This is a genomic window from Priestia sp. ST2 (assembly GCF_055810735.1).
The window spans coordinates 1-51,445 of record NZ_JBVVNT010000013.1 but is presented as its reverse complement, the minus strand read 5'-3'; the positions used below and the strand labels follow the sequence as shown (position 1 = coordinate 51,445).

Genomic DNA, 51,445 nt, shown 5'->3' with positions numbered 1-51,445 from the left:
ACTTAAGAAACCGCCTGCGCGCGCTTTACGCCCAATAATTCCGGATAACGCTTGCCACCTACGTATTACCGCGGCTGCTGGCACGTAGTTAGCCGTGGCTTTCTGGTTAGGTACCGTCAAGGTACAAGCAGTTACTCTTGTACTTGTTCTTCCCTAACAACAGAGTTTTACGACCCGAAAGCCTTCATCACTCACGCGGCGTTGCTCCGTCAGACTTTCGTCCATTGCGGAAGATTCCCTACTGCTGCCTCCCGTAGGAGTCTGGGCCGTGTCTCAGTCCCAGTGTGGCCGATCACCCTCTCAGGTCGGCTATGCATCGTTGCCTTGGTGAGCCGTTACCTCACCAACTAGCTAATGCACCGCGGGCCCATCTGTAAGTGATAGCCGAAACCATCTTTCAATCATCTCCCATGAAGGAGAAGATCCTATCCGGTATTAGCTTCGGTTTCCCGAAGTTATCCCAGTCTTACAGGCAGGTTGCCCACGTGTTACTCACCCGTCCGCCGCTAACGTCATAGAAGCAAGCTTCTATGACGTTCGCTCGACTTGCATGTATTAGGCACGCCGCCAGCGTTCATCCTGAGCCAGGATCAAACTCTCCGAAGAAATGTTTGACTTGCTCAATTAAAAAATAAAATTTAACGTTGACGTTTGTCGCTTTGTTCAGTTTTCAAAGTTCAATATATTTGGAGCGGGTGATGAGAATCGAACTCACGACATCAGCTTGGAAGGCTGAGGTTTTACCACTAAACTACACCCGCAATATGGCGCGCCCGAGAGGAGTCGAACCCCTAACCTTTTGATCCGTAGTCAAACGCTCTATCCAATTGAGCTACGGGCGCTTCTTATGATGTTTACCGCCGTTGTTTTGGCGACTTTATTATAATATCATTTCTATTTTCTTATGTCAACACTTTTTTAAAAGTTTTTTTGGTGCGGCCGAGAGGACTTGAACCTCCACGGGGTCGCCCCCACTAGGCCCTCAACCTAGCGCGTCTGCCATTCCGCCACGACCGCTAAATACATAAAATGAATAAGATGCGGGTGAAGGGACTTGAACCCCCACGTCGTAAAGACACTAGATCCTAAGTCTAGCGCGTCTGCCAATTCCGCCACACCCGCAAGAAATGAAAATGAGCCATGAAGGACTCGAACCTTCGACCCTCTGATTAAAAGTCAGATGCTCTACCAACTGAGCTAATGGCTCTTTATGGCTGGGCTAGCTGGATTCGAACCAACGCATGACGGAATCAAAATCCGTTGCCTTACCGCTTGGCGATAGCCCAATAATTTAAATGGCGGTCCCGACGGGAATCGAACCCGCGATCTCCTGCGTGACAGGCAGGCATGTTAACCGCTACACCACGGGACCATCCAAAATTATGTATAAAACAGTCAAATGGTGGAGGATGACGGGATCGAACCGCCGACCCCCTGCTTGTAAGGCAGGTGCTCTCCCAGCTGAGCTAATCCTCCACAGAATATGTAAATGAAAATCAATGGTGACCCGTACGGGATTCGAACCCGTGTTACCGCCGTGAAAGGGCGGTGTCTTAACCGCTTGACCAACGGGCCATTATAAAATGGCGGAGAAGGAGGGATTTGAACCCTCGCGCCGCTTACACGACCTACACCCTTAGCAGGGGCGCCTCTTCAGCCACTTGAGTACTTCTCCATATGGCTCCACAGGTAGGACTCGAACCTACGACCGATCGGTTAACAGCCGATAGCTCTACCACTGAGCTACTGTGGAATAATATTTATCAGACTTCTTACATTGTAATCGACATTATATGTAATGTCAATAAGTTTTTGTAATTTATTTGCCGTTTATTTGAGACGGCTTTATTAATTTATCATAATCAATCTATTTTAGTCAAGCATCTTCTACATTTTTTTTAATTTACCTTTACACTTCCCACAAACATATTTAACCGTGTTCACTTTTCTTTTTCGAACATATTTTTGCTCGCACTGCATACATACATATATGTGCTCTTTTTTCTTTCCATCACTTTCTTTTTTCAATGCCTGACAAAATCGGGGGGCCCCTACTTCTTTCATTAGGCTTTTAAAGTCTTGATCTCCATGCTTATACCCTTTCCCCTCAATATGTAAATGATAGTGACAGAGCTCATGTTTAATGATTGCTACTATTTCTTGTGTGCCATATTGTTCAAAGTATTTGTAGTTTACTTCTATATTAGATGTACGTAATAAATACCTTCCACCTGTCGTACGTAAACGAGAATTAAAAGTGGCTTCATGACGAAATGGTTTGTGAAACAGCTTCAATGAAATTTCTTCTACAAGTATTTGTAAATCCTTATCATTCATCTTATATACTCCTCTACTGTATGAAATCACCTGACTAGCTCTTTGGGCATACACTTCATTACATACTCACTATTTACCTTATCATAAATGAAAAGGAGTGATTGTCCTTATGCCAATGTGGCTACAAAAACAAATGAGGCGCGCTTATTCTGAAAAAGACCGTGCACAAATAAAATTGCTCAATCAATGTTGGTTTTTTTATCAAAAAAATAACTCCGCTTCTTAATCACTTCTTTTTAAAAATAAAATTGCCTTTTCAGAAAATCTGAAAAGGCAATTTTATTATTGATGGGGCGGAATCATCGTCAATGCGACTCTTCCTTTTTTCATATCTACGTCTTCTACCCACACATTCACCAAATCTCCTACTGAAACGACATCGAGGGGGTGCTTAACGTACCGATTCGTTAATTTAGAAATATGGACTAGACCGTCTTGCTTAACTCCTATATCGATGAACGCTCCGAAGTCTACGACGTTTCGCACAGTACCTTCAAGCTGAATACCTTTGGCAAGATCCTCTAGCTTCAAAATATCCTGACGGAGCAGAGGTTTTGGCAGTTCATCACGAGGATCTCTTTCCGGTCTTACGAGCGCTTCTATAATGTCTTTTAAAGTAAGCTCCCCTATACTTAGTTCTTCTGATATTTCGGGTAAAGAAATATGTTTTAATGCTTCTTTTACTTTCTCCGTTCCAAGCTCAGTCTCTTTCACTTCAGCTTTCTTTAAAAGCTTTTTAACGTCTCCATATGTTTCAGGATGGATACCCGTTCTGTCTAAAGGTTCTTCACCTTCTATAATACGTAAAAACCCAATACACTGCTCATACGTTTTAGCACCTAAACGCGGAATTTTCTTCAGCTGTTTTCGGTTAGAGAATTTTCCGTTTTCATCCCGATATTTTACAATGTTTTGAGCAACTGTCTTATTTAGACCAGCAACGTATTGTAGAAGCGAAGCAGAAGCCGTGTTTGCATTTACTCCTACCTGATTTACTACTGTCTCTACAATAAAAGTCAGTGAATCATTTAATTGCTTTTGAGACACATCATGCTGATACTGCCCTACTCCTACCGACTTAGGATCGATTTTCACAAGTTCAGCCAGCGGATCTTGCAGCCTTCTGGCAATCGATACAGCGCTTCGCTCTTCTACTTGAAAATCAGGAAATTCCTCTCTAGCAACATCAGAAGCCGAATATACGCTTGCTCCCGCTTCATTCACAATCAAATAATAAACTGGGTTTTCAATTTCTTTAAGAACATCCGCTACAAATTGCTCCGTTTCGCGAGATGCCGTTCCGTTTCCAATGGCTACTACTTCAATAGGGTATTCAGCGAACATTTTCTTTAATTTATTTTGCGCTTCAGCTGCTTTTCTCACAGGAGGATGTGGATAAATAACATCAATTTTTAATACCTTGCCTGTTTCATCTACTACAGCTAATTTGCAGCCTGTTCGAAAAGCTGGATCTACTCCTAATACCACTTTCCCTTTCAATGGAGGCTGGAGAAGAAGTTTCCGTAAGTTTTCAGAAAAGATGTGAATGGCTCTTTCTTCGGCTTTTTCTGATAGCTCTTTACGGATTTCGCGTTCAATAGATGGTTCTATTAAGCGTTTATAAGCATCTTCTATAGCTGAGATGATATAACTTTGAGCTGAAGAATCCCTTTTTTTGATTACTTGTTTATGTAAATATGAAAGAATACGATCTGTAGGCGCATCAATACTCACTTTTAAAATACCGTCTTTTTCTCCTCTATTCATGGCTAAGATACGATGAGGAACGATTCGCTTTACCGCTTCTGTATATTCATAGTACATTTCATAGATATTTTTTTCATCTTTTTCGGGATCTTTGACTGAAGTAACAATTATGCCATCTTTTACAGTAGTCGTACGAATCCATTGACGGTAAGATGCTTCGTCAGAAATTTGTTCCGCTACAATGTCTAGGGCTCCCTGAATAGCTTCTTCAGAAGATTGAACTCCCGCTTCTTCATTTATGTATGTTTTCGCTTCGTTCTTCACGTCGGAACGTGGAAAACTTAGTAACCACTGTGCTAATGGTTCAAGACCTTTTTCTTTTGCTACAGTTGCTTTTGTACGTCGTTTTTGCTTAAAAGGGCGGTATAAATCTTCTACTTGCTGCAATTTCTTCGCTTGATGAATTTGAGCAGCCAGTTCCTCAGTTAATTTCCCTTGCTCTTCAATTAATCGAAGAACTTCCTCTTTACGCTCCTCTAAATTCATTAAGTAGTTCCAGGAATCTAAAATATTCCGGATTTGGACTTCATCCAAAGCACCAGTTTGTTCTTTTCTATATCGAGCAATAAAGGGAACTGTATTACCGTCTTCTACTAAAGCAATTACGTTTTGTACTTGCTTTTGTGAAATCTCCACCTCTTTACTTACACGTTGAACAATTTGATTATCTAATTTCGTTGCAACAGACACAGCTTATCCTCCTAGCTAAATGAAACTTTGTCTTTATTGTAACAAAACTCACATGCAATAACACATGTGAGCTAAAAAGAAAGGCTATGCAGTTGGAAGATGACCAGCGATATACGTAATATCGTCATTATGAGATCGAATTGCTGCCTGTAGCCGTGTCGACAATTGATCTACATTCATCGAGTTAGCAAAAACAGATTTAATCTCTTTTAATTCTAAGCCATCTGTATGAATCAAAAATTTAGAACCGGAGTCATATGGGAAGGTTTGTGTGCGGAACTTTTGAATTTTCCCTGATAAAAAACCTTGAATTGGTAGAGGGTACGTTAATTTTCCCTCCGGAGAATACAGATAAAAGCGGATATTACCTACATTTGTATAATGAAATTCGTTATGTTTTTTATCAATTTTCAAAATAGCTACTGCCGCACCTCTTGTATGTCGAGTAGCTTTGTTACACTTAGAAATGATCTCATCCACATCTAGATGATGATGAGCTTTCGCTACATCCGTAACAGCTACAGAAGCGGCTCTAGCTTGTTCACCGCTTCCTAATCCATCTGCCACTGCACATAGAAAATAGTCATCCGTTTCTTTGACATAGTAACTATCTCCACAACATACGTTCCCTTGCTTTGGCTCTTGGTATATATGAGTTTGAATCAACTTTGTATTAGGGTCTACTGTCATCACGACATATACTCCGAATCGTTAGAATCTGAGCGAGCTGCAGTCCTTAGCTTATCAAGAGCTCTTCTTTGCAGTCGAGATACATGCATTTGAGAAATCCCTAACTTCTCACCGGCATCTTTTTGACTCAGATTTTCAATAAATGTATAGCGAATCACTTCTTTTTCTCTATCGCTTAATACATGAAGAATCTTTTCTAACACTAAGCGCTGATCAGTTTTCTCATAACCCGACTCTTGTTCACCTACTAAATCAAGGATTGTAACAGTACTTCCATCAGAGTCTGCTTCAATGGAATGATCAACAGACAACGCTTGATAACTTTGCCCCATCTCCATTGTTTCTAAAATTTCTTCCTCTGTCACTCCGATATGATCAGCAATTTCTTTCACTTGAGGAGATCGCTGTAAACGGGTTGTTAGCTCTTCGACAGCTGCTTTAATTTTAGGACCTAATTCTTTGATGCGGCGCGGTACGTGAACACTCCACGTTTTATCGCGTAAAAATCGCTTAATCTCTCCAATGATTGTAGGAACAGCAAACGATTCAAAGCTTCTTCCAAATGAAGCATCATACCTTCTAATAGCTCCTAACAGTCCTAGCATCCCTACCTGCACAATATCTTCATGTAAGCTTCTGCCTTTTGAATAGCGACGTGCAATAGATTCAACAAGGTTCTTGTAATGTACTACTAGATCACTTTGTGCTTCTTCATCCTGCGTTTTTTGAAAGCGCTCAATTCGTTCCTGAACCTGTTCTTTAGTTAATTTCATAGGTTGAGACTGTGTTTTCATCACTCTCCACCTGCTCTCTTTGCACATACTTAGTCATCATTAGCGTTACACCTTTTGAATTGACCATTTTCACTTCGTCCATTAGTGTTTCAATTAAATATAAACCAAGTCCACCTTCAGGAAGAAATTCAACTTCTTTTGATGTTTCATAAGGTCCTATATGTTCCTTAAGCTCTTCAAAATTAAAGCTTTCACCTTTATCGACCACCATGATTTCTAAACGGTCATCAAATAAACCAAAACCTACTCTCACTTCACCATTTTCTTCATTCTTGTAAGCATGCTGTACGGCATTTGTACATGCCTCACTCACAGCAATTTTCATATCTTCAATTTCATCATAAGAAAAACCCATCCGGTTCGCTACACCAGACAGCGTCAGTCGAATAATCGCTACGTAGTCTGGCTTAGCAGGAATCTTCATCTCAACAAAGTCATAAGGCTGTTTCATTTTACGCCACCTTCTACTTGTGAATTCACGTTTAAAATGTCTGTGAGGCCCGTAATATCAAATAAGCGCTTGATGCGCTCTGATACACCAACAAATTTCAAAGAGCCGTTATTTTTCTTATTGGCTTTTAACAATGCAATAAATACACCTAGTCCTGTACTATCCATGTATGATACATCGGTTAAATCGACTATAATTTCTGGTTCGGTATGTTCAGTAATTTCCATGAACTTTTCTTTTAGCTTAGGTGCTGTATATGCGTCAATCTCTCCAGCCAGCTTAATACGATATGCTTGACCGTCCTTTTGTATATCTATTTTTAAATTCATCGTATTAGTAGACCCCCTCTAATTTTGTGCTATCTTTTCTGTACCCTTATTTAGAATACTTAAACTAAACTCTTCAAAATAATCAATGTAAAGTCATCCCTCAATTGAAAATGCTGTAATTTTTCCAGCTCTTTATATACAGATTCTACAATTTCTTGAGGAGACAAATGCATATATTTTCGAATTAATTTTATGATGTCCAATCTTTCAATAAATCCTTCTTCAGTTCTGCATTCTGTTACGCCATCTGTTAACAGAACAATCATATCGCCTTTTGAAAGCTGCTGCTCGTACTGAAGATATTTCACATGGCGATCGACTCCTAGCACGAGTCCTTTTGCTTCCAAATCTTCAAATGAATCAGCTTTGGCATCATAATAAAAACCTGGTTCATGCCCTGCAGATGCATAATCAAATAAGTTTGTCTCGGGATTATAGCTTCCGTAGAACATCGTAATAAACATACTTGGATCTACGTTTCGCTCTACAATATTGTTCAAGTTCTCTAATACATAACTTGGATTTTTTCTTGAGTCCGGTAAGCTGTCCATTGCATACTTGATCATAGACATACACATTGCAGCTGGAATTCCTTTTCCGATCACATCGGCAATGGCAATACTTAACCCGCCGTGCTCTTCTTCTACAAAGTGAAAATAATCTCCGTTCATCTGTTTAGCCGGTACGCTAATCGCACCAATTTCTAAAGTTGAACTAGCCGGAACCTTTGTCCCCAACAGCGTCTGCTGGACGTTAGCGGCAACTTCAATTTCAGAACGAAGTTCCCGCTGCTTATTTTTTAATGTTTGATGCTCACGAAGAGCAAGACCGTAGCTAATCATTACCTCAAGTAAAAAGTCCAGAGAATGCAGCACTTTTTCTGGAATATCAGAATAAATTTCTTCAATCACTTCTTTATGAATGCTCACAATATCTTCTGGCGATATTTCATTCTCTAAAGATTTTCTACTTAGTTTTTGTCCTTGATACAAAATTTGTTCATTTTGTGTTTGGATATAGTTCCCCAAAATATCTTTGTATAAATCTCTCATCTCTTTATCAAAAGACATTATCTATTTCCTCCTACCGGAGCCACTTAACTGCTTTAATCTCAGTACCTTCTCCGACATTTGTTTCGATGTCAAACTCATCCATCAATCGTTTTACCCCAGGAAGCCCAGCTCCTAGTCCACCCGATGTTGAGTATCCATCTTCCATTACTTTGCGAACGTCGGGGATACCTGGCCCTTCATCTGTTGCTACGACAAGAAGACCGTTTTTTCCTCCACGATTTAATTTCTCAATATAGATTTGACCCTTACCCGCATATAGGTAAATATTACGAGCTAATTCAGAAATGGCGGTTGTAATACGAGCTTGGTCAACTGTTCCAAACCCTAGCTCTTTCGACACATTTCTACCTAATTGGCGTGCCGCTACGATGTCCCATTCTGTTACGATTTTTACGCTGGATTGGAATTCCATATACTAATCCCCCAATTCCGATTGGAGTTTCTCAAGACCTTTTTCTAAATCGAGTGCAGTAAGAACATCATTTAGGCCAATCCCTAACTCAACAAGTGTAATAGCTACTGCAGGCTGGATACCTGTTAATACTACTCTAGCCCCCATCAAATTAGACATGCTAACCACGTCACCTAAAACTTTTGCGATGAATGAATCGATCATATCAATTGAAGTTAAATCGATTACCACTCCTTTTGCTCCAGTTTGATGAATTTTACTTAGCAAATCTTCTTGGAATTGAATAGCCGTTTGATCATCCAGCTCCCATTGAATGGATACCAATAAATAGTCGTACAATTTCAAAATGGGTATTCTCACGTTTATTCCTCCGATTCTATATCAACTATTTTCCGCTCAGTCATTTCTAACGCAAACTCTACGCCTTTTTTTAATGAATTTTTCGTAATAATTTCGTTTAAGTTAATACCTAAGTTCACAATAGTCTGAGCAATTTCCGGACGAATTCCTACTAACAAACACTTGGCTCCAACCAAACGTACGGCTTCAGCAGCTTGAATAATATGATGGGCAACCATCGTATCCACTACTGGTACTCCGGTAATATCTATTAATACGACCTCTGATCGGTGCTTTACGACACCTTGCAGTAAGTTTTCCATAATTTTCTTTGCGCGATCAGTGTCAATTGTTCCTACAAGCGGCATTACTGTAATTTTATCAAATACCGGTATTAATGGAGCAGACAATTCTTGAAGTGCAACTTTTTGCAACATAACTGTATTTTCCCACGAGTTGGAGTATTGTTCTACTATTTTGTTATAAATAGGGCTTAACCATTTGTCAAACCGATAGAATAATTCAGAATGAGTTTGGTCAGCCTTTACATGTTCACTGTTTACATACCCTTCGACCACTACGTGACCCAAGTTACGTACACCCTGTGTTAAATAAGCAAGAGGCCATCCTAAACTCACAACTCGTCCTACTACTTCCTCTAGTTCCTCTGCAAAATTTTCCTGATCACGGAATGCTTTTGCCAAAAGTAAATTTACAAAATCAGAGCTTACATTTACGTACACTTGCTCGGATACAATGTTTTTAATGCGCTCTGTTTCCACATCATTCATTAACACTAGCCATCGATCAAAAATTTCTGATTTATGATTTTGTATATAATTGAATAAATCTTGATTCATGAGGTCCTCCTTGTGAGTCAATACACTCATTTATATCTATATATATATTATCATTTTTAAAACGTTTCTTATTACAATATACGTTTACTGATTATTCCTAGTCAAATTAAAAAAGTTGCTCATAAAGGAGCAACTTAGCATAAATGGAAGTATAATTCTAAAAGTCGATAAGTCCTACACTGATTTGCAAGGCTTCATCCACTCTGTCCATCATTTCATCATCTAAATGGGTAATCTTGTCTGTTAGCCTCTGTTTATCAATAGTACGAATTTGTTCTAGTAAAATAACTGAATCTCGCTCAAATCCATAGCGCTTTGCATCAATTTCAACATGCGTAGGTAACTTTGCCTTTTGAATTTGAGCAGTGATCGCAGCTACAATAACAGTTGGGCTAAAACGATTGCCTATATCATTTTGAATGACAAGTACAGGGCGAACGCCTCCTTGTTCTGAGCCAACAACAGGAGATAGGTCAGCAAAATAAACGTCGCCACGTTTGACTACCAAGTCATTACCCCCCGCTTACTAAACGATCCACAGTATGATCAGCTTCATACTCTGCTAGAAAAGCCTCGGAAGCAATATTTAAGTTTATCTTTGCCATCTCCATATATCCACGTCTCATTGATTCGCGAATATGGCGTTTTTTTCGCTCACGAAGGTACAATTTTGTTGCTTGGTGAATAAAATCACTTCGGTTGCCATTTTCTTGTTTAACCATAAGATCGAGCTCCGATACTAAATTTTTCGGTAATCTTACTAGGATTTCTGTAGTTGCGCTCGCTTCAGACACAAACATACACCTCCAACATCAATACACACACCAATAGTCTCATCTTTCCTTATCATAACATTGATTAGCTTTAATGGAAAGTTAATTCTGTCAATTTCTACACTATTATCGTCAATTGATACCCTCTTTTATGCATGGAAGTTATTATTTTATTGTCTTGTGTTAGCAGACTTTTTATGTTGACTCAGGAAGATGTATATTCAGCGCAAGATATAATTATTAACATCAATGTGCTGCGAATCTCTTGTATAAACCCTCGGAACCCTTGCTGCAACCATGCAAGGGATTTCATAATTAATTGTTTCAAGATGCTTCGCTACTTCATCAATTGTAATTTCAGCACCTTTTTGTTTTCCAATAAATGTTACTTTTGTACCCATTTTATACATTTTAGGTAATTTAATCATCAATTGATCCATGCAGATTCTACCAACAATTGGCACTTTAACTCCATCTACTAATACTTCAAAATTGCTTAATTTACGAATCCAGCCGTCTGCGTATCCTACTGGAATAGTAGCAATCCATTCATCTTCTTTAGCTTCATAAGTAGCTCCGTAACTGATATGACTCCCTTTTTTGACTTTTTTAACATGCACAATACGGCTGTGCAGCGAAAAAGCTTGTTTTAACGGAATTGGCAAGACTTCTTTTAATTCCTCAGAAGGACTCAAGCCATACATAGAGATACCTAAGCGTACGCCATTAAAGATATCTTTCGGACGACGAAGCAAGGCTGCGCTATTTGCACAGTGAATCATCGGAGGTGTAAAATTATATTCTTTCACAATTCGAACCATTTCTTCAAAGAATGTGTATTGTTCTTCAAAATAAGTCGAGTTTAGCTCATCTGCTGTTGCAAAGTGTGTAAACACTCCATCCAGCACGAATCCCGAATGAGAAGCGATGATCTTCATTGTTTCGTGTAATTCTTCTTTTGTTCTAACTCCCAAGCGACCCATGCCTGTATCTATTTTTAAATGCATATGCAGCTGACTGTTTTCACCTAGAATGGAAGCCGCTTCTTCAATCCAAGCTTTGCTATAAGCAGTGACCGTTACATCCCACTCCAATGCAGTTTGAATGTGTAGGGTAGGCACGGCGCCTAATACTAAAATGGATTCCTTTATTCCTTTTTTCCGAAGAGCAATAGCTTCATCCAAAAAAGCTACAGCTAGCATATCAGCACCAGCTTGAAGCGCAATCTCTGCTACTTCTTTATCTCCATGCCCGTACGCATTCGCCTTCACTACGGCCATTAACGTTTTATGCCCCGGTATCAGTTCTCTTACATGATTCACATTTTGAAAAATGGCTTCTACATCAATTTCTGCCCATGTTTCTCTATAAAATGCATCCATTACTACGACACTTCCTTTTTTCAGAACCATTCTAAACGTACTTTCCTCTGTTAGTATAATACATCTATAGTCAAACTTCATCTCGATCTTTATTCAAATTACGCAAGAACAAGCCTACATATATGCAGGCTTGTAAGCTTCTCTTATTTTCCCATCTGACTTTGCACAGATCTAGCAACTGTACTCAATTCATCTGGTGTTAGCTGATCAGAAGCCAGCATAAAGTCTACTCCATTATATGTCCAAGATAGACTTTTATCCGTTAAAGCTCCCACAGTAAAACCTAAATCAAATGGCTCTCCGGCAGTAACTGTAGATGTTGCTGTTTTAGCTACTTGTGCTTTTTCTTGTACAAGCGTAAACGGCTTTTCTCCTTTGTACATTAAAACGACTCTCTCGCCATTTTCCGTCTCAATTTTCTTTTCCTTGGACAGCTTTGTACCTTTTGGAACATCCTTAGGATAAAGGACGCTAAATGATCTCTGCTGAGCTAATGTCGGAACGTCAATCTTTGCACTTGTCATGTTTCTTTTTGTATCAAAAGCCCCTTTATCAAACTTAGAATCGAATTTCACCTTAGAGAAATCAACTTTTATTAACACTTTGTTATCCGTATCCATAATTTTAACCGAAACAGGCGCTAAATCACTTTTGTTCAGCGTAATTTCTTGTTTAGGAAGCATCGTGCTATTTTGATAGTTGGTTTTTGTTTCAAAAATATAATGCTTATTTGTTGATTTAAAACTTGCCTTTTCATCCTTCACAATATCTTGGACAAGAGATTCATACAAATAAGCTTGACTGCTATTTTGTGGCCAGTCACTTTGAAAACGAAAGCTTTTATTTAAGGCGGGCGTTAAAACAAAAACCCCTTCATCATTACGCAAAATCATTTGGCTTTGATCTTTCTTTGTATTTTTCAAATTCACTCGATAATACATAGGCTTACTATGCCAAATCTCTACATCGTATACTTGAGCATCTTTCCCTGTATTCAATGTCATCTTAGCATCTGATTTATACCCCGCCATTTCTTGTACCTTGGCATCCAATGCATCTGTTACATCCTGCTGACTTTTTTCACCGCATGCTGATAAGGCTAAGAGAAAAAAGGCGCAAACAAATAAGCCAATCCATTTTTTATGCATTTCCCCAACTCCTTTATTTCGTATATTCACAGCTAAACGGAGAAGCAAGAACATATCTTGTCTCCCCTATCCACACTATGAATATATGAACAAGAAATAGTGAATATGCAGACTAGCTTGACAAGCGTTCAATAATTACTTGAGCAATCGCATAGTGCGCACTGTGGGAAATAGATACGTGTATGGACGCGTCCAGTGGTTGTTTTGTAACAATGTGGGGCTTTCCTCTTTCATCATTCACGATTTCGATATCTTGGAAGCTGAAATCTTTTCCTATTCCTGTTCCAAGAGCTTTCGAATATGCTTCCTTCACAGCAAATCTCCCTGCTAAAAATTCGACCTTACGTCGGCTTGATAGCTTTTCATAGCGTTCTTTTTCATTTTTTGTTAAAATCCGAGTAACAAAAGCACTTTGACGCTGCACCATTTTTTCAATCCGCTCTAACTCTGTAATATCAATTCCAGTTCCTATAATCATTTTCATTTAATCCTCTCTTACAGAATAGTATATAAAAATGCCTTTATAAAAAGGAGTGACAAATATGTTCGTACGCACAGAAAATGCAGCTGAATTTAAACGTTTTTACCCTGTTACCTTTACGCTTATCTGCATTCACATTGCGCTATGGTTAATTGCCGCTCTTCCCTCAAACCTTGCAGAATCTTTTATACATCAGCTTATCGGTGTGAATAGCTTAATTTCTCAAGGAGACTACTGGCGACTTTTCACACCTATCTTTTTGCATCTAAGCTTTTCACACCTTCTTTTTAACTCATTTTCATTGTTCTTGTTAGGGCCAGGTGCTGAGCGTATTCTTTCTTCTTATAAGTTTCTTCTATTCTACCTTACGTGTGGATTTCTTGGAAATATCGTTACATTCCTAACCCAATCTTCTTTTTACAGCCATGTGGGTGCATCCGGTGCCATTTTCGGGCTGCTCGGGTTTTACCTCTACCTTGTAATAAAACAAAAACATATGCTTTCTCAAAGTAACCAGCAAATCATTATCGTCTTCTTAATTATTGGATTACTTTCAGGTCTGCTAACGCCAGGAACCAACAACACAGCTCATTTCGTTGGAGGTATTGCTGGATTTCTTCTCGCTTTTCTCGCGTTCAAACAGAAAAACAAGCCACAGATATGAGGCCTGGTTTAAGATTTAATATAAAAAGTGGATGAGTTAATAAATTCCACATCTTCATAAGACTTCAAGTCTCTTACTAACTGAAAGAGCGCTTCATCTTTTTTCTTAGCTTCAATCATGCAATCAATTTGCGGTATCGTTCCATTTACTTCTTTTAAAAAGCTGTAAAACCCATGAACATCGATATAATCTGCATGGGCTCTAAATTCTTTATCACTTTTAGGACTAGATATATGCATTTTTAGAGGAAGCGTTTCCTGTTCCCACGTTCTAGTGATACGGTCCCAATGCTCTTGCCATGAAGTTTCATCGTTGTTTGCCTGATGATGATGAAGATCAAAAATGATTGGGACATTTAGTTTTTCACATAAATACAAGACGTCCTTTATATGAAAGGTTGTATCGTCGTTTTCTAACATAATCATTTGCTGAAGGGATTGAGGTACAAGCCCCCAATTATGAATAAACTGCTCCAATGCTTTTTCTTTATCATTATAAGCCCCTCCGACATGTAAAACACAGCGATTTTGAAGCGGAATATCCATTCCTTTTAGCAACTTTTGATGCATGCGAAGAGTTTGGATAGAATGCTTAAAAACCTCTTTATCCGTTGAGTTTAAAACAACAAAATGATCCGGGTGAAAATCTACTCGCATTGGATGTTCCTTCAAAAATACAGAAATACGCTGAAGAGCATCCTTTAAAGGAGCTATGTAGTTCCACTCTTTTAGCGCCTCATGGTTAGCTAATGGAATTAACTTAGAACTGAATCGAAAAAACTCAATTTCACTCCATGCATTATGTTTTAATAAACGTAAGCAGTTTTCTAAGTTGGATATTGCAATACGTTCGAGCTTGCGAATGGCCGCTTCATGGTCTTTCACACGCTGAAATTGTGCAAAAGTCATTGTTTGAGAAGGAGAACTATTTTCCAAATGAACGCTCATCGCCACATAACCTAACCGAACAATGGTCGACATCAGTGAACACCCCATTTTATTTTACTCATAGTGTGCACCAATAAAATAGCAATTAACACATAAAAAAAACGAGCCTGTTAAGGCTCGTTTTTATTTTACGCTTTGCTGCGAGAATCTTTACGATTACTGCTGCTATTACGATTTCTATTATCACTGCCGTTGCTTCCACCGCGACGCTTGTCACCAAAACGTTTTGAGTTTCCACGACGATTTTGTTGTGAGTAGTTTTTAGAGTTAGAACGTGAACGACCTCCGCCATTTCCACGTTTGTTTTTATCACCTTTTGCAATTACCGGTGGTTCAGCAGTTAATTGAATTGGTGATTCGTTTGGTTCTTTTGTAAATAATTTGATCGCTGCTGCCACTAATGAAACTGAATCGTGCTCTTCAAGTAACTCTTCTGCCAACTGTTTGTAGTAAGATAAGTTGCCTTGTGTCACAGATTCTGTTAATTTGTCAGCTGCAATACGCTGTTGACCTTCCATTGCTTCATCAAGCGTTGGAGGAGTAAGACGCTCCATTTTACGTTTTGTTGTACGCTCAATATTGTGTAACTGTCCAGTTTCTCTTGGCGTTACAAATGTCATAGCAGCACCCATTTTACCAGCACGTCCTGTACGTCCGATACGGTGTACATAGCTCTCTGGATCTTGAGGGATATCAAAGTTGTATACATGAGTAACACCAGAAATATCAAGTCCGCGTGCAGCTACGTCCGTTGCAACTAATACATCAATAGAACCTTCTTTAAATTGACGTAGTACAGATAGACGTTTCGATTGCGTCAAGTCACCATGGATACCTTGTGCAGAATAACCACGCATATTTAATGCTTCTGATAACTCATCAACACGGCGCTTTGTACGACCAAAGATGATAGCTAATTCAGGTGATTGCATATCTAAAAGACGAGTAAGGATATCAAATTTACGCTTTTCTTGTACTTCTAAATAATACTGCGTAATGTTTGGCATCGTTACTTCTTTTGCTTGTACTTTTACCACTTTTGGTTCGTTCATGAATTTTTCAGCAATGCGACGGATTGGAGTAGGCATTGTTGCTGAGAATAAAAGTGTTTGGTGGTTCTCAGGTACGTTTGATAAGATTTTTTCAATGTCTTCGATGAATCCCATGTTTAACATTTCATCTGCTTCATCTAAAATAACTGTATGAACATCTTGTAGACGAAGTGTACGACGATTAATATGATCTAGCATACGCCCTGGTGTCCCTACGATGATATGAGGGTGCTTTTTCAATGCACGAATTTGACGACTGATATCTTGACCACCGTAAATTGATAGCACGCGTACGCGCTTTGTTTGACCAATTTTGTAAAGTTCTTCAGATACCTGTACAGCAAGTTCACGAGTAGGAGCAATAATTAACCCTTGAATTGCATCTACGTTTACATCAACTTTTTCAATAAGAGGAATACCAAATGCCGCTGTTTTCCCTGTTCCTGTTTGTGCTTGTCCGATCAAATCGTGACCTTCTAGTGCTAATGGGATAGTTTCTGATTGAATTGGTGTTGCTTCTTCAAAACCCATTTTACTCACAGCTTTATTAAGCTGTTGACTTAATCCTAAATCTTGAAATAATGCCAAGTTTTTCAAACTCCTTTTATATTTAGACTATCTATATTTTACAAAAAAAAGCATTCTCCGAGGAAACGGAAAATGCTCTAAACGACTACTTCAATAAATTCAACGTTTAGAGTATAAGCGCCTCAAGACACTCAGACTACATCATAACACTATGGCTTTCCGTTTGCAATAGAGCTTACTTATACTCTTTTTAATATCACGGTAATTTATGCATCATTTTTGAGATAACTTCCTCAAGCTTCATCCCTCGAGATGCTTTCACTAAAACCACATCTTCTCTTGTTGTAATCGCTGTTAATTTTTTAACAAGCTCATCTTTCTCCTCAAAGTGCATTACCTTATCTTCTGCAAAATTATTTTTTGCTCCTTGCTCAATTTCAACAGATAAGGGGCCGTATGTTAGAACATAATCAATTTTTTCTGCTTGAATAAACTCTCCCACTTCTTTGTGGAACTCCTTTTCCTGATCGCCTAATTCAAGCATATCCCCGAGAACAAGAATTTTTTGCTTATAGCCTTCTAAATCATGCATCAACGTGATAGCAGCTTTAACGGACGTTGGGCTTGCGTTATATGCGTCATTAATGAAGGTCAAGCCATCTGTTCGTTTCACGAGCTCCATACGCATATTGGTTAGCTTTAATTCTTTTAACCCCTTAGCGATTGTTTCATTGTCTAGTCCAAAATAATGACCTACCGCAATAGCAGAAAGCGCATTGTGAACATTATGTTTACCTAATACCGGGATAAAGAATGGATATGTTGTTTCACGTGAAACAGTGAATGTTGTGCCTAACTCTTCAGCTGAAATAGCACTTGGATACAAATCGTTTTGTTCTGAGCTGCCAAATGTCACCGTTTCAAATACTGGATTAACAACGCGCGACGTTAAAAGTGGCTCATCACCATTATAGACAAGCTGACCTGTTGGCGCTAAGCCGCTTGTAATTTCTAATTTTGCCTCCGCAATTCCATCACGGCTTCCTAAGTCTTGAAGGTGCGATTCTCCGATATTTGTAATAATGGCTACATCAGGCTCCGCTAAATTAGAAAGAAACTCAATTTCCCCTCGGCTGCTCATGCCCATTTCTAAAACTGCAATATCATGAGTTTCATCTAAACGCAAAATAGTAAGCGGCATACCAATATGATTATTAAAGTTTCCATCTGTTTTCAGAACGCGGTAAGTTGTATCGAGCACAGCTTTTACCATGTCTTTTGCTGTTGTTTTTCCGTTACTTCCTGTAATGCCCACTACTTTAATATCTAACTCGTGACGATAGGATTTCGCTAATTGCTGAAGAGCTTCTAGCGTATCATCGACTAAAATAACACTAATGTCTGTCGGTGGATTTTCTTCATCTTTGTTCCACAGTGTAGCGACCGCTCCGTTTTCAATTGCTTTATGAACAAATGCATGCCCGTTAAAACGTTCCCCTTTAATTGGGATATATAAATTACCTTGCTGAATGGTTCTCGTATCAATTGAGACTCCCTCAATTACAGCTGTTTCGTTTCCGCTATGAAATACACTTCCTGGAATCATTGTAGCTAGCTGTGTAAGCGTACGTTTAATCATTGTTGGTTTGCTCCTCTCGATATAAAGTTAACTATGGATAACATTAATTGAAACTAAACACAGAAACACTATTCATGATGAATAGTGTTGTGTGAGTTACATTGTGTGTTTAATTTGCTGCTTTTCGGTATGACGTTCAATTGCTAGTGATACAAGTTTTTCGATTAAATCTGGATATTCAACACCTGCGTGTTTCCACAATAACGGGAACATACTGAAAGGTGTAAAACCAGGCATCGTATTCACTTCATTAATAATGAATTTACCTTCTGATGTTAAGAAGAAATCTGCACGTACAAGACCAGATCCATCAATTGCTTTAAATGCTTTGATTGCTAGTGCTGACATTTCTTGATGCTGTTCTTCTGTAATTTCAGCTGGAATAATAAGGCCTGTATCGCCGTCTTCATATTTGGCTTTGTAATCGTAAAACGCTTTTTTAGGTAAGATTTCTCCAACTACTGAACAAGCTGCTTCATCATTACCTAACACACCAATTTCAACTTCACGACCAACTGCTGCTGCTTCTACAATGATTTTCCGATCGAATAAGAAAGCTTCAACAAATGCCGCTTCTAACTCTTCACGGTTATCACATTTGCTAATCCCAACGCTTGAACCTAAGTTTGCTGGTTTAACAAAGCAAGGGTATCCAAGTGTTTCTACTTTTTCATAAGCAGCCGTTCGATCTGCTTCCCACTCGCGGCGGATAAATGATACGTACTCTACTTGAGGGAGACCTGCCTGTGCAAACAGCTGCTTCATTACAACTTTATCCATACCAGCTGCTGAAGCTAATACACCGTTTCCAACATAAGGAATATTCAATAATTCTAATAATCCTTGTACCGTACCATCTTCTCCATTTGGACCATGAAGAAGTGGGAAAATAACATCTAGCTGATCATCTGTTTTTGAATCTGTTAATGCAAACATTTCCGTATTCAATGAAACTGGTGAAATAGCAGTTCCGTTATCTTGAATTTCTAATTGAGCAACTGTTTCAAGCGGACCAGTCAGCTGTGTGCCGCGAATCCACTTTCCTGTTTCTGTAATGTAAATTGGATGCACTTCATATTTATCGTGATTAATTGCTTTTGAAACTGCTAGAGCTGTTTGTAAAGATACTTTATGTTCAGCGGATTTTCCTCCGTATAAAAGGCCAAGCTTAATTTTCACTGATGTTCCTCCTAACACATATTCATCTTTTCTATTTTATCATGCACGTTTAGATAGTAAACAGAAATATTAACTATTATTACGTATGTCAAAATAGCTAGGCTTGTGAAAGAAATTCCAGCTTCTCCTTTCATTATTTAAAATGACCTTTTCACTTGGATCATTTATTTTCGAAAAAACTTTTTTGATTTTAAATCTTTTTTAAAAGTTTATTTGTAAAGTTTATTTATGCTAAAGATCACCATCAATAATCGAAACTATAGTTCTGGTATAAATCAGGAGGTTCAACAAACATGAGTAAAATGGGAAAAACGATGATTGCTGCATGCAGCGTAGCCATTGGAAGTATTTATGCAACTGGTTATATAAACACTCTATCTGATGCACAAGCTGTTCAAGTCACCCCGGCTCATCATCAGAAGAAAACGACGGATCAAACAGACAATCAAACGATTGTCAATGACAGCTGGGGAGAAGATATAGCTTCTTCTAATCGGAACCATTCATCAGCGAGTGCCGAAAGTTCTGCTCCTAAAACGAAATACAAAGATGGAACGTATTCTGGCCAAGGAAGCAACCGTATCGGAACTGTCTACGTATCCGTGACCATTAAAAACGACCGAATTGATACAGTTGAAATTACAGAAGCAGATACTCACTATTCTCAAAGTTACATTGAGGGCCTTCCGGCTCAAGTCGTACAAAGACAAAGCTCAGATGTCGACGTCGTGAGCGGAGCAACGCTTAGTACAGAAGATTTTCAAAATGCCGTGGACGACGCACTTCAGCAAGCAATGAATGCATAAAGGAGAAACGAATGATGTCCATAAAAACATATAGCCGCTCCGTATTATGTATGGGAACAACCGTCTCCATTCAAGTAATTGCTCCCCAATCAGAAGAAGCAAATGTCCTTCACCATATCTCAAAGGCATTTACTATTTTTAAAACCGTTGAAACGACATGCAGTCGATTTGATGCCAAAAGCGAAGTTATGAAACTAATTAGACATGTCAAAGAGCCTGTTTCTGTTAGTCATCTATTATTTGAAGCCCTTCATTTCGCTGTCTTAGTAGCAAATGAAACGCATGGAATCTTTGACCCAACGGTAGGAAAGCAATTAGAAAACCGCGGTTTTAATGAACATTACTTATATGGAAAACCCGTACAAGGGAACGAAGCAGTCGATTCTGGAAGTTATAAAGACATCGTATTGGATACACATAAAAAAACGGTTTGTTTACAAAAACCGATGATTATAGATCTTGGAGCGGTCGCCAAAGGGTTGGCGATTGATTTAGCTGCCCGCTCCCTTCCTTATCAGCATTTTATGATTAATGCGGGAGGAGACATCCTAGTTAAAGGACGCAATCAACACGGAGAGTTGTGGAAAGTTGGGATTCAGCACCCTGTGATTCAAACGCAGTCACTACTGACTTTACGTGTAACAGATACGGCTGTCTGCACATCAGGAAATTATGCTAGAAAAAATAAGACACATCCATCAACGCATCATTTGGTTAATCCCTTATCTCCATCCACTCGAAGCAGTCTGTTGAGTTGCACAGCTATTGCTCCTTCTGCCATGCTGGCCGATGCATTATCTACGTCAGCTTTTATTTTAGGAGCGGAAAAAGGAGTAAATTTATTGAATGATGCCGACATACGCGGCGTGCTCTTCGACTCTAGTTTCACTCCTTTTTTTACATCAGATATGGAGGAATTAATAAATTATGACCACACGTTCTGAACGAAGAAGCGGTGTTAAATATATCAGTACACCAAAAGGTTATATTACTGTAGATGAAAACAAACCAAAAGAAATAAGTCTTTGGGTGCAGCTAGTTAAAACCCCTAAAAGATATGTAATCGCTATGCTTCTGCTTTTAACTTTATTAGGTGAATTCAACTCTTCTGCCTTTCAAGGATTAGGACACCTACTGCTTGCCGTATGCTCGGCGGCTGCCTTAGATTTAGGATTTTCTTTTGCTTATAAAAAGAAAATTCAGCTTCCTGACGGCGGAATTATTACTGGATTAATTATTGCCTTAGTACTCAGCACCTCTACACCTGCTTGGGTCACATTTTGCACTGTAGCTGTTGCGATTTTATCGAAGCACTTCGTAAAAGTAAAAAAGAAGCCTATTTTTAACCCTGCTGCTTTTGGTCTTCTCTTTTCACTTATTGTCTTTTCAAGCGGCCAAAGCTGGTGGGGAAGCTTATCTTTACTACCCGTATGGCTCATTGTATCCGTGTTTGTGACGGGTTACCTTGTGACGAGTAAGGTAAATAAATTCCCTCAAGTATTTGCGTTTTTGGGCGTGTATTTTGCTATTTTCACGATTATGTCATTAATAGGAGTAGGCGATGTAGCAGATGCTTTACGAGCTCCTTTTGTTAATTCCGCTTTATTTTTAGCCTTCTTCATGGTGACGGATCCGCCAACTTCTCCTGCCAAGTATAAAGACCAAATAAAATTCGGGCTGCTTGCGGGGGCGATTAGCGCTATAGATTACTTAGTTTTTGGCGGCCTTGCCTATTTATTAATTGGCCTGTTACTTGCTAATGCATGGAAAGCGTGGAAGACCGCCACTAAAAAAGTGATGAAAAAAGCTGCCTGATGATAGGCAGCTTTTTTCATAGCGGAATTTTCACATGAAATTCCGCACCCACGTTTTTCTGGCTAAAAACCTTAATTTCTCCGTCGTGAGCTTGTACAATCCATTTGGCAATCGCGAGACCTAAACCTGACCCTCCTTCGGCACGTGCTCGGCTCTTATCACTTCGATAAAAGCGATCAAACACATATGGAAGGTCTTTCGCTTCAATTCCAATGCCTGTGTCTCTAACGATTAACGTCATAGAGTGATGATGTTTCTTTAGACTGATGTGAATGCTTTCTCCAGATGGAGTGTATTTAAAAGCGTTATCTAATAAAATCATACATAGCTGATGAAGTCGTTCTTGATCTCCTCCGCACATTAACGATTCAATTTCCCTGGTAAAGTGCAGCTCCTTCAGTTCAAATATGGGCTCAAATTGATTAGCTACTTTATCAACCAGCTCGCCCATATTAAAGACCGTTTTGTTTAGCAGCTGCGCACTTGAATCAGATCTAGCCAGTGTTAGTAAGTTACCCACCAGCTTCGTCATCCGCTTCACTTCGTTTAAGCTTTGATAAATATTTTCGCTTTCTTGCTCGATCGTATGATTTGGCCGTCTAAACAATAGCTCGAGATGCGTTTGCATCACGGAAAGAGGCGTTCTTAACTCATGGGAAGCATCTGCAATAAATTCGACCTGTTTGTTCCACGACTTTTGTATAGGTACAAGCGCTCGATTAGCTAAAAACAAGCCAGCCACAAGCGAAAGAAGCAGTCCAATAAACGCTGAAATGATAAGAAGAAAAGCAAGGTGCTCTAAGGTTTGAGTTTCTGGATCTACGTTTAAGACAAGTTGAATCGTTGAAACGTCTTGATCTTTTATATACCCTTCGTTTTTCACATTCATCACTCGATAAGCATGACCGTTTACCTCTTGCGACGTTTGGGCTTTCCCTTCTGAGAGCGCAGGCTTAAAGTCGTCAATATCGTTTGTATATAACCCTTTTTTAGGTGTGATTTTGATTAGTTTTTTATCACTGCTCCAAAGTAAAAACGCAACCCGTCTTTCTGTTTCTCTCTCATTATTTTCCTGAATCTCATGTAAGTTTCTTTTTTTAACTTGCTCGCTCATCTCACTTAACCGATTGTCTGGATTTAAAAAAATAACATGCTGCATATAAAAATATAAAACTAAACTAAAAATGCTCAAAATAACCATCAGCACGATTGTGTTAAATAACACAAGCCTGATTCTCGTCTTTTTAAACATGCTCTTCCCCTTTTAACATAAAGCCTACGCCTCTCACTGTACGTACATAACCGTCACAATTAAAAGGCTGAAGCTTCTTTCTTAAATGGTGAACATAGACGTCTACTACACCCACTCCTACGTCAGATGTAAATCCCCATACGCGATTAAAAATTTGATCTCGAATAAGGATTTGTTCTTTATTTCGAATAAAGTATTCCAAAAGCTGAAATTCTTTAATCGTTAACGTTAGGGCACTCCCATTTATCATAACTTCATGATTGGCTTCTCGTATAGAAATGGGACCATATGAAATCATGCCTTCTTCTGCCTGCAAGTCTCTGAGCATCACCCTTAACCTCGCAAAAAGTTCAGCCATAGCAAAAGGCTTAACCAAATAATCATCAGCTCCATAATCGAGTCCTTTCACTCGATCTTCTACACTATCTTTTGCAGTGAGAAAAATAACTTTCGTCAGCACCTTTTGTTTTCTTAGTTTTTTTAGTATGTCAAGTCCTGTCATACCCGGCAGCATAATATCTAAAATCAAAGCATCATAAATATTCTGCTCTGCTAAAAACAAACCTTCATCTCCTTCAGACGCACAATCAACTTCATATCCTTCTTCTTTTAAGCCTTCTACGATACCGTGTAATAAGGAAGCATCATCTTCTACCACAAGTACACGCATATCAAATTCCCCCTTTTGTGAGTACCTAAGTAAGCATTATCTTAGCATGTCACTTTTAAAAATATTTTAAAACTAACGTGTTATCATCTCTTATACTTTATAAAAAAAGTTATGTCTGCAAGCAGACATAACTTTTAACTAAACGCTATTTATGATCAGGACGTCGGTAAATGAACACCGCTTCTTTTGGCAGTTTACCAAACAAAAAGCTAGCAAACGGTAAAAGACGATGACATCCCCAAATGATGAGGTAACAGCCCGCTAATGTTAGAATATAGCGTGCCAAGATTTCAATGTGAAACATATAGTTGCCTTGTATTGGTACTGCTTTTGCCACAAAGTTTAAAACCATTGGGTGAATCAAGTAAAAGCCAAACGAGTACATGGCAATATTTTTAACAACCGTCACGGACTTCGCAGAAAGCTTTCCAGCTAATATCTCTGCAATTCGGAAGAAGAAATAACTTCCAGCAACCAAATAAAGCGTATTAACAGCCTCATACGTAAAGCCTGAAATGTGGATTGTCTTCATTGTGTACAAGTGATAATTCAACAGTGAAATAGCTATTCCCGATCCGAGCGTCACTAGAAATAATACAATATTCGAACGACTGTACTTTTTATCCACTTGCTCGCGATAATAAATGCCAATCCAACCGCCGAGTAAAAACGTAGCCATTGTATTTAAAAATAAATTAAATGAAGTGATATGATACGTATTGTTAAGCATTAAATAACCAAGCTGAATGATGATGCCAAACAGCCACATGTATTTTTTAAAAATGGTTACTTTTTGTGCTAGCCATACAAAAACCGGCAGCACGAGATAAACTTGTACAATTAAAAAGATAAAATGAAGCTGATAGTAGGACTCTCCGCGTAAAATACGTTTCACAATATCAGCTGCATTTAATTCTGTTGCTCCTACATAGTACGAATAAAATTCATAAATAAGTGCCCAAATAATATAGGGAACCAAAATATATGTCACTCTTCGAGCATAATACGTTTTCCATAAAGTCTTTGTTAAAGACTTGTTAATATAACTATAAAAGAAAACCAAACCTGTGATCACAATAAAGATTCCTGCTTCAATTCGAACAATTCGGTTAAGAAAATGATATTTCTGATAAGCTTCGCTTGCAAATGGCAGTACCGTTGCATATGCTGCTGTTACATGTACGAGCACAACCATCATCATAGCGAATAATCGTAAAAAATAAATGGATTGAATATGCTGCTTTTGTTTTTGCTTCACTTTTTCTCTCCTATATAATGTGAAATATAACTTCTAGATGAATAATAGAACATTCAATTTTTTCTTATCTTTCCCGTTTTACAAATAAAAAAGCTAATAACACAAAATAAATGTTATTAGCTTTACTCGTTTGTATTTTATCTTTCCTCTTGCTATCACGCAACTGAATTTACAAAAACAATAAAGAACTTAAGTACAAATACCTAATTAAGTTCCTTTTATTTACGGTGCATTTTAAATTCTAAAAATAATTCATTGTAATAAGCAAGCATTCGTTTGCCTAAGTTATTATATACTTCAAGCTTTTTTGTTAGTTCTTCCTCTGGATAAAAACGTTCATCTTCCGCTACTTCTTTCGGCAAATAATCTAACGCTTTTTTATTAGGGGTAGAATACCCTACATATTCCGCGTTTTGAGCAGCATGTTTAGGATCTAGCATAAAGTTCATGAATTTATGTGCGCCTTCTACGTTTTTAGCCGTTTTTGGAATAACCATGTTATCAAACCATAAATTCGAACCTTCTTCTGGAACAACGTAATTCAGCTTATCGTTTTCACTCATGATCTCAGAAGCATCGCCTGACCAAACAACGCCAATTGCCGCTTCTTCATTTGCTAGGAGCATCTTAATCTCGTCTCCTACAATGGCTTTAACATTTGGTGTTAATGTATCAAGCTTTCTTTTTGCTTCTTGAAGATGGGCTTTATTCGTATCATTTAATGAATAATTTAAGCTGTTTAGCCCCATTCCCATCACTTCTCTAGCGCCATCTGCAAGTAAAATTTGATTTTTCAGCTTAGGATCCCATAAATCATTCCAACTTTTTATCTTCTTGCCATGAATCATATCAGAGTTATACACAATACCCACAGTTCCCCAAAAATAAGGAATAGAGTACTTATTGCCAGGATCAAAGGATAAGTCTAAAAAACGCGGATTAATGTATTTTAAATTAGGCAGCTTCGAATGATCAATTGGCAATAGTAAATTTTCTTCCCGCATCTTGCTAATCGCGTACTCAGAAGGCACAGCAATATCAAATGTTGTACCGCCTTGTTCAATTTTGGTCATCATTGCTTCATTCGAATCAAAGGTCTGATAAATGACTTTAATTCCGGTTTCTTTTTCAAACTGATTCACTAAATCAGGATCAATATAATCTCCCCAATTATAGACAGTCAGCGTATCTCCTCCAGAGTATCCTTCGGCATTGTTCAAATGATGAACCACATACATAAGAACGAAAGAAAGGATGACGATGAAGATAAACGGCTTTGCTAATTGCTTCATTTTCCAGTCGCCACCCCTTTCACTTTATTGCTATATCGCTGGCTGATAAAGTAATAACCAATCACAATCAGCACGGTAAACATGAAAATAAGAGTAGAAAGAGCATTGATTTTCAGAGAGACCCCTCTTCTTGCTAACGAGTAAATTTCTACTGAAAGCGTGGAAAAACCGTTCCCGGTCACAAAGAAAGTAACCGCAAAGTCATCCAAAGAGTAAGTTAAAGCCATAAAAAAGCCTGCAAAGATACCAGGACGAATAAATGGCAATACCACTTTCGAAAGTACTTCAAAGCGGCTTGCTCCCAAATCACGGGCTGCATCGAGCAGTGTCGGACTCATTTCCTGCAGCTTAGGCAGAACCATGATGACCACAATCGGTACACTGAATGCAATATGCGCTAATAATACCGATATAAATCCGAGCTTTACACCGATAATGGTAAATAGAATTAAAAAAGATGCGCCAATAATAACATCTGGACTCACAATTAACACATTATTAAATGTTAACAGCGTATTTTGAACACGTCTGCGCTTCACATATACGATAGCAAGTGCCCCTATCACGCCAATAATAGTTGAAATACCGGAAGACAGTAGAGCAATAATAAGAGTATTCAAGACAATAATAAGCAAACGCGTGTCTTGAAACACTTCTTTGTACCAATCTAACGTAAACCCTTCAAATTCACGCATGTTTCCTCCGCTGTTAAAAGAGTAATACATTAAATAAAAAATGGGCGCGTATAAAATGAAAAAGACAAAAAATAAATAAAGGTGGCTGAACTTCCACTTTCTCTTCATTTTACACACCTCTCTTTCCAGTGCCTGTTATGAGCATCATAACGGCCATCGCAATAATTAAAAAGACGGCTATTGTGGCGCCCATGCCCCAATCCTGCGTCACTAAAAAATGTTGTTCAATCGCTGTTCCCAGTGTAATGACGCGGTTTCCAGCAATTAAACGCGTAATCATAAAGAGTGATAGTGCTGGAATAAAAACAGCCTGACAACCTGATTTAACCCCTTCTAGCGTTAGCGGAAATACCACGCGCTTAAATGTCACCCATGAAGATGCCCCCAAGTCTCGCGAAGCGTAGATAAGCGAGGGATTAAGTTCTTCTAAAGAGTTAAAGATCGGCAAAATCATAAAGGGGATAAAAATATACACCGATACAAATACAAAACTAAAGTCAGTAAATAAAATTTGATGAGTACCAAGTCCTAGAAATTTAGTAAACTTATTAACCGTACCATACGTGCCAAATATACCTAAAAAAGCATAAGCTTTTAATAATAGGTTAATCCACGTCGGTAAAATAATCAGTAGAAGCCAAAGCTGCTTGTGCCTAAGCTTCGTTAGTAAATAAGCTGTAGGATAAGAAAAAACCAAGGAAAATAACGTAATTAAAAAGGCATACCAAAATGAACTCAGCGTCATCTGTAAATAAACTGGAGTAAAAAATTTCTTATAGTTTTCAAGCGTCAGCTCATTATCGATGTTGAAAAAAGAATAATAGACAACTAATACAATGGGAGCAACTACAAAAAGCAAAATCCATAACACGTACGGGACTAAGTAAATATTTCTTGATTTAGTTTGCATCGTAATCCTCTTCATAACCTTCGAGTCGCTTATCGAATTCTTCTTCCGTTTCATTAAATCGCATAACATGAATAGCTTCAGGTTCAAAATATAAACCAATTTCTTCGCCAACCGTTGCCTTTTTCGTAGAGTGAACGAGCCACTCATTCCCTGCATGGTCATAGCCTAAAATTTCATAATGGACTCCTCTGAACAGCTGTGAATCTACACGAACCTGCAGCTTTCCTTGATCGGAGCTTGTAATGGCTAAATCTTCAGGGCGAATCACAATTTCAACCTGCTCATTTTGGTTTAATCCTTGATCGACACATTCAAATTGCTGGCCGCCAAACTCCACTAAAAAGTCCGCAATCATTTTACCTGGTACAATATTTGATTCACCAATAAAATCGGCAACAAAACGATTAATTGGCTCATCATAAATATCTGTAGGTTCCCCGCTCTGCTGAATTCTTCCTTTATTCAAAACAAAGATTTCATCGGACATCGCAAGCGCTTCTTCTTGATCGTGCGTAACAAAAATGAACGTAATACCTAGACGACGCTGTAATTCTCTTAACTCGTATTGCATTTCTGTACGCAATTTTAGATCAAGAGCTGAAAGCGGCTCGTCCAGCAAAATGACTTCGGGCTGGTTTACAATTGCTCGTGCAATTGCTACACGCTGTCTTTGGCCGCCCGACATTTCCTTTATTTCTCTGTTTTCATATCCTTCTAAGTTAACAAAACGAAGGGCTTCTTTAACTTTTATTGCAATATCAGCATTTTTCATCTTCTTGATTCGAAGACCAAATGCTACATTTTCAAATACATTCAAATGGGGGAAAAGCGCGTAGTCTTGAAAAACCGTATTAACCTGTCGTTTGTTAGCCGGGACATCATTAATTCTTTTCCCATTAAAATAAATCGTTCCGCTTGAGGCTTCCGTAAAGCCTGCAATTAATCGTAAAATCGTTGTCTTTCCACATCCCGATGGACCTAAGAGGGTATAAAATTTCCCTTTTTCAATTTCAAAGCTTACATGATCCAATACAACTGAATCATTATCATATTGCTTGGTCACATTTTCAAATTGAATAATTGTATTCGTAGATGTCATTTCACTTCACCTCTTTTGTTCTATAAATAAGACTCTGTCGCCACGATAATTAACTCTGTTATTCCGTCATGAGCATTTAAAATCTGATGTTCTTCAGAAGCTTGAAAATAGATGGTTTCTCCTTGTTTGGCTTCATATATTCTGCCTCCAAGCTTTACCTTCACACACCCGCGCAAAATGTAGCCAAACGTTTCTGAAAGGGAAGGCTCAAATCTCTTAAATGCACCCTTTTCATGAAGAATAAGACGAATCGGCTCCATTTCTTTTTCATTTGATTCATGCACAAGCCACTGAATATGGTAACCTTTTTCATCTTCGCAATAACTCGTGTAGTCTTCCTCTCTGTATACAACCTTTTGAACATGCGTATCAATTTCGAAGAATTCTTTCGGTTCGCACCCTAGCACTTCCAAAATACTAAAAAATGTTTCTAAAGACGGTGAACTTAAATCGCGCTCCAGCTGGGAAATATAGCCTTTACTTAAATCAGTACGTTCTCCTAGCTCTTCTTGTGTTAAACCTTTTTTTAATCGTAAATTTTTAATTTTCTTTCCTATTTCCATACTCTCGATCCTCAACTGTATTTAAAATTAGCAAACAGCATGAATGATTGTTCATGCTGTTCCAAACTCAAGTTTTGTTTTACTTAACTTAAAGTTTACTTTTAACCTTAAAATATTATACATGAATTATTTTTTAGTACAACCTTAAACACTTAAAAAATAAAAACTCCTTTTATATTAAAAGGAGTTTTTATTTTTATTTATACAACTTATGCGTTTCGTACTGTTTCCCGGATAATGTATCAAACTCAACTTCATGGTAATCTTGAAGTTCTTTTGCAGCTTTTTTAGATAGCGCCGCCGGATCATCGACTAGCTTTCCTTTCGAATCTATATACATATTTGAACGAAAAGCCGGCACTTCTGTTTTCATTTGATTCAACTGATCGTAGAACAGATTACTTTTGTAACCAAGAGATTGAGCAAGCGTCGGAGCAATATAAATAGGACTCATCGTACCGAGATTTTTATCTATTTTCGTATCGTAATTAGATAAAAATAAGAGCGGCGTTTCATAAAATTTTTGAGATGTTTGCTGCGTTTTCTCGTTTCCAAAACCCGTTTCTTTGTAAGCTTGAAGGTTTTGGCCAAGCGCCGGCAAATGATCTCCCCAAAATACTACAATGGTCGGCTCGTCCAGCTTTTGAATTTCATCGTTCAATCGTTTTAAAGCAGCATCTGAACGTTTAATTCCTTCAGCATAAATTTCAATTTCCTTTTGCATTTCCGGTGATAACCCTTTACCGGTTACCTTAATGGTTTCCTGGCCATTATACTTATCCGCCGAATAAGGAAGATGATTTGCAATCGTTACAGCATGCACAAATGCAGGCTTTTTCGACTGACGAAGCGTATCGAGTACTTCATCAACTACCGCTTCATCGGAAACAAACTCTTTGTTATCTTTTTGCGTATGCTTCATTTCATCAATAAACTTCACTTGATCAAATCCCAAGTTTGGATATACATTTTGTCTCATATAAAGCATGCCGCTGTTTGGATGCATAGCTGTTGTAGCATAGCCTTGCTTTTCTAAATAAGAAACAAAAGACGGATATTCTTTTTTACTCAATACATGCTGATAAGGAAGGCCTCCAGGGTTAAAGAAAGACAAAGAGTAGCTCGTCAGCGCTTCGAACTCCACATTAGCTGTTTCCCCGCCAAACGAAGGACTTAAAGACCATCCGGAAGGATATTTCTTTTGAAGTTCTCTTGTATTTTTCATTGGATCTTCAGAGAACGTCACGTTAAGCTTTGTTGGGTCCCAAAATGTTTCGTTCATCACAAACACAACGTTTGGTTTGACTTCAGTCTTGCTTTCTTGTGTTTTCTCTTCCTTTGACTGAATGCGCTTTGCCACTTTTGCCATAGCTTCTTCTGAGTAGTCATCCGGCTCTTGCAGCACATCTGTTTTAACATTTGAAATCATGCCAATAACAGGTCCATTATAGTAATAATTATTTTGCTGATTCCAAGGCATCAGCGCAGCATATTGATCATAATATTTTTGAGCAAACGAGTGTTCAAAGAATAAAAATGATTTCATTAAAAAGATGAGCGGCAGAATCATAATAATTCGAAGAAACCATCGAATTTTAATTTTCGGCAAGAAAAACCAAAGAGTAATCAGTACGATAATAGATCCAATAACTCCTATTACAATAGGAATTGAAATCGAATCTTTAATCATCGGAATAACTTCTTTTAACTGACTGGCCTGAATAAAATCGTTTGGGAACAATGGTTCATTTCGAAAGATTTTTTTGTAATAGTTTACGAGAGCTAAAATAAAATACAAAACAAAGGCAATCCCAGCCCCTAAATAAGCTTCCCCTACTAGCATAATGATCGCTAGTGTTAACAGCGAAAGCAAAAATACCGTAAAGAGATAGCGTTGAGGGTACGCCTGCATCCACTCTATTGTTTTGCCTGGGTTATGTATATCAATATGATAGACAACAAAAACCATGGCAGAAACAGCTGCTACTGCAATTGAAAACACAATTGCCGTAAAAATGGCATACCACTGCGAAGCTTGTATTCTCTCTATCTGATTAAACCGAAGTAGCAAATAGAAAGTGAGCGCCCATAAAACAAGGGAGCATCCCCCTATTAATACTACGAACCCAGCTGTATGGATTTGGGCCCAGTCAAACAATATCTTTGTGTCATTTGATACATTAAACATAACAACACTGTATAAAAAAACGCTAAGCAGCCCATACGCTGCCAGCATTGGCAAAGAACGATACAAATGTTTAAACATAACCTTAAGCCTCCTATTTACAATATCTTAACACTTTTAATATGATTTTAACATTCCTATCTCTCGCGCTTTCACGCCTAATTTCCCCATGATCATACCACTAACATTTCCCGAGAAATTTCACACGAAAAAAGCCCGCTTTTCTTATGAAAAGACGGGCCTCTTAGCCGTTTTATACGTATGTAAAAATTGCTGTTATGAACGTTCTTTCAACGCTTCTGCTTTTAGCAGATCGCGAATTTCTGTTAAGATCTCTTCTTCTTTTGACAGAACAGCCACTTCTTCCTCTACTTTCTCTTCTTCTTTTCTCTTAAAACGATTAAAGAAACGAATAAATAAGAAAATCGAGAATGCGACAATTAAGAAATCAACAATTGTTTGAATAAAAGATCCATATAATACCGTAGCATCTCCAACCGTGAAGGATAAATCTTTAAAGTCTATCCCTGCTAACAACAAACCAATCAGCGGCATAATAATATCATTTACAAGAGACGTTACAATTTTTCCAAATGCCGCTCCAATAATAACACCGACAGCTAAATCCAATACATTTCCACGCAAAGCAAACTCTTTAAATTCTTTAAGCATCTGTTTCTTCCACCTCCTGCCCTTCATTTCAAACTTTCATGATAATACATCCTAAATTAAACATACAAGGTGCATTTTCACTTTTCTCTTTTTCATGAGATATGTACCAGACCTTTAGTTGTATTTCTGCCCAGATTTTTACTTTATATTCGCTTATAAATAAAATGCACTTTCAGTTTTCATTCAGGAAAGATTCATATTCAGTCCATTTTCCTTTTATACACTAATAGCATGTAATTCACCAAATATGTAAATGAACAATAGAGGAGATGGCTAGAACGTGAGAAAAATTATACTGCGAGCAGCTGCTTTATGCCTCGTAGCTATTATCAGCATTTCTTATACAGCAAGTGCGGCGAATGCAAGTGAAAACGCAGCAAGTGGAGATTTAATTATTATTAATAAAAAAACAAATCAGCTTGCTTATTTTCATAATGGAAAGTTAGAAAAGACGTATTCAGTAGCTACGGGAAAAACATGGAGCGATACGCCGGTAGGCTTTTTCAAGATTGTTAACAAAATTAAAAATCGTCCTTACTATACAGGGCATATTGCAGGAGGCGCTTCTAATAATCATCTTGGCTCTCGCTGGCTAGGGCTTAATGCAAACGGAACAACCGGCGACACATACGCTATTCATGGGAATAACTCAGAAGATAGCATCGGCAAATATGTAAGCCACGGCTGCGTACGAATGCATAATGCGGATTTCGAAGAATTATTCAATAAAGTGGCAGTAGGAACATCTGTAACTATTACGTATTCATCAAAAACCTTTGAAGAGCTGGCAAAAGTATACGGCTACGGACAGCTATGAAAAAATAAAAGCTTATCCAAGAAATCTGGATAAGCTTTTATTCTTCTCTATTCCCATACATGAGCTCCGTACTGTGTGAATATAGCTCAATAATATTCCCAAACGGATCTTCACAATAAACCAAGTAATAAGGTTTTCCTGGTCTTGTATTCCATACTTGGCTTCGCTTTTTACCGCCTGATTTTTCGATTTTATCCGCTAACTTTTCCACGTCATCGGCTACTAAACACATGTGAAAATAACTTTGATACTGCTCATCGCTGTCTTTTAATACAAGAGGCATTTGCGGCTTATTAAATTCAAACAGTTCAATGCCTACCTGGTTGTCAGCTGTCATGTGAGCATTTTTCATTTTTTTGATATGAGACCCCAGTAAATCTTGAGTCATATTTTCAGCTTTTTCTTCCTCCGCATTAAACATATAAGGACCGGCAATCAGCTTAAAACCTAAAACTTTTCCATACCACTGCACGGCTTCTTCTACATCAGGTACAGCTAATCCAACGTGCGTAATAGCTACCATTTTATCACCCTCCTATACATAAACATTCCCTTTCTGCTAAAAGAAAAACAGCCCATTTAAAATGGACTGTTTACACATACTAAATTCATTCACGATTTTAAAGCATTATATTGAGCAATGATTTCTTTTGTTAAATCATTACTTGCCTCTAACCCACTAATCTCTTTTAATACATACTCAATACCATACTCATGAATATTCGCTTGAAGCTTCATAGCCTCTTTATCTTCTTGCGGATCAAATAAAAGCGCAGCGGCAATAGCCTTTGCTAAATAGGTATAAGAAAGGCCCGATTTTTTTGCTTCTAGCGCTGGACGAATCAAACGATCCTGAGGTCCAAGCTTGCGAATTGGTGCTCTTCCTACTCTTTTAACTGAATCATTTAAATGAGGATTTTTAAAGCGTTCAATGATTTTAGTAATATAGGCTTTGTGTTCCTCTTTATCTAAGTCATATCTTTTAATTAGATAGTTTCCTGTTTCTTGTAGCGTTTGCTGTACTTGTTCATAAATATCTGAATCTCTTAACGTTTGATCAATTGTTTCTTTTCCTTTTAAATAACCAAAATATGCAATCACCGCGTGTCCCGTATTCACTGTAAATAACTTTCTTTCAATAAAAGGAGCAAGGTCAGGCACAATCGTCATTCCTTCTACAAAAGGAATATCTTCAGGTGCCTCTACTACCCATTCATAATAGGATTCTACTAAAACATCAAGCGAACCTTGATCATGTTGAATAGGCACGATACGATCTACAGCTGAATTGAAGAAAAAGACCTTATTTATCATATGAGCTTTTGTCTCTTCATCCAGCGCGTCAAAAATATAGCCTTTTAATAAATCTGTCGCAGAGATTTGATTTTCACATGCAATCACATATACATTTTCGTCGCTTGCTTTTACACGTTCAGCCAAACCTTTAGCAATTAAAGGAGCAATGCGAGGCAGAACGTTCGGTCCGATGGCCGTCGTAATGTACGTTGCTTCTTTAATCGCTTTAATGACCGCTTGTTCTTGTGTCAGATTATTTAAACCAGATACGTTTTGAACAGCTAATGTCTCGGGATGCTCTGCGGCTGTTATTACGTTATACCCTTCATCTATGTTTAACTGATTAATAATCTTTTCAGCAATATCTACGAATGTGACATGATAGTTGCTTTGAGAAAACAATGCCCCAATGAATCCTCGACCGATATTGCCTGCTCCAAAATGAACTGCTTGTTTCACAAAAATCATTCCTTTATCAAATTATTTCGAAGGTACTCATGAAACGTATCCTCTAGCTTTTTGCGAATTATCTCTTCGTTCGAAGACGAAAAAATCATCATTGCTTCATGGTCTTCAATTAAACTGGTACTAATTAAACTTAAAATTTCTTGCTGTGCTTCACTTAACTCTTCAGGTGCGAGCATTAATAGAAGGTTACGCGCCTGCATGTTTGTTCCGTCCATGCCTTTAACTGTGCAAGGCTGTTCTAAATGTGAAACTTGAAAAATCAGCTCGTTCACGTGATGTTCACGGCAATGGAACAGTGCCATACTCGTTTGCGGAATGCCTAAACCGCCTTTGTTTTCTCGTTCCTTAAGCTGATGAATAACGCAGCTGGCATTGGTTATTAAACGTTCTTTTTCAGCAGCTTTTACTACGTGCGAAATCACTTGATCGTGACTCACTTCACCCGAAAATCGATACATTCTAAGGTTTTGAAGAATTGATTCGATACTTCCATGCACATCTTTAATTTGCTTCATCGTTTCCTCAAAAGACGGTTTTTCTTTAGAAACAGTTTTATTTTTATATTGGAACGAGCGATAGTCCTTATCTTTGGTTAACTTTTGAATGTTTTTCTGTAAAAAATTCTGGACGGATTGAATATCCTCTTCGGTTAAGAGTGGATTGACTAAAATGTAATCGACATTTAAAAAAGGCAGTCTTACTGTTGAAATCACTACGTCATACCCTTCAAGCGCGGCTTCTTTGATTTCTTTTACCGATTTAATGACAACTGAATTAATCTCCGGAATCTCTTTACGAATACGGCTAGCTAACATTTTCGAGGTGCCAATTCCAGTTGGACAGACGATTAGTGCCTGAATTTCCATAACTTCTTCTTTTAGCACTAGCGTTGAACCGAAATGCAAAACAAGATATGCTACTTCATCATCTGGAAAAACTAAATGCGGCAGCTCTTGATCTATACTGTTTCTCACAGCCATAAATAAAACCGGGTACTTTTTCTTAATCTCTTCTGTTAATGGATTAAAAAGCTCCATTTTTTGCTTAAGACGAAAAATTGCCGGTTCCATATGAGCGAGCAGCCCCTGGTAAAGGGAAAAATCACCGGTTAAGTCGGTGTTAAGCTGAACAGAAACGTGAGCAATCATATTCTTAATAATCTGCCCAACCACTACGCTGTCGTAATATACGTCTCTAGTAGTTTGGAACTTTGCTGCACGCAGCCGCACTGCTAAGAAATGAATATCTTTTTCTGTAAAAGAAAGAGAAAATACCCGTTCAATTTCGCGGCAAATATCCTTCATTAAAAACATTTCACTCGCCAGTTCTTCCGTTTGGCCGCCGTCGTCTTCTAGATACATTTGCTTTTTCGTTCGCTGTATCATAATGCAAATATGAACAATGAGCCCTATATAATCGCTGTCAGCCAGCTTAGAATGATGCTGATTAATCGCTTGATGTACAATTCTGTCTACTTCTGCCAAATAATCCGGATAAAAATAGTGCAAAATCGTTTCATCCGTATGCTGCTGGTTTTCTGCTAAAAACATGCACTCAATTAACTCTTCATTAAAGTAAACAAGAAAATAATTAGCTAATGCTTTTCGTTTATTGGCTTCAGTAGCTTGAACCTCTACTCCCACCCCTCTCTTTCGTTGAAGGAAAACGTCAAATGTGGTTAACCACTCTGTTAATTCATCTAAATAAGCAGTGAGTGTAGTAATACTTACTTCTAAGTCTTTAGCCAGCGTTTGTAATTTAAATGAATCTCCTTCTTCTAGAAGAAGAATTAAAAGAATTAGTTTTCTTTCCTGTGGAGACTGATCCGTCGTTTTAATCTTCATCAGCTCTTGGATAAGGCGAAAAATTTGTTCATTTTTACCTTCAATCATTAGTCCTTCATCTTGCGTACGAATCAGCTTCAAATCAAATTTTTCAAGTATTGATTCAATTGCCTTCAAATCTCGGTGAACGGTTCTTACACTTACATTCAAAAAAGTAGCAAGTGTAAGGGCTGTATGTTTTCCTGCTGTTTTAATAATTAACTCAATGATTGATTTTTCTCTTGAAGTAATAAACAAGAACATCAACTCTTTTCTTATTTATAAACAAAGGATAAAAAGGCATTTCCATGCCTTTCTATCCCGTTAGTTACTTTGAATAATAGCCATTAATTCTTTAGCTGATTTGGCATGAACCATCTTTTCAATATTGTCCATATCAGAACATGTAATCGCGATACCAGATAAAATTTCTAAATGAGTGCCGTCTTTTCCGGCAATTCCAAAAATCAAACGAACTTTCTCACCATCAAAATCAACGCCTTCTGGCACTTGAATCACTGTAAAACCCGACCTTAAAACGTTCTTTTTCGCTTCTTCCGTACCGTGCGGAATCGCTACGTCATTTCCCATATAAGTAGAAGTCATATTGTCGCGCTCAATCATCGCTTCAACGTAGTTTTCTTCTACATATCCGCCTTTTACTAACACGCTCCCTGCAAATCGAATTGCTTCTTCCTTAGAAGAAAAGTGCTGATTTACGAAAACGTTTTCTTCTTTTAATAAACTATCATTACTATCTGTATTATTTTCTGCAGATACTCTTTTTTCTTCTTCCGCTTTAGAAGTAGTATGATCATTTTTTAGTTGATCAATTAGTTTGTCATATTCCGGACTAGATAGAAAATTATCAACCGAGATATGATACGCATCTGGAACTTTGTTTTGAGCTCTTGGCGTTAGCTCTTCCTGTGTAATAACGATTTGAGCATCACTTGGAATATTACTGATGGCTGTATTCGTTACCGAAATATTTAAATCTGCTTGTTTAACTTTCTTGCGAAGAAGGGAGGCGCCCATCGCACTCGATCCCATACCTGCGTCACAGGCAAAAACAATTTTCTGAACGCTTGCTGGTACTTCTCCTTGCTGTTTTGTAAAGCTTCCTGCTACAGAGCTCTTCTTGCCTTTCATCTCTTGCATTTTGCGAGCTGCTTCATCCAAATCTTCTGTTTGCTTGCCCGTTTTTAAAATTAACGAACCTACAATAAACGATACGATGGCTGCAACGAGAACACCGGAGATATTTGCAACATAGCTGCCTGCATTACCTGGTGTAGCAGCTAAAATAGCCAAAATACTTCCCGGTGAAGCAACCGCTTGTAAGCCTCCGCCTAAAAGAACAAATGTAAATACGCCGCTCATTCCGCCTAAAATAGCCGCAATGATTAGAAGCGGACGCATTAAAACGTAAGGGAAGTAAATTTCGTGAATTCCGCCAATAAAATGAATGATGGCTGCTCCCGGCGCTGACTGTTTTGCTGTTCCTTTTCCAAAGAAGCAATACGCTAACAAAATTCCTAATCCCGGACCAGGATTTGTTTCTAATAACAATAGAATTGACTGTCCGTTTGTTCGAATTTGTTCTGCTCCGATCGGAGATAAGATACCGTGATTAATAGCATTGTTTAAGAATAAAATTTTAGCTGGTTCAATTAGAATACTTGTAAGTGGAAGAAGGCCATGTGCAACCATCCAATCTACACCCACTACAAGCGCGCCTGTAAATCCGTCCACGGCTGGACTAACTCCTAAAAAGGCTAGAATTGCTAGAATTCCTCCAAGAATACCTGCTGAGAAATTATTAATTAACATCTCGAATCCTGTTTTGACTTTACCTTCAATAAACTGATCAAACTTCTTGATGATATAACCGCCAAGCGGTCCCATAATCATAGCGCCTAGAAACATCGGAATATCAGATCCAACGATGACGCCCATGGTCGCGATAGCACCTACAACGCCTCCGCGCTGATCGTGGACAAGCTTTCCTCCTGTGTAGCCGATTAGCAGCGGAAGCAAATACTTGACCATTGGATCCACTAGTTTGGCAAGGCTTTCATTTGGAAAAAAGCCTGTTGGAATAAATAAAGCAGTAATAAGTCCCCATGCAATAAATGCTCCGATATTTGGCATAACCATTGAACTTAGAAAGTTCCCAAACTTTTGTACAGCTACTTTTATATTAGATTGAGCCATTTGCTCTCTTCCTTTCTCTACGTGATGATACTTTAATCGTAAGAGATTAAACGCTTTCATTCAATGAATAGGAAAACTAACTTTGTCGTACCACAGACAGACAAAGCTTTTAATTACATAAAAAAGCAGCTGAACTGTCAAAGTTCAGCTGCTTTCTAACTTAATATTTATCTAATTCACTTACAAGAGATTGAATAATAACCGGATTTTTCTCTGGGTTTAACCATTTTAAAATAGAGACAACTTGTTCTTTAGAAGTAGCCGTACATCCTGCGGTATAATTTGTTCCTACATGGAAGAAGATTGCACTTCCCTTTCCTGGCGTTCTAGATTCGTTATAATTAATGACGAACCCATAGTCGTAAGCGGGGATGTCCATGTTCTCAGCGCTCGTCCAGCGGCCATTAGCCGGCTTTTGCTGCCACGTATTATATAGAGAGCTTTTTGAATCGTCTACCCACACATCATTTGCTGTAATCTTTCGATATGGAAGCTTAGTTCCAGGGTTTGCATAGCGTCCGAATGCTGTGCCAATTGTATATTTCCCTGTCGGAGATTCCATATCTCCTTCTTTTTTCGATAAAGCGAATCCTTTTTGTCCAAGTACACCGTTCGCAGTTAAAACTTGCTTCCATTTCCCATCAACTTTTTCAAACGTTTGAATTTTAGCAGACTTCGTATCGTAGTTATCTGCTGTAACTAAGATGACTTGCTGAGCGTTACCTAACGTTTTAAAAGAATCGACTACGAGTTTTGGAGACGCTGTAGCTGAAGCCTGTACATAGTCACTGCTTACATAGCCTGTGCGGCCGTTATAGTTAATTTTGTACCAGCTTCCGCTTTTGCTCACCACGGACAGCTTCTGGCCTTTTGTCACACTTCCTATGGATGCATAGCTAGTGCCCGCTCCGCTTCTTACATTCAGCGTGCTTGCCGTTACTGTGTACGCTGTGCTTTCTGCTGGCGGCGTTGTTGGGGCCGTTGTTGTTCCGGATGCTTGTACATAATCGCTGCTTACATAGCCCGTGCGGCCGTTATAGTTGATTTTGTACCAGCTTCCGCTTTTGCTCACCACAGATAGCGTTTGATCTTTCACTACGCTGCCGATAATCCCGTAAGTCGTTCCCGCTCCGCTTCTCACATTTAGCTTGCTTGCCGTTACTTTATATGTAACTGTCGCTGCATATGCCTTTTCTTGATTTCCTCCGATTGAGCCAAAGCCAGGCGTTACAGCCGTTGCAAGTGTAGCTGTTAACGCTATCCCCACCATTAATTTTTTCAACTGCTTTCCCTCCATTTATCTCTTATAAAATTCTACTATTTTCTATTCTTAATTCATTATCTTACCATATTCCAAAAGAAGGGAAAGGGTCAATAGATGCTTTTCACACGGCCTATAAAAAAAGACAGACCTCTTTGATAGGTCTGCCTCTTTCACTATTATCCTAAATCAACGTTGTGATATACTTGCTGCACATCTTCTAGGTCCTCTAATGCATCAATCATTTTTTCAAACTGAGCTTGTGCATCTTCAGGAAGAGTTACATCATTTTGAGCAAGCATCGTTTGCTCAGCTACTGTAAATTCCGTAATACCAGCATCGTTGAACGCTTTTTGTACCGCATGGAATTGATCCGGATCAGCATAAACAATTACAGAATCTTCTTCTTCTAAAATGTCACGCACGTCTACATCTGCTTCCATTAACAGTTCTAGCGTCTCTTCTTCATCCTTACCTTCTACCCCAATAACAGCTGTTGGATCAAACATGTACGCTACTGATCCGCTTACTCCCATATTACCGCCGTTTTTACCAAAAGCAGCACGCACGTCTGAAGCTGTTCTGTTTACGTTATTCGTAAGAGCATCTACGATAACCATTGAGCCATTTGGTCCAAAACCTTCGTAACGAAGATTATCGTAATTTTCTTCTGATCCGCCTTTTGCTTTTTCAATCGCACGGTCAATAATTGCTTTTGGCACATTGTATGTTTTCGCGCGTTCTAATACAACTTTTAACGCTTGGTTTGATTCTGGATCTGGCTCGCCTTGTTTCGCAGCCACATAAATCTCACGGCCAAACTTGGCATATATACGACTTGTATTAGCATCTTTTGACGCTTTCTTTTCTTTAATATTGTTCCACTTACGGCCCATATTGTTTCACTCTCTTTCAAAATTGAATCTAATAAAATAAATAGGCAATGATATATCCGTCTTTATTATACATCAATTCCCTCTTATCTTTCGAGTTTAATACCTAAAAAAGACAAGCAATCTTTTGGTATATTTCATTAACTAAATAAATGAGAAAACCATTTGATAACCGGCTGAATGATTTTTGTATATACATTTTTAAGCGGTTTGTATATACATCTCATCCAAATCCACCGTAAAGGATAGTAGATCATATGAATTACGATCCACTTAACTCCTTTCCAGAAACAGAGAAATATACGCTGACAAAATGAAACCACAGGGATAACAATTTCATTATAAAATGGCAGCACAACATATTTCCAGAAAAGATAAAAAGGGTAACAAACTAGATACAACACAGGGTATAAAACGTACTTCCATATAAATCTAGTTATAGGCAAAAAACATCGTTTCCAAACGAAGAGAATAAAAGGATAGATGAGGACACTCCATAGCCAAGAAATAGGATAAACGAACAAGAAACGTATAATGTATCTCCAAATGAAATCAATGACAGGTTGAATAATTCTTGTTCCTATCCATATGAGGGGCTTAGCGATAAAATATATCCATAGCTTACACAAAATTTGAAATACAAAATAAAAGGGAAAATACAAGACAAAAAAAATGCCTCGCAACACGTACTTTATACTTTGAGCTACTCCACTAATACTTTTCACTTCCTTTTTTATAAGTGAGTTTCGTTCATTTACCTACTCTATTATATAAAATAAATTGAGCAAGCAAATATATTTTTTAGCTCAATGAGAATTATATACAAAAACACCCTTCTATAATAGAAGGGTGTCTAGAACCTTATTATTCGACAGTAACTGATTTTGCTAAGTTACGTGGTTTATCTACATCGCAATCGCGGTGCAATGCAGCGTAGTAAGAGATTAATTGTAAAGGAATAACCGCTGCTAGTGGTGAAAGTGTTTCGTGAACTTTCGGAATCACGTAGCGATCTTCTTCTGTTTCTAATCCTTTCATTGAAATGATACAAGGATTAGCTCCACGTGCTACTACTTCTTTTACGTTACCACGGATGCTTAAGTTTACATGCTCTTGTGTTGCTAATGCAATAATTGGCGTATTGTTTTCAATTAAAGCGATTGTTCCGTGCTTAAGCTCTCCTCCAGCAAACCCTTCTGCTTGGATGTAAGAGATTTCTTTTAGTTTTAACGCACCTTCTAAACCTACATAATAATCGACAGAACGTCCAATAAAGAATGCGTTGCGAGTTGTTGCTAAGAATTGAAGAGCAATGCTTTCCATTTCTTCTTTGTCGTCGCAAAGTACTTCCATTGTGTTTGCTACGATTGCTAACTCTTGAACTAAATCAAATTCTAATTCAATGCCGCGTGTTTTTGCTGTTACAGCCGCTAGAATTGATAGCACTGCTAATTGAGCTGTATAAGCTTTTGTTGATGCTACAGCAATTTCCGGACCTGCATGAAGTAATAACGTATAATCAGATTCACGAGATAATGTTGATCCCGGAACGTTTGTGATTGTTAACGCTTTGTAACCTAGTTCTTTAATTTGAACTAATACTGCACGGCTGTCAGCTGTTTCTCCACTTTGAGAAATAAAGATAAACAATGGCTTTTCAGATAAAAGCGGCATGTTATAAGAGAATTCACTTGCTACGTGCACTTCTACTGGAACCTTCGCCCACGTTTCAATGAATTGTTTACCTACTAGGCCTGCATGATAGCTTGTTCCACATGCTACGATATAGATGCGGTCTGCTTCATCCATTGCTCCTAAAATGTCTGCATCAATGTGCAGTTCATTGTTCTCATTTTGATACTCTTGAATGATTTTACGAACAACTAAAGGCTGCTCATCAATTTCTTTTAACATATAGTGAGGGTACGTACCTTTTTCAATATCACTTGCATCAAGCTCTGCTGTATAAGGTGCTCTTTCTACCACTTCACCATCAAGCGTTTTAATTGTTACGCCTTCTTTTGTAACAATTACTGTTTCTTTATCCATTAATTCTACGTACTGATCTGTTACTTGAAGCATTGCCATAGCATCGCTCGCTACAACGTTAAATCCTTTGCCAACACCTACAAGAAGCGGGCTTTTATTTTTAGCTACGTAGATTGTATTTTTATCTTCGTTATCAACAAGAGCTAGTGCATAAGAACCGTGAAGCAAGCTCACTGTCTTACGGAACGCTTCTTCTACATCTAAGCCTTCTGCTGCGATTTTTTCAATTAACTGAACGATTACTTCTGTATCCGTTTCGCTTTTGAACGTTACATCTTGTAAATATTCACGTTTCAAAATAGCATAGTTTTCAATTACACCGTTATGCACAAGTGTGAAGCGTCCAGATGTACTTTGATGCGGATGAGCATTTTCTTGGCTTGGCACACCATGAGTTGCCCAACGCGTATGACCGATACCTGCTGGTGCTACAACACTGTTATCTACTGCCTGACGCAATTCTGCAATACGGCCTTTTTCTTTGAATACGTGTACGCCTTCATTGTTAACAACTGCAATACCTGCTGAGTCATAGCCACGATATTCTAACTTTTCAAGACCACGTAATAAAATTTCTTTCGAATCTTCTGTTCCAATATATCCTACAATTCCGCACATAGATAAAATCCTCCTTCATGTATGAAAAGAGAGTCTCTTTTCATCATCAATGATTATCATCTCAATGCTTTTGTCCAATAAGTCACCTCATTGTTTTTCACATCAAGTTTTCGGCCGTGATAATCAACAACCGGGAGGCATCCGCCGATACTTCGATAAACCTCCTCCTCGTCAACTAAGTCGTTTCCGTCCCTTTACTTAGTTCAGGCGCTTTGTATTCACTTTTAAACTAGATTGTTCACTCCTTTACATAAATTAAGAGACGAACAGATTTAATATTACAATAAGAAGTGAGAAAACGTCAATTATCTTCTTTACTATCTGTAAAAACAGCCTTTAGCATCAGATAATTTCCAAGAATTTTTCTCAACAATATAAAAATATGCATAAACGGCTTGAAACGTCACCGCTTATGCATATAATTAATGAATTACTCTAAGCCCATTTCTTCTTTTACTACTTCTACGATACGCGTTACATAAGTTTCACATTCTTCTTGTGTTTGTGCTTCAACCATCACACGTACTAACGGCTCTGTTCCTGAAGGGCGTACAAGTACTCGGCCATTACCGTTCATTTCTTTTTCCACTTCTTCAATAACCACTTTTACCTTCTCGTTATCTGTAACATGATGCTTATCTGTTACTTTTACATTTACAAGAAGCTGAGGATATTTCTTCATTTCAGCTGCTAATTCTGATAAAGGCTTTTTCGTTGCTTGCATAATATTTACAAGCTGAATAGCTGAAAGCATACCGTCACCTGTTGTGTTGTAATCTAAGAAAATAATATGACCTGACTGTTCTCCACCTAGGTTATATTGATTAGCTTTCATTTCTTCCACTACATAACGGTCGCCTACACCAGTTTGTGCACTTTCAATCCCGCTAGCTTCTAGTGCTTTATAAAAGCCTAAGTTACTCATAACGGTAGAAACAAGCGTGTTTTTCTTTAAACGCCCTTGTTCATACAAGTATTTTGCACAAATGAACATGATTTGATCACCGTCTACAATCTCGCCTTTTTCATCGATTGCGATTAAACGATCTCCGTCTCCATCAAATGCTAACCCAACATCCGCTCCTTTTTCTTTTAAGAAGGCACTTAATGCTTCCGGATGTGTAGATCCTACACCGTCATTGATGTTTAATCCGTTTGGAGATGCACCCATTGTAGAGATATCTGCATCTAAATCTGCAAATAAATGTGCTGCTAAAGATGACGTTGCCCCGTGCGCACAGTCTAATGCCACATGAATACCTGAGAAGTCTTCATCAACCGTTTGTTTTAAGTATTGCAGATATTTTTGTCCACCTTCGAAGTAGTCATTTACCTGACCTAAATCTCCCCCAACAGGTCTTGGTAATTGATCTGTGTCACTATCCATTAACGCTTCAATTTCATTCTCTTGGGCATCTGAAAGTTTAAATCCATCTGGACCAAAGAATTTAATTCCGTTATCTTGAACTGGGTTGTGCGAAGCAGAGATCATGACTCCTGCTTGTGCGCCAAGTGCTTTTGTTAAGTACGCTACCCCTGGAGTTGAAATAACACCTAGTCGCATAACTTCTGCTCCAATTGAAAGCAATCCTGCAACAAGCGCTCCTTCTAACATATGACCAGAAACGCGTGTATCGCGTCCGATTAATACTTTTGGTCGCTCTGAATCTTTTGTTAGAACGTAACCACCTAAGCGTCCAATTTTAAAAGCAAGCTCAGGAGTTAATTCACTATTGGCAACTCCTCGTACTCCGTCTGTTCCAAAATACTTACCCATTAATTTTCTCTCCTTCATGTCAAAACATTTAGTTTCCTGCTGTATTATCTGTCTGTCCATCTACGGGTGTAGAATTTTCATCACTTTGATTATTACTACTGTCGTCACCAGTTTCTGTACTATCTGTTGGTGTATCTGTATTGTCTTCAGGTGTATCAGTCTCTTCGCTTGGTTTATCAGCTGAATCACCTGAATCACCTGAATTTCCCGTCCCAGGATTTGTTCCTGATCCAGTTCCCGTGTCTGGCTTTGTTTCTTTATCGCTCGTACTTCCACTTGTTTCTTTATCTGTTTGCTCATCATTTGTCCCTGATTGTTTTTTCGCTGTTACACGAACTTTTGCCTGTTTAGTCGATAGAGCTGATGTAACAGAGTCGGGACTATTTATCATAATAGGAACCGTGTGCTCCCCGGCAGATAAATTCCCTACATTCGCTGACAAGCTAATGCCGCTTTTCGTCAACTTATCTAAATCAGATTTTGGTCCTTTTACATCTGCATCTACTGAAGTAGGAGAAAGCAGTTCATATGTGTACTTTGAGGATTGACCAGTTAAAGAAACCGGTAAATTCTTAAATGACTTAGTCTCAGCTGCACTTGCATCCGTTTCTTCTGCGTCTTTCTCATCACCTTGTTTGTCTACTTCCACATGAACGGTAATTTGTTTAGGACTTACACTATCTATTCCGTCTGGAACAGGGACGTTCACCTTAATATCTTTAGATTTCGTAATACCGGTAACATCGACTGGAATATTATCAATTTTATCGATTTTTTCTAAAGAATCAGACGGACCGATAATTTTTACTGTATCTGTTTTAGGCTCTAGCTTCGTAATGTTGACACCGTCGCCTGGCGTGCCTTCTTGAACCACATCGATCGGCACTTTTTTACTAATATTTCTCACTGGGATTGTTACATTGACCGTTTCTGGTTGAACTGTTACGTTCAATTTATTTAAATTCTTGTCTAGTGCGACAACAGTTGCTTGTTTCGTCACTGTTTTTGAAGCATTATCTAAATCAATAATAGCTTTCACATAAGCAACTTGATCCAATTGACTTGATGCGCCCGTTACCGTGACTGCTCTTGGACTAACGGTTGCTTCCCCTGCTTCATATCCATTCTTGACCTTGTTTTTATCATAGCTTGCCTCTACTGAAAACTGTTTTGAATCGCGTTCTTCAATTGTTACGTTTACAATATCAGGCTTAACCACTACGTTTAAATTATCAGAGATATTTCGATACTGAACCTTGACTCTATGCTGCCCTAAGCTTAAATTATCAAGGTCAATATAAGCTTGATAATCTTTTTGTAGCTTTGTTTGAGCCAAAATATTTTTAGGACCTTCCAGTGTCATAATAACCGTATCCGGAACACCTCTTACAATTCTGTTCTTCTCATTATAGGATACTTGAACCGGAACATCTGTTAATGTTTCTACTCCAGTGTTGGCAGAACTGCTTCGGTTCAGAATCTTATTTGATGAACTGGCACCATCATCTAAATTAACAGATAAATATAACATGAAGGCTAACAGCAACGCGATAATTTTCATAACCCACGATCGATTCATCAATTTATCCATTCTTCTTCAACCTCCATTGCCAACGAGTGGAAGAAGTTGCTTTAGAAGTTGTGACTAATTCTTTTTCTAGCATTTCTCTCAATGTATCAATTGTCAATTCACGATACAATTCACCATTTTTGGTAACGGAAATGCCTCCAGTTTCTTCAGATACAATGACAGTCACACTATCTGTTACTTCACTTATTCCTACAGCAGCACGATGGCGAGTACCTAATTCTTTTGAAATAAAAGGACTTTCAGATAAAGGTAAGTAACATGCTGCAGCGGCTACTTGATCCCGCTGTAAAATAACCGCTCCATCATGAAGTGGTGTATTTGGTATAAATAAGTTGATTAATAATTCAGAAGAAATATTAGAGTTGAGCGGTATACCTGTTTCAATATAATCACCCATACCCGTCTCTCTTTCGATTGAGATCAATGCACCTATGCGTCTTTTAGCCATATAATGCGTTGCTTTTATAATCGCCTCAATCGTAACGGTACGTTCATCTTCTTCAGGCAAATTACTGCGTGAAAACAAACGTCCTCTCCCAAGCTGTTCAAGCGCTCGGCGCAGCTCTGGCTGGAAGATAATAATGATAGCTAAAAACCCATACGTTAACGCTTGGTCCATTAACCATTGCAGCGTATTTAGTCCAAGGAAGTTACTTATAAAGCGAACAACTAAAATCACCGTGATTCCTTTTAAAAGCTGTACTGCTTTTGTACCTCTTATGACCATAATTAATTTATATATGACGAACCATACCAGGAGAACATCAACAATTTTTCCTAAATATGAGAGGATTGGCAGGTCTCCAATAGGCATCTTCTCACTTCCTCTATATATGTAATAAAGATAACATAACCGTTTTATTATACCATAAAACAAAATTACACTGTAAATTACATCTTATTTTTAAATCCTTGTTCCTATATAATGTAGCCTTCTTTTTATATAAATAAAACCGTCCACTGTTCCTCTCTAACAAGATAAGCGGACGGTTTTATGTTTCAACTATTAAAAGTCAACAGCTTGTTTGGCATGAGTTTTGACGTTATACCATACCCAGTCAAAAATCTTGTCTAACTCTTCAATATTGCCTGTCACTTCTCCTGCAGATGCTAGATACTTATCACCATGTATAACAGTAACGTTTCCATCTACTTTTCCTTCAATTTTAATATCGCCATTTCTCACAGTAATATCACCTTTGACGGTCTCACCTTTTGGTACAACGACTGTTTTATCGTGAATGACCAAGTTCGGCTGCTTTGAAACAGAAAAGTCTTCATCCGTTTCCCAAGCTGAAAACACGGTGCCTGACATTAACAGCACAAATACAGCAGCTGCACTAAGAATCGGGTGGTTTGTAAACCATCTATTCATTCGAATTCGATTCTTCTCACGTGGTAACCCAGCCATAACACCTGCTGTAAAGTTCATAGGTAATTCTATATGAGAAGTGCTTTGCACAAATGCAATGGTTCTTTTTAACTGATGCATATGCTGCTGACAATCTTTGCATTGATGCAAATGCTCTTTTAATAACAGTTCATTTTCTTTTGTAATATCTCCATCTAAATGCTCATGAATGAGATTTACATACATTTTTGGACATTTCATTCTTAGTTCACTCCTTACAAGTGGCGAAGTCGATTTCTTAAAGCTTCACGTCCTCTGTGAATTCTAGTCTTTACCGTACCAAGAGGCAGGTCTAAAATATCGCTGATTTCTTTTAACGACAGCTCATCTATATATTTTAGGACAATGACAGTTCGATATTTCTCAGGTAGCTTTAATATTTCCGACTGAATGAATTCTTGCAATTCTACTTGCTCTAGTTCTTCCTCTGGTAAGGCCTGATCGGCAGCTATTTGAGAGTACATATTTAACCCGTCGGTCCCGGCTACTTCTGCATCTAAATAATAGTCTGGCTTTTTTTTACGAATTCGATCAATACAAAGATTTGTAGCAATTCGATATAACCAGGTGGAAAACTTTTTACTCGTGTCATAGCTATGAATATTTACATAGGCTCGAATAAACGCTTCTTGGGCAGCGTCTTGGGCTTCTTCCCGGTTTCCTAACATTCGATAACATAGATGAAAAAGTTTATCCTTGTGATATTCTACTATGTCAGCAAACGCATCCTGGTCACCTTTTTTTACTTTTTTTATTTTTCTTTTTAATAATAAATCCATGTAACGGTTACCTCCGCCCATTGCGGGATAGTATATATACGTGTACTTTATCATAAAGTTTCACTTATGCTTAATTATTTTAACAAAAATTTGTCAAATACGTTTAAAAAGATCGTACGTAGGTTATGTAATTAGTATAGATGAAAAGAAGAGGAGTGGAAAGCTTGACTCATACAAAAGAGAACCTTTTGAATCAAATTGAAGAATGCAGAAATAACATGGTCACTCTTGCAGCAGAAAACCCTTTATCATCACTAACAGTAGTGAGAGTCAGTTCAGAGCTAGATGGTTTATTAAATGAATATGAAAAGTTTTTCTCTATATAAAGAAGCTCTCGAATCCGAACTAAGAGCTTCTTTTTTTTATCTTCATATATATTTCATGTACCTTTTGGTAGGTACTAATGTTTTATACTAATTTCTCTCCTAAAAGTGAGCCCATTAATGCAACAGCTACGGTAGCTGTTTTATTCCGTTCATCTAAAATAGGATTCACTTCCACAAACTCAGCAGAAGTGATTAGCTGAGATTCTGCTAACATCTCCATAGCTAAATGACTTTCTCTGTAGCTTATTCCACCGATGACCGGCGTTCCTACTCCAGGTGCATCATGTGGATCCAATCCATCTAAATCGAGTGATAGATGAACGCCATCTGTTTTATCACGCAAATATAAAATTGTTTCTTCCATTACTTTTGTCATACCCATTCGATCTATCTCATGCATCGTATACACTTTAATCCCTTTTTCCTTTATTAACTCTTTTTCTCCTTCATCTAAAGAACGTGCTCCGATAATCACAATATTTTCAGGCTTGACTTTAGGTGTATAACCACCAATTCGAGTCAATGCGTCGTCTCCTATACCTATACTTGCCGCCAATGGCATACCGTGAATATTTCCTGAAGGAGACGTATCTGCTGTATTCAAATCTCCGTGTGCATCATACCAAATCACGCCCAAGTTTTTATAATGACGACTTACTCCTGCTAGTGTTCCGATAGCGATGCTGTGATCTCCCCCTAGCACTAAAGGAAACCTTTTATTTGTAATAACATCACTTACGGTCTGAGCAAGCCTCTCGCTAGCATCTGCTACAGCTTTTAAATTCTTTAAGTTTGTATTTTCATCACTATGTACTCGTTCAGCTAAGGCAATTTCAATATTCCCTTTATCTTCTACACTATATCCAATATTCTCGATGCGTTCAATAACACCTGCATATCGTATCGCACTTGGCCCCATATCCACCCCTCGGCGAGTTTGACCTAAATCCATTGGTACTCCAATAATTGAAAGCTTATTCATAATATGTCCCCCCATCACAAATGTTGCTACTCTCCTATTGTAACGGCTAAATGAGCGATGGCTCAACTCGACACTTTTTTGAATATATATACAATTCTAATTTGTAAAAACTACACAAAAAAACCTTTAAGCAATTTGCTTAAAGGTTGTACGTTTATATGTATGGTGGAGCCTAGCGGGATCGAACCGCTGACCTCCTGCGTGCAAGGCAGGCGCTCTCCCAGCTGAGCTAAGGCCCCAATATCTTTTTTTATATAGAAATGGAGCGGAAGACGAGGTTCGAACTCGCGACCCCCACCTTGGCAAGGTGGTGTTCTACCACTGAACTACTTCCGCTTATTAAAATGAGCCATGAAGGACTCGAACCTTCGACCCTCTGATTAAA

The 51,445-nt window shown here is 38.2% G+C and carries 49 protein-coding genes, 13 tRNA genes and 1 rRNA gene; 7 read left to right on the top strand and 56 right to left on the bottom strand.

Annotated elements, in window-relative coordinates:
* From AC0KUU_RS28555 to AC0KUU_RS28495, 13 genes are all read right to left on the bottom strand, one after another.
* Positions 1–606, bottom strand: a 16S ribosomal RNA gene (locus AC0KUU_RS28555); the annotation flags it as partial.
* An 81-nt stretch (positions 607–687) separates the two neighbouring features.
* Positions 688–761, bottom strand: a tRNA-Gly gene (locus tag AC0KUU_RS28550).
* Positions 762–765: 4 nt separating this feature from the next.
* A tRNA-Arg gene (locus AC0KUU_RS28545) sits at positions 766–842 on the bottom strand.
* A gap of 89 nt (positions 843–931) precedes the next feature.
* Positions 932–1,017, bottom strand: a tRNA-Leu gene (locus tag AC0KUU_RS28540).
* A gap of 22 nt (positions 1,018–1,039) precedes the next feature.
* Positions 1,040–1,122 (bottom strand) — tRNA-Leu (locus AC0KUU_RS28535).
* 12 nt (positions 1,123–1,134) lie between these two features.
* Positions 1,135–1,207: transfer RNA gene (locus AC0KUU_RS28530), tRNA-Lys, on the bottom strand.
* 4 nt (positions 1,208–1,211) lie between these two features.
* Positions 1,212–1,286, bottom strand: a tRNA-Gln gene (locus AC0KUU_RS28525).
* 10 nt (positions 1,287–1,296) lie between these two features.
* Positions 1,297–1,372: transfer RNA gene (locus AC0KUU_RS28520), tRNA-Asp, on the bottom strand.
* Between the two features lie 28 nt (positions 1,373–1,400).
* Positions 1,401–1,476 (bottom strand) — tRNA-Val (locus AC0KUU_RS28515).
* A 24-nt stretch (positions 1,477–1,500) separates the two neighbouring features.
* Positions 1,501–1,575: transfer RNA gene (locus tag AC0KUU_RS28510), tRNA-Glu, on the bottom strand.
* 9 nt (positions 1,576–1,584) lie between these two features.
* Positions 1,585–1,675, bottom strand: a tRNA-Ser gene (locus AC0KUU_RS28505).
* 3 nt (positions 1,676–1,678) lie between these two features.
* Positions 1,679–1,753 (bottom strand) — tRNA-Asn (locus tag AC0KUU_RS28500).
* A 134-nt stretch (positions 1,754–1,887) separates the two neighbouring features.
* The gene (locus AC0KUU_RS28495; protein ID WP_013081425.1) at positions 1,888–2,337 is read right to left on the bottom strand and encodes a SprT family protein; all 450 of its coding nucleotides are present in this window, start codon (positions 2,335–2,337) and stop codon (positions 1,888–1,890) included.
* Positions 2,338–2,446: 109 nt separating this feature from the next.
* On the opposite strand from AC0KUU_RS28495, the gene cmpA reads away from it, so the two are divergent.
* Entirely contained in the window at positions 2,447–2,563 is a 117-nt protein-coding gene (gene cmpA, locus AC0KUU_RS28490; RefSeq protein WP_013055014.1) for a cortex morphogenetic protein CmpA, read from the top strand.
* Positions 2,564–2,619: 56 nt separating this feature from the next.
* Here cmpA and AC0KUU_RS28485 read toward each other — a convergent pair whose 3' ends face one another.
* From AC0KUU_RS28485 to acpS, 14 genes are all read right to left on the bottom strand, one after another.
* Positions 2,620–4,794, bottom strand: coding sequence for a Tex family protein (locus AC0KUU_RS28485; protein ID WP_043977829.1), 2,175 nt, complete (start codon positions 4,792–4,794; stop codon positions 2,620–2,622).
* 84 nt (positions 4,795–4,878) lie between these two features.
* Positions 4,879–5,484: a PP2C family serine/threonine-protein phosphatase gene (locus AC0KUU_RS28480; protein ID WP_013081423.1), complete on the bottom strand. Its 606-nt coding sequence runs from the start codon at positions 5,482–5,484 to the stop codon at positions 4,879–4,881.
* Positions 5,484–6,278 (bottom strand): RNA polymerase sigma factor SigB, encoded by a 795-nt coding sequence (gene sigB / locus AC0KUU_RS28475; RefSeq protein ID WP_013055011.1) that lies wholly within the window; start codon positions 6,276–6,278, stop codon positions 5,484–5,486. Before sigB ends, AC0KUU_RS28480 begins: the two co-directional genes overlap by 1 nt.
* Positions 6,244–6,729: an anti-sigma B factor RsbW gene (gene rsbW, locus AC0KUU_RS28470; RefSeq protein ID WP_013055010.1), complete on the bottom strand. Its 486-nt coding sequence runs from the start codon at positions 6,727–6,729 to the stop codon at positions 6,244–6,246. Before rsbW ends, sigB begins: the two co-directional genes overlap by 35 nt.
* Positions 6,726–7,058, bottom strand: coding sequence for an anti-sigma factor antagonist (locus AC0KUU_RS28465; protein WP_013055009.1), 333 nt, complete (start codon positions 7,056–7,058; stop codon positions 6,726–6,728). Before AC0KUU_RS28465 ends, rsbW begins: the two co-directional genes overlap by 4 nt.
* Positions 7,059–7,117: 59 nt before the next feature.
* Positions 7,118–8,128, bottom strand: a complete 1,011-nt coding sequence (locus AC0KUU_RS28460) for a PP2C family protein-serine/threonine phosphatase (protein WP_013055008.1) — start codon at positions 8,126–8,128, stop codon at positions 7,118–7,120.
* Between the two features lie 13 nt (positions 8,129–8,141).
* Positions 8,142–8,543: an anti-sigma regulatory factor gene (locus AC0KUU_RS28455; protein ID WP_013055007.1), complete on the bottom strand. Its 402-nt coding sequence runs from the start codon at positions 8,541–8,543 to the stop codon at positions 8,142–8,144.
* 3 nt (positions 8,544–8,546) lie between these two features.
* Positions 8,547–8,903: an STAS domain-containing protein gene (locus tag AC0KUU_RS28450; protein WP_013055006.1), complete on the bottom strand. Its 357-nt coding sequence runs from the start codon at positions 8,901–8,903 to the stop codon at positions 8,547–8,549.
* Positions 8,904–8,905: 2 nt separating this feature from the next.
* Positions 8,906–9,742 (bottom strand): RsbT co-antagonist protein RsbRA, encoded by an 837-nt coding sequence (locus AC0KUU_RS28445; RefSeq protein ID WP_013055005.1) that lies wholly within the window; start codon positions 9,740–9,742, stop codon positions 8,906–8,908.
* A gap of 157 nt (positions 9,743–9,899) precedes the next feature.
* Entirely contained in the window at positions 9,900–10,250 is a 351-nt protein-coding gene (gene ndoA / locus AC0KUU_RS28440; RefSeq protein WP_013055004.1) for a type II toxin-antitoxin system endoribonuclease NdoA, read from the bottom strand.
* Between the two features lie 4 nt (positions 10,251–10,254).
* Complete coding sequence (locus tag AC0KUU_RS28435) at positions 10,255–10,536, bottom strand: CopG family ribbon-helix-helix protein (protein ID WP_013055003.1); 282 nt, start codon at positions 10,534–10,536, stop codon at positions 10,255–10,257.
* A 200-nt stretch (positions 10,537–10,736) separates the two neighbouring features.
* Entirely contained in the window at positions 10,737–11,897 is a 1,161-nt protein-coding gene (gene alr / locus AC0KUU_RS28430) for an alanine racemase (RefSeq protein ID WP_409233863.1), read from the bottom strand.
* Between the two features lie 143 nt (positions 11,898–12,040).
* Complete coding sequence (locus AC0KUU_RS28425; RefSeq protein ID WP_043977822.1) at positions 12,041–13,099, bottom strand: LolA family protein; 1,059 nt, start codon at positions 13,097–13,099, stop codon at positions 12,041–12,043.
* A gap of 58 nt (positions 13,100–13,157) precedes the next feature.
* On the bottom strand, positions 13,158–13,523 hold the full coding sequence (acpS, locus tag AC0KUU_RS28420) for a holo-ACP synthase (protein WP_043977839.1): 366 nt from the start codon (positions 13,521–13,523) through the stop codon (positions 13,158–13,160).
* 64 nt (positions 13,524–13,587) lie between these two features.
* Here acpS and AC0KUU_RS28415 point away from each other — a divergent pair, with 64 nt between their 5' ends.
* A complete protein-coding gene (locus AC0KUU_RS28415; RefSeq protein WP_043977820.1) occupies positions 13,588–14,190 on the top strand; it encodes a rhomboid family intramembrane serine protease in 603 nt (200 codons plus the stop codon).
* An 8-nt stretch (positions 14,191–14,198) separates the two neighbouring features.
* Here the strand turns inward: AC0KUU_RS28415 and uvsE are convergent, their stop codons facing one another.
* From uvsE to AC0KUU_RS28395, 4 genes are all read right to left on the bottom strand, one after another.
* On the bottom strand, positions 14,199–15,170 hold the full coding sequence (gene uvsE / locus AC0KUU_RS28410; RefSeq protein WP_035336061.1) for a UV DNA damage repair endonuclease UvsE: 972 nt from the start codon (positions 15,168–15,170) through the stop codon (positions 14,199–14,201).
* A gap of 95 nt (positions 15,171–15,265) precedes the next feature.
* Positions 15,266–16,777, bottom strand: a complete 1,512-nt coding sequence (gene cshA / locus AC0KUU_RS28405) for a degradosome RNA helicase CshA (protein ID WP_016762753.1) — start codon at positions 16,775–16,777, stop codon at positions 15,266–15,268.
* A gap of 196 nt (positions 16,778–16,973) precedes the next feature.
* A complete protein-coding gene (locus AC0KUU_RS28400) occupies positions 16,974–18,356 on the bottom strand; it encodes a UDP-N-acetylmuramoyl-tripeptide--D-alanyl-D-alanine ligase (RefSeq protein ID WP_043977817.1) in 1,383 nt (460 codons plus the stop codon).
* A gap of 96 nt (positions 18,357–18,452) precedes the next feature.
* Positions 18,453–19,535, bottom strand: coding sequence for a D-alanine--D-alanine ligase (locus AC0KUU_RS28395; protein ID WP_013054995.1), 1,083 nt, complete (start codon positions 19,533–19,535; stop codon positions 18,453–18,455).
* A gap of 293 nt (positions 19,536–19,828) precedes the next feature.
* Between AC0KUU_RS28395 and AC0KUU_RS28390 the strand changes: the two genes are divergently transcribed.
* Genes AC0KUU_RS28390 through AC0KUU_RS28380 form a run of 3 tightly spaced genes read left to right on the top strand, consistent with a single transcriptional unit; the run spans position 19,829 to position 22,156 of the window.
* A complete protein-coding gene (locus AC0KUU_RS28390) occupies positions 19,829–20,341 on the top strand; it encodes an FMN-binding protein (RefSeq protein ID WP_043977815.1) in 513 nt (170 codons plus the stop codon).
* A gap of 14 nt (positions 20,342–20,355) precedes the next feature.
* Complete coding sequence (locus AC0KUU_RS28385; RefSeq protein WP_342314835.1) at positions 20,356–21,285, top strand: FAD:protein FMN transferase; 930 nt, start codon at positions 20,356–20,358, stop codon at positions 21,283–21,285.
* On the top strand, positions 21,269–22,156 hold the full coding sequence (locus AC0KUU_RS28380; RefSeq protein WP_043977811.1) for an RnfABCDGE type electron transport complex subunit D: 888 nt from the start codon (positions 21,269–21,271) through the stop codon (positions 22,154–22,156). Before AC0KUU_RS28385 ends, AC0KUU_RS28380 begins: the two co-directional genes overlap by 17 nt.
* Before the next feature lie 16 nt (positions 22,157–22,172).
* Here AC0KUU_RS28380 and AC0KUU_RS28375 read toward each other — a convergent pair whose 3' ends face one another.
* The 10 genes from AC0KUU_RS28375 to mscL all read right to left on the bottom strand — a co-directional run bounded on the left by AC0KUU_RS28375 (position 22,173) and on the right by mscL (position 32,752).
* The gene (locus tag AC0KUU_RS28375) at positions 22,173–23,408 is read right to left on the bottom strand and encodes a sensor histidine kinase (RefSeq protein ID WP_043977808.1); all 1,236 of its coding nucleotides are present in this window, start codon (positions 23,406–23,408) and stop codon (positions 22,173–22,175) included.
* Entirely contained in the window at positions 23,401–24,078 is a 678-nt protein-coding gene (locus AC0KUU_RS28370) for a response regulator transcription factor (RefSeq protein WP_013054991.1), read from the bottom strand. The genes AC0KUU_RS28375 and AC0KUU_RS28370 overlap by 8 nt, the downstream gene beginning before the upstream one ends.
* Before the next feature lie 145 nt (positions 24,079–24,223).
* On the bottom strand, positions 24,224–25,336 hold the full coding sequence (locus AC0KUU_RS28365; RefSeq protein ID WP_043977805.1) for an acyltransferase: 1,113 nt from the start codon (positions 25,334–25,336) through the stop codon (positions 24,224–24,226).
* A gap of 218 nt (positions 25,337–25,554) precedes the next feature.
* Complete coding sequence (locus AC0KUU_RS28360; RefSeq protein WP_042992389.1) at positions 25,555–26,628, bottom strand: ABC transporter substrate-binding protein; 1,074 nt, start codon at positions 26,626–26,628, stop codon at positions 25,555–25,557.
* A complete protein-coding gene (locus tag AC0KUU_RS28355) occupies positions 26,625–27,431 on the bottom strand; it encodes an ABC transporter permease (RefSeq protein ID WP_043977800.1) in 807 nt (268 codons plus the stop codon). Before AC0KUU_RS28355 ends, AC0KUU_RS28360 begins: the two co-directional genes overlap by 4 nt.
* A gap of 1 nt (position 27,432) precedes the next feature.
* Positions 27,433–28,233 (bottom strand): ABC transporter permease, encoded by an 801-nt coding sequence (locus AC0KUU_RS28350; RefSeq protein ID WP_043977797.1) that lies wholly within the window; start codon positions 28,231–28,233, stop codon positions 27,433–27,435.
* Positions 28,223–29,332 (bottom strand): ABC transporter ATP-binding protein, encoded by a 1,110-nt coding sequence (locus AC0KUU_RS28345; protein WP_028410433.1) that lies wholly within the window; start codon positions 29,330–29,332, stop codon positions 28,223–28,225. The genes AC0KUU_RS28350 and AC0KUU_RS28345 overlap by 11 nt, the downstream gene beginning before the upstream one ends.
* Before the next feature lie 20 nt (positions 29,333–29,352).
* The gene (locus AC0KUU_RS28340; RefSeq protein WP_013054985.1) at positions 29,353–29,895 is read right to left on the bottom strand and encodes a helix-turn-helix domain-containing protein; all 543 of its coding nucleotides are present in this window, start codon (positions 29,893–29,895) and stop codon (positions 29,353–29,355) included.
* Between the two features lie 196 nt (positions 29,896–30,091).
* Positions 30,092–32,161: an LTA synthase family protein gene (locus tag AC0KUU_RS28335; protein WP_043977795.1), complete on the bottom strand. Its 2,070-nt coding sequence runs from the start codon at positions 32,159–32,161 to the stop codon at positions 30,092–30,094.
* Between the two features lie 195 nt (positions 32,162–32,356).
* Positions 32,357–32,752 carry a large conductance mechanosensitive channel protein MscL gene (mscL, locus tag AC0KUU_RS28330; RefSeq protein ID WP_043977792.1) on the bottom strand — a complete coding sequence of 132 codons (396 nt, stop codon included), beginning with the start codon at positions 32,750–32,752 and terminating at the stop codon, positions 32,357–32,359.
* Positions 32,753–33,032: 280 nt separating this feature from the next.
* On the opposite strand from mscL, the gene AC0KUU_RS28325 reads away from it, so the two are divergent.
* On the top strand, positions 33,033–33,569 hold the full coding sequence (locus tag AC0KUU_RS28325; RefSeq protein WP_043977791.1) for a L,D-transpeptidase: 537 nt from the start codon (positions 33,033–33,035) through the stop codon (positions 33,567–33,569).
* 37 nt (positions 33,570–33,606) lie between these two features.
* Here the strand turns inward: AC0KUU_RS28325 and AC0KUU_RS28320 are convergent, their stop codons facing one another.
* The 12 genes from AC0KUU_RS28320 to sigW all read right to left on the bottom strand — a co-directional run bounded on the left by AC0KUU_RS28320 (position 33,607) and on the right by sigW (position 49,752).
* Positions 33,607–34,092 carry a VOC family protein gene (locus tag AC0KUU_RS28320; protein ID WP_043977788.1) on the bottom strand — a complete coding sequence of 162 codons (486 nt, stop codon included), beginning with the start codon at positions 34,090–34,092 and terminating at the stop codon, positions 33,607–33,609.
* Between the two features lie 89 nt (positions 34,093–34,181).
* On the bottom strand, positions 34,182–35,324 hold the full coding sequence (locus AC0KUU_RS28315; protein WP_043977785.1) for a mannitol-1-phosphate 5-dehydrogenase: 1,143 nt from the start codon (positions 35,322–35,324) through the stop codon (positions 34,182–34,184).
* Positions 35,325–35,329: 5 nt separating this feature from the next.
* Complete coding sequence (locus AC0KUU_RS28310) at positions 35,330–37,420, bottom strand: BglG family transcription antiterminator (protein WP_043977781.1); 2,091 nt, start codon at positions 37,418–37,420, stop codon at positions 35,330–35,332.
* A gap of 60 nt (positions 37,421–37,480) precedes the next feature.
* Positions 37,481–39,373, bottom strand: coding sequence for a PTS mannitol transporter subunit IICBA (locus AC0KUU_RS28305; protein WP_322551668.1), 1,893 nt, complete (start codon positions 39,371–39,373; stop codon positions 37,481–37,483).
* Positions 39,374–39,533: 160 nt separating this feature from the next.
* Positions 39,534–40,655 (bottom strand): SH3 domain-containing protein, encoded by a 1,122-nt coding sequence (locus tag AC0KUU_RS28300; protein WP_473453944.1) that lies wholly within the window; start codon positions 40,653–40,655, stop codon positions 39,534–39,536.
* Positions 40,656–40,813: 158 nt separating this feature from the next.
* Positions 40,814–41,530: a YebC/PmpR family DNA-binding transcriptional regulator gene (locus tag AC0KUU_RS28295; protein ID WP_013054976.1), complete on the bottom strand. Its 717-nt coding sequence runs from the start codon at positions 41,528–41,530 to the stop codon at positions 40,814–40,816.
* A gap of 861 nt (positions 41,531–42,391) precedes the next feature.
* The gene (gene glmS / locus AC0KUU_RS28290; protein WP_043977775.1) at positions 42,392–44,194 is read right to left on the bottom strand and encodes a glutamine--fructose-6-phosphate transaminase (isomerizing); all 1,803 of its coding nucleotides are present in this window, start codon (positions 44,192–44,194) and stop codon (positions 42,392–42,394) included.
* Positions 44,195–44,624: 430 nt separating this feature from the next.
* Positions 44,625–45,971, bottom strand: a complete 1,347-nt coding sequence (gene glmM, locus AC0KUU_RS28285; RefSeq protein WP_013054973.1) for a phosphoglucosamine mutase — start codon at positions 45,969–45,971, stop codon at positions 44,625–44,627.
* 28 nt (positions 45,972–45,999) lie between these two features.
* Positions 46,000–47,562 carry a CdaR family protein gene (locus tag AC0KUU_RS28280; protein ID WP_043977772.1) on the bottom strand — a complete coding sequence of 521 codons (1,563 nt, stop codon included), beginning with the start codon at positions 47,560–47,562 and terminating at the stop codon, positions 46,000–46,002.
* On the bottom strand, positions 47,555–48,376 hold the full coding sequence (gene cdaA / locus AC0KUU_RS28275) for a diadenylate cyclase CdaA (protein WP_013054971.1): 822 nt from the start codon (positions 48,374–48,376) through the stop codon (positions 47,555–47,557). Before cdaA ends, AC0KUU_RS28280 begins: the two co-directional genes overlap by 8 nt.
* A 192-nt stretch (positions 48,377–48,568) precedes the next feature.
* Positions 48,569–49,174, bottom strand: a complete 606-nt coding sequence (locus AC0KUU_RS28270; protein WP_043977769.1) for an anti-sigma factor family protein — start codon at positions 49,172–49,174, stop codon at positions 48,569–48,571.
* 14 nt (positions 49,175–49,188) lie between these two features.
* Positions 49,189–49,752, bottom strand: a complete 564-nt coding sequence (sigW, locus tag AC0KUU_RS28265; protein ID WP_013054969.1) for an RNA polymerase sigma factor SigW — start codon at positions 49,750–49,752, stop codon at positions 49,189–49,191.
* Positions 49,753–49,916: 164 nt separating this feature from the next.
* On the opposite strand from sigW, the gene AC0KUU_RS28260 reads away from it, so the two are divergent.
* On the top strand, positions 49,917–50,078 hold the full coding sequence (locus tag AC0KUU_RS28260; RefSeq protein WP_013054968.1) for an aspartyl-phosphate phosphatase Spo0E family protein: 162 nt from the start codon (positions 49,917–49,919) through the stop codon (positions 50,076–50,078).
* Between the two features lie 82 nt (positions 50,079–50,160).
* Here AC0KUU_RS28260 and rocF read toward each other — a convergent pair whose 3' ends face one another.
* The 3 genes from rocF to AC0KUU_RS28245 form a co-directional block, all read right to left on the bottom strand.
* Complete coding sequence (rocF, locus tag AC0KUU_RS28255; protein ID WP_013054967.1) at positions 50,161–51,060, bottom strand: arginase; 900 nt, start codon at positions 51,058–51,060, stop codon at positions 50,161–50,163.
* A gap of 163 nt (positions 51,061–51,223) precedes the next feature.
* A tRNA-Ala gene (locus tag AC0KUU_RS28250) sits at positions 51,224–51,299 on the bottom strand.
* 22 nt (positions 51,300–51,321) lie between these two features.
* Positions 51,322–51,396, bottom strand: a tRNA-Gly gene (locus AC0KUU_RS28245).
* Positions 51,397–51,445: the final 49 nt, after the last annotated feature.

What these genes read in the sequence shown, in the direction of transcription:
- AC0KUU_RS28495 (WP_013081425.1), bottom strand. Translation starts at nt 2,337, where the DNA reads ATGAATGATAAGGATTTACAAATACTTGTAGAAGAAATTTCATTGAAG.
- cmpA (WP_013055014.1), top strand. Translation starts at nt 2,447, where the DNA reads ATGCCAATGTGGCTACAAAAACAAATGAGGCGCGCTTATTCTGAAAAA.
- AC0KUU_RS28480 (WP_013081423.1), bottom strand. Translation starts at nt 5,484, where the DNA reads ATGACAGTAGACCCTAATACAAAGTTGATTCAAACTCATATATACCAA.
- sigB (WP_013055011.1), bottom strand. Translation starts at nt 6,278, where the DNA reads ATGAAAACACAGTCTCAACCTATGAAATTAACTAAAGAACAGGTTCAG.
- rsbW (WP_013055010.1), bottom strand. Translation starts at nt 6,729, where the DNA reads ATGAAACAGCCTTATGACTTTGTTGAGATGAAGATTCCTGCTAAGCCA.
- AC0KUU_RS28465 (WP_013055009.1), bottom strand. Translation starts at nt 7,058, where the DNA reads ATGAATTTAAAAATAGATATACAAAAGGACGGTCAAGCATATCGTATT.
- AC0KUU_RS28460 (WP_013055008.1), bottom strand. Translation starts at nt 8,128, where the DNA reads ATGTCTTTTGATAAAGAGATGAGAGATTTATACAAAGATATTTTGGGG.
- AC0KUU_RS28455 (WP_013055007.1), bottom strand. Translation starts at nt 8,543, where the DNA reads ATGGAATTCCAATCCAGCGTAAAAATCGTAACAGAATGGGACATCGTA.
- AC0KUU_RS28445 (WP_013055005.1), bottom strand. Translation starts at nt 9,742, where the DNA reads ATGAATCAAGATTTATTCAATTATATACAAAATCATAAATCAGAAATT.
- alr (WP_409233863.1), bottom strand. Translation starts at nt 11,897, where the DNA reads ATGGATGCATTTTATAGAGAAACATGGGCAGAAATTGATGTAGAAGCC.
- AC0KUU_RS28425 (WP_043977822.1), bottom strand. Translation starts at nt 13,099, where the DNA reads ATGTTCTTGCTTCTCCGTTTAGCTGTGAATATACGAAATAAAGGAGTT.
- acpS (WP_043977839.1), bottom strand. Translation starts at nt 13,523, where the DNA reads ATGATTATAGGAACTGGAATTGATATTACAGAGTTAGAGCGGATTGAA.
- AC0KUU_RS28415 (WP_043977820.1), top strand. Translation starts at nt 13,588, where the DNA reads ATGTTCGTACGCACAGAAAATGCAGCTGAATTTAAACGTTTTTACCCT.
- uvsE (WP_035336061.1), bottom strand. Translation starts at nt 15,170, where the DNA reads ATGTCGACCATTGTTCGGTTAGGTTATGTGGCGATGAGCGTTCATTTG.
- AC0KUU_RS28400 (WP_043977817.1), bottom strand. Translation starts at nt 18,356, where the DNA reads ATGATTAAACGTACGCTTACACAGCTAGCTACAATGATTCCAGGAAGT.
- AC0KUU_RS28390 (WP_043977815.1), top strand. Translation starts at nt 19,829, where the DNA reads ATGAGTAAAATGGGAAAAACGATGATTGCTGCATGCAGCGTAGCCATT.
- AC0KUU_RS28385 (WP_342314835.1), top strand. Translation starts at nt 20,356, where the DNA reads ATGTCCATAAAAACATATAGCCGCTCCGTATTATGTATGGGAACAACC.
- AC0KUU_RS28380 (WP_043977811.1), top strand. Translation starts at nt 21,269, where the DNA reads ATGACCACACGTTCTGAACGAAGAAGCGGTGTTAAATATATCAGTACA.
- AC0KUU_RS28375 (WP_043977808.1), bottom strand. Translation starts at nt 23,408, where the DNA reads ATGTTTAAAAAGACGAGAATCAGGCTTGTGTTATTTAACACAATCGTG.
- AC0KUU_RS28370 (WP_013054991.1), bottom strand. Translation starts at nt 24,078, where the DNA reads ATGCGTGTACTTGTGGTAGAAGATGATGCTTCCTTATTACACGGTATC.
- AC0KUU_RS28360 (WP_042992389.1), bottom strand. Translation starts at nt 26,628, where the DNA reads ATGAAGCAATTAGCAAAGCCGTTTATCTTCATCGTCATCCTTTCTTTC.
- AC0KUU_RS28355 (WP_043977800.1), bottom strand. Translation starts at nt 27,431, where the DNA reads ATGAAGAGAAAGTGGAAGTTCAGCCACCTTTATTTATTTTTTGTCTTT.
- AC0KUU_RS28350 (WP_043977797.1), bottom strand. Translation starts at nt 28,233, where the DNA reads ATGCAAACTAAATCAAGAAATATTTACTTAGTCCCGTACGTGTTATGG.
- AC0KUU_RS28345 (WP_028410433.1), bottom strand. Translation starts at nt 29,332, where the DNA reads ATGACATCTACGAATACAATTATTCAATTTGAAAATGTGACCAAGCAA.
- AC0KUU_RS28340 (WP_013054985.1), bottom strand. Translation starts at nt 29,895, where the DNA reads ATGGAAATAGGAAAGAAAATTAAAAATTTACGATTAAAAAAAGGTTTA.
- AC0KUU_RS28335 (WP_043977795.1), bottom strand. Translation starts at nt 32,161, where the DNA reads ATGTTTAAACATTTGTATCGTTCTTTGCCAATGCTGGCAGCGTATGGG.
- mscL (WP_043977792.1), bottom strand. Translation starts at nt 32,752, where the DNA reads ATGCTTAAAGAATTTAAAGAGTTTGCTTTGCGTGGAAATGTATTGGAT.
- AC0KUU_RS28320 (WP_043977788.1), bottom strand. Translation starts at nt 34,092, where the DNA reads ATGGTAGCTATTACGCACGTTGGATTAGCTGTACCTGATGTAGAAGAA.
- AC0KUU_RS28310 (WP_043977781.1), bottom strand. Translation starts at nt 37,420, where the DNA reads ATGTTCTTGTTTATTACTTCAAGAGAAAAATCAATCATTGAGTTAATT.
- AC0KUU_RS28305 (WP_322551668.1), bottom strand. Translation starts at nt 39,373, where the DNA reads ATGGCTCAATCTAATATAAAAGTAGCTGTACAAAAGTTTGGGAACTTT.
- AC0KUU_RS28295 (WP_013054976.1), bottom strand. Translation starts at nt 41,530, where the DNA reads ATGGGCCGTAAGTGGAACAATATTAAAGAAAAGAAAGCGTCAAAAGAT.
- glmS (WP_043977775.1), bottom strand. Translation starts at nt 44,194, where the DNA reads ATGTGCGGAATTGTAGGATATATTGGAACAGAAGATTCGAAAGAAATT.
- glmM (WP_013054973.1), bottom strand. Translation starts at nt 45,971, where the DNA reads ATGGGTAAGTATTTTGGAACAGACGGAGTACGAGGAGTTGCCAATAGT.
- AC0KUU_RS28280 (WP_043977772.1), bottom strand. Translation starts at nt 47,562, where the DNA reads ATGGATAAATTGATGAATCGATCGTGGGTTATGAAAATTATCGCGTTG.
- cdaA (WP_013054971.1), bottom strand. Translation starts at nt 48,376, where the DNA reads ATGCCTATTGGAGACCTGCCAATCCTCTCATATTTAGGAAAAATTGTT.
- AC0KUU_RS28270 (WP_043977769.1), bottom strand. Translation starts at nt 49,174, where the DNA reads ATGAAATGTCCAAAAATGTATGTAAATCTCATTCATGAGCATTTAGAT.
- sigW (WP_013054969.1), bottom strand. Translation starts at nt 49,752, where the DNA reads ATGGATTTATTATTAAAAAGAAAAATAAAAAAAGTAAAAAAAGGTGAC.
- rocF (WP_013054967.1), bottom strand. Translation starts at nt 51,060, where the DNA reads ATGAATAAGCTTTCAATTATTGGAGTACCAATGGATTTAGGTCAAACT.